At 69.0% G+C, this 57,671-nt stretch carries 44 protein-coding genes (2 of these 44 cut by a window edge); 15 read left to right on the top strand and 29 right to left on the bottom strand.

Annotated elements, in window-relative coordinates:
- Nucleotides 1-136, top strand: the 3' end of a protein-coding gene (locus FHX60_RS24180; RefSeq protein WP_183284870.1) for a MerR family transcriptional regulator. Its footprint begins 701 nt before the window's first position; 136 of the gene's 837 nt are visible here — the last part of the coding sequence; the start codon falls outside the window, past its left edge; it ends in the stop codon at nt 134-136.
- 99 nt (nt 137-235) lie between these two features.
- Here the strand turns inward: FHX60_RS24180 and FHX60_RS24175 are convergent, their stop codons facing one another.
- From FHX60_RS24175 to FHX60_RS24150, 6 genes are all read right to left on the bottom strand, one after another.
- Nucleotides 236-400 carry a rubredoxin gene (locus tag FHX60_RS24175; protein ID WP_092315400.1) on the bottom strand — a complete coding sequence of 55 codons (165 nt, stop codon included), beginning with the start codon at nt 398-400 and terminating at the stop codon, nt 236-238.
- Nucleotides 397-1,275 (bottom strand): metal-dependent hydrolase, encoded by an 879-nt coding sequence (locus FHX60_RS24170; protein ID WP_112776007.1) that lies wholly within the window; start codon nt 1,273-1,275, stop codon nt 397-399. The genes FHX60_RS24175 and FHX60_RS24170 overlap by 4 nt, the downstream gene beginning before the upstream one ends.
- Before the next feature lie 52 nt (nt 1,276-1,327).
- A complete protein-coding gene (locus tag FHX60_RS24165; protein ID WP_183284869.1) occupies nt 1,328-2,287 on the bottom strand; it encodes an alpha/beta fold hydrolase in 960 nt (319 codons plus the stop codon).
- The gene (locus FHX60_RS24160) at nt 2,284-3,174 is read right to left on the bottom strand and encodes an SDR family NAD(P)-dependent oxidoreductase (protein ID WP_183284868.1); all 891 of its coding nucleotides are present in this window, start codon (nt 3,172-3,174) and stop codon (nt 2,284-2,286) included. Before FHX60_RS24160 ends, FHX60_RS24165 begins: the two co-directional genes overlap by 4 nt.
- A gap of 61 nt (nt 3,175-3,235) precedes the next feature.
- A complete protein-coding gene (locus FHX60_RS24155) occupies nt 3,236-4,831 on the bottom strand; it encodes a flavin-containing monooxygenase (RefSeq protein ID WP_183284867.1) in 1,596 nt (531 codons plus the stop codon).
- Nucleotides 4,832-5,089: 258 nt separating this feature from the next.
- Complete coding sequence (locus FHX60_RS24150; protein WP_183284866.1) at nt 5,090-6,193, bottom strand: AraC family transcriptional regulator; 1,104 nt, start codon at nt 6,191-6,193, stop codon at nt 5,090-5,092.
- A gap of 125 nt (nt 6,194-6,318) precedes the next feature.
- Here FHX60_RS24150 and FHX60_RS24145 point away from each other — a divergent pair, with 125 nt between their 5' ends.
- From FHX60_RS24145 to FHX60_RS24115, 7 genes are all read left to right on the top strand, one after another.
- Nucleotides 6,319-6,924, top strand: coding sequence for a hypothetical protein (locus FHX60_RS24145; RefSeq protein ID WP_183284865.1), 606 nt, complete (start codon nt 6,319-6,321; stop codon nt 6,922-6,924).
- Between the two features lie 7 nt (nt 6,925-6,931).
- Entirely contained in the window at nt 6,932-8,527 is a 1,596-nt protein-coding gene (locus FHX60_RS24140; protein ID WP_183284864.1) for a GMC family oxidoreductase, read from the top strand.
- 272 nt (nt 8,528-8,799) lie between these two features.
- Nucleotides 8,800-9,762 (top strand): TetR/AcrR family transcriptional regulator, encoded by a 963-nt coding sequence (locus FHX60_RS24135; protein WP_183284863.1) that lies wholly within the window; start codon nt 8,800-8,802, stop codon nt 9,760-9,762.
- A gap of 175 nt (nt 9,763-9,937) precedes the next feature.
- Nucleotides 9,938-10,870, top strand: coding sequence for a DUF1571 domain-containing protein (locus FHX60_RS24130; RefSeq protein ID WP_112776000.1), 933 nt, complete (start codon nt 9,938-9,940; stop codon nt 10,868-10,870).
- Between the two features lie 150 nt (nt 10,871-11,020).
- The gene (locus tag FHX60_RS24125) at nt 11,021-12,376 is read left to right on the top strand and encodes a DUF2957 domain-containing protein (RefSeq protein WP_183284862.1); all 1,356 of its coding nucleotides are present in this window, start codon (nt 11,021-11,023) and stop codon (nt 12,374-12,376) included.
- Nucleotides 12,377-12,410: 34 nt separating this feature from the next.
- Nucleotides 12,411-13,694 carry a DUF2957 domain-containing protein gene (locus FHX60_RS24120; protein WP_183284861.1) on the top strand — a complete coding sequence of 428 codons (1,284 nt, stop codon included), beginning with the start codon at nt 12,411-12,413 and terminating at the stop codon, nt 13,692-13,694.
- A gap of 81 nt (nt 13,695-13,775) precedes the next feature.
- Nucleotides 13,776-14,615, top strand: a complete 840-nt coding sequence (locus FHX60_RS24115; protein ID WP_183284860.1) for an OmpW/AlkL family protein — start codon at nt 13,776-13,778, stop codon at nt 14,613-14,615.
- 154 nt (nt 14,616-14,769) lie between these two features.
- Here FHX60_RS24115 and FHX60_RS24110 read toward each other — a convergent pair whose 3' ends face one another.
- From FHX60_RS24110 to FHX60_RS24100, 3 genes are all read right to left on the bottom strand, one after another.
- Nucleotides 14,770-16,257 carry an efflux transporter outer membrane subunit gene (locus tag FHX60_RS24110; protein WP_112775996.1) on the bottom strand — a complete coding sequence of 496 codons (1,488 nt, stop codon included), beginning with the start codon at nt 16,255-16,257 and terminating at the stop codon, nt 14,770-14,772.
- A 2-nt stretch (nt 16,258-16,259) separates the two neighbouring features.
- Nucleotides 16,260-19,412 carry an efflux RND transporter permease subunit gene (locus tag FHX60_RS24105; protein WP_183284859.1) on the bottom strand — a complete coding sequence of 1,051 codons (3,153 nt, stop codon included), beginning with the start codon at nt 19,410-19,412 and terminating at the stop codon, nt 16,260-16,262.
- Nucleotides 19,413-19,493: 81 nt separating this feature from the next.
- On the bottom strand, nt 19,494-20,744 hold the full coding sequence (locus FHX60_RS24100; RefSeq protein WP_112775994.1) for an efflux RND transporter periplasmic adaptor subunit: 1,251 nt from the start codon (nt 20,742-20,744) through the stop codon (nt 19,494-19,496).
- A gap of 628 nt (nt 20,745-21,372) precedes the next feature.
- On the opposite strand from FHX60_RS24100, the gene FHX60_RS24095 reads away from it, so the two are divergent.
- A complete protein-coding gene (locus FHX60_RS24095; protein ID WP_092315562.1) occupies nt 21,373-22,116 on the top strand; it encodes a TetR family transcriptional regulator in 744 nt (247 codons plus the stop codon).
- Nucleotides 22,117-22,155: 39 nt separating this feature from the next.
- Here the strand turns inward: FHX60_RS24095 and FHX60_RS24090 are convergent, their stop codons facing one another.
- Nucleotides 22,156-23,358: an ABC transporter substrate-binding protein gene (locus FHX60_RS24090; protein ID WP_311730665.1), complete on the bottom strand. Its 1,203-nt coding sequence runs from the start codon at nt 23,356-23,358 to the stop codon at nt 22,156-22,158.
- A gap of 202 nt (nt 23,359-23,560) precedes the next feature.
- Between FHX60_RS24090 and FHX60_RS24085 the strand changes: the two genes are divergently transcribed.
- Both FHX60_RS24085 and FHX60_RS24080 read left to right on the top strand, forming a co-directional pair.
- The gene (locus tag FHX60_RS24085) at nt 23,561-24,235 is read left to right on the top strand and encodes a response regulator (RefSeq protein WP_092315431.1); all 675 of its coding nucleotides are present in this window, start codon (nt 23,561-23,563) and stop codon (nt 24,233-24,235) included.
- Between the two features lies 1 nt (nt 24,236).
- On the top strand, nt 24,237-25,709 hold the full coding sequence (locus FHX60_RS24080) for a sensor histidine kinase (RefSeq protein WP_183284858.1): 1,473 nt from the start codon (nt 24,237-24,239) through the stop codon (nt 25,707-25,709).
- Between the two features lie 570 nt (nt 25,710-26,279).
- On the opposite strand, the gene FHX60_RS24075 is transcribed toward FHX60_RS24080, so the two are convergent.
- The 12 genes from FHX60_RS24075 to FHX60_RS24020 all read right to left on the bottom strand — a co-directional run bounded on the left by FHX60_RS24075 (nt 26,280) and on the right by FHX60_RS24020 (nt 42,020).
- Nucleotides 26,280-27,767, bottom strand: coding sequence for a dihydrolipoyl dehydrogenase family protein (locus FHX60_RS24075; protein WP_183284857.1), 1,488 nt, complete (start codon nt 27,765-27,767; stop codon nt 26,280-26,282).
- Nucleotides 27,768-27,834: 67 nt separating this feature from the next.
- A complete protein-coding gene (locus tag FHX60_RS24070; RefSeq protein WP_112775992.1) occupies nt 27,835-28,731 on the bottom strand; it encodes a patatin-like phospholipase family protein in 897 nt (298 codons plus the stop codon).
- A gap of 17 nt (nt 28,732-28,748) precedes the next feature.
- Nucleotides 28,749-29,162 (bottom strand): PaaI family thioesterase, encoded by a 414-nt coding sequence (locus FHX60_RS24065; RefSeq protein ID WP_183284856.1) that lies wholly within the window; start codon nt 29,160-29,162, stop codon nt 28,749-28,751.
- 62 nt (nt 29,163-29,224) lie between these two features.
- Nucleotides 29,225-30,283, bottom strand: a complete 1,059-nt coding sequence (locus tag FHX60_RS24060) for an AbrB family protein (RefSeq protein WP_112775991.1) — start codon at nt 30,281-30,283, stop codon at nt 29,225-29,227.
- Between the two features lie 124 nt (nt 30,284-30,407).
- Nucleotides 30,408-31,922: a tripartite tricarboxylate transporter permease gene (locus FHX60_RS24055; protein WP_183284855.1), complete on the bottom strand. Its 1,515-nt coding sequence runs from the start codon at nt 31,920-31,922 to the stop codon at nt 30,408-30,410.
- A 28-nt stretch (nt 31,923-31,950) separates the two neighbouring features.
- Nucleotides 31,951-32,424, bottom strand: coding sequence for a tripartite tricarboxylate transporter TctB family protein (locus tag FHX60_RS24050; protein WP_062795975.1), 474 nt, complete (start codon nt 32,422-32,424; stop codon nt 31,951-31,953).
- A 257-nt stretch (nt 32,425-32,681) separates the two neighbouring features.
- Nucleotides 32,682-33,650 carry a Bug family tripartite tricarboxylate transporter substrate binding protein gene (locus FHX60_RS24045; RefSeq protein ID WP_092315447.1) on the bottom strand — a complete coding sequence of 323 codons (969 nt, stop codon included), beginning with the start codon at nt 33,648-33,650 and terminating at the stop codon, nt 32,682-32,684.
- A 330-nt stretch (nt 33,651-33,980) separates the two neighbouring features.
- Nucleotides 33,981-34,817, bottom strand: a complete 837-nt coding sequence (locus tag FHX60_RS24040) for a ChaN family lipoprotein (protein ID WP_183284854.1) — start codon at nt 34,815-34,817, stop codon at nt 33,981-33,983.
- Nucleotides 34,818-34,827: 10 nt separating this feature from the next.
- A complete protein-coding gene (locus tag FHX60_RS24035; RefSeq protein ID WP_092315451.1) occupies nt 34,828-35,175 on the bottom strand; it encodes a DUF2149 domain-containing protein in 348 nt (115 codons plus the stop codon).
- Entirely contained in the window at nt 35,172-35,681 is a 510-nt protein-coding gene (locus FHX60_RS24030) for a MotA/TolQ/ExbB proton channel family protein (RefSeq protein ID WP_092315453.1), read from the bottom strand. The genes FHX60_RS24035 and FHX60_RS24030 overlap by 4 nt, the downstream gene beginning before the upstream one ends.
- A gap of 38 nt (nt 35,682-35,719) precedes the next feature.
- On the bottom strand, nt 35,720-39,715 hold the full coding sequence (gene cobN / locus FHX60_RS24025) for a cobaltochelatase subunit CobN (protein ID WP_183284853.1): 3,996 nt from the start codon (nt 39,713-39,715) through the stop codon (nt 35,720-35,722).
- 25 nt (nt 39,716-39,740) lie between these two features.
- Nucleotides 39,741-42,020: a TonB-dependent hemoglobin/transferrin/lactoferrin family receptor gene (locus FHX60_RS24020; protein ID WP_183284852.1), complete on the bottom strand. Its 2,280-nt coding sequence runs from the start codon at nt 42,018-42,020 to the stop codon at nt 39,741-39,743.
- A gap of 314 nt (nt 42,021-42,334) precedes the next feature.
- Here FHX60_RS24020 and FHX60_RS28010 point away from each other — a divergent pair, with 314 nt between their 5' ends.
- Both FHX60_RS28010 and FHX60_RS24010 read left to right on the top strand, forming a co-directional pair.
- Nucleotides 42,335-42,547 (top strand): type II toxin-antitoxin system RelE family toxin, encoded by a 213-nt coding sequence (locus FHX60_RS28010; protein ID WP_183284953.1) that lies wholly within the window; start codon nt 42,335-42,337, stop codon nt 42,545-42,547.
- The gene (locus FHX60_RS24010; protein WP_183284851.1) at nt 42,544-42,921 is read left to right on the top strand and encodes a helix-turn-helix domain-containing protein; all 378 of its coding nucleotides are present in this window, start codon (nt 42,544-42,546) and stop codon (nt 42,919-42,921) included. Before FHX60_RS28010 ends, FHX60_RS24010 begins: the two co-directional genes overlap by 4 nt.
- 20 nt (nt 42,922-42,941) lie before the next feature.
- On the opposite strand, the gene FHX60_RS24005 is transcribed toward FHX60_RS24010, so the two are convergent.
- The 5 genes from FHX60_RS24005 to FHX60_RS23985 form a co-directional block, all read right to left on the bottom strand.
- A complete protein-coding gene (locus tag FHX60_RS24005; RefSeq protein WP_183284850.1) occupies nt 42,942-46,148 on the bottom strand; it encodes an efflux RND transporter permease subunit in 3,207 nt (1,068 codons plus the stop codon).
- Between the two features lie 3 nt (nt 46,149-46,151).
- On the bottom strand, nt 46,152-47,387 hold the full coding sequence (locus tag FHX60_RS24000) for an efflux RND transporter periplasmic adaptor subunit (protein ID WP_183284849.1): 1,236 nt from the start codon (nt 47,385-47,387) through the stop codon (nt 46,152-46,154).
- Nucleotides 47,388-47,649: 262 nt separating this feature from the next.
- A complete protein-coding gene (locus tag FHX60_RS23995; RefSeq protein WP_018004991.1) occupies nt 47,650-48,288 on the bottom strand; it encodes an MOSC domain-containing protein in 639 nt (212 codons plus the stop codon).
- A gap of 150 nt (nt 48,289-48,438) precedes the next feature.
- On the bottom strand, nt 48,439-49,611 hold the full coding sequence (locus FHX60_RS23990) for an MFS transporter (protein ID WP_183284848.1): 1,173 nt from the start codon (nt 49,609-49,611) through the stop codon (nt 48,439-48,441).
- Between the two features lie 158 nt (nt 49,612-49,769).
- Nucleotides 49,770-50,795: a D-2-hydroxyacid dehydrogenase family protein gene (locus FHX60_RS23985; protein WP_112775981.1), complete on the bottom strand. Its 1,026-nt coding sequence runs from the start codon at nt 50,793-50,795 to the stop codon at nt 49,770-49,772.
- 539 nt (nt 50,796-51,334) lie between these two features.
- Here FHX60_RS23985 and FHX60_RS23980 point away from each other — a divergent pair.
- A complete protein-coding gene (locus FHX60_RS23980) occupies nt 51,335-53,191 on the top strand; it encodes a phosphoenolpyruvate carboxykinase (GTP) (RefSeq protein ID WP_183284847.1) in 1,857 nt (618 codons plus the stop codon).
- Nucleotides 53,192-53,246: 55 nt separating this feature from the next.
- Here FHX60_RS23980 and FHX60_RS23975 read toward each other — a convergent pair whose 3' ends face one another.
- Both FHX60_RS23975 and FHX60_RS23970 read right to left on the bottom strand, forming a co-directional pair.
- Complete coding sequence (locus FHX60_RS23975; RefSeq protein WP_092315469.1) at nt 53,247-53,933, bottom strand: response regulator; 687 nt, start codon at nt 53,931-53,933, stop codon at nt 53,247-53,249.
- Nucleotides 53,930-55,336 (bottom strand): cache domain-containing protein, encoded by a 1,407-nt coding sequence (locus FHX60_RS23970; protein WP_112775978.1) that lies wholly within the window; start codon nt 55,334-55,336, stop codon nt 53,930-53,932. The genes FHX60_RS23975 and FHX60_RS23970 overlap by 4 nt, the downstream gene beginning before the upstream one ends.
- A 401-nt stretch (nt 55,337-55,737) precedes the next feature.
- Between FHX60_RS23970 and FHX60_RS23965 the strand changes: the two genes are divergently transcribed.
- Nucleotides 55,738-57,671: the 5' portion of a carbon starvation CstA family protein gene (locus tag FHX60_RS23965; RefSeq protein ID WP_183284846.1), read on the top strand. Its footprint extends 139 nt past the window's final position; the window shows 1,934 of its 2,073 coding nt (coding positions 1-1,934); it begins with the start codon at nt 55,738-55,740; its stop codon lies off the right edge, out of view.

Below are 57,671 nucleotides of genomic sequence, written 5' to 3'. Positions count from 1 at the left end.
GCTGGCGCTGGTGATGGCCGAGACGGAAATGATGCGGGCGCTGGAGATCTCGGCCAACAAGTACCTGGGCGACCGGGTGGCGGCGATCATCGAGCATTTGCATGATGACGAGGGTGGGAGCCCCGCAAAGCCCTAGCGTGCCACGGGTTTGCTCCCCTCTCCCACTTCGCGGGAGAGGGGAGCTACGCCGTCACGTTATGCAGCACCTCAGCCCTTGCCGACCTCTCCCCCGCGCCTATAGCGCAACCATGTCGAAATCCGCTTTCGCCATGCCGCAGTCCGGACAGCTCCATTCCGGCGGGACCGCGCCCCACGGTGTGCCGGGCGCGATGCCGTGCTCGGGCATGCCGAGCGCTTCTTCATAAACGAACCCACAGATTTGGCACTGCCAGATGGTCATGCCGTCCTCCCCCGCAGCGAAGGTGCCCGGGTGGAGACGCCGGCGGCGCGCGCGGTGTCTTCGATCTCCCGGACCAGCGGATCGATGCGGGACAGCTCGGCGCGGTTGTCGTCGTCCCACGGGTGGAAGCCGGGGCGGAAGTAGCTGAGCCACTCCGGAATCATGCGCGGCAGCGCCCCGGGGGATGCCCACAGGAAATGCAGCGCGGTACCAAACCCGCGCAGCTTGTTGCGGCAACCCTTGTCGCCCATCACCAGTGCGATATGGAACACGAACACCATGGCCCAGAACGTCACCGTGGTGGTCAGCATGGTGAAGGTGCGCACGAAGTAGCGGTACGGGCCGGGCTTCATCACGGTGTTCCAGACGTCGTAGGCCACCGCCTTGTGCTCGGTTTCCTCCAGCGCGTGCCAGGTCCACACCTGCCGGTAGCCGGCCTGCGAGTCTGCGCCCAGGTGGCGCACGTCTTTCAGCACGCCGCCGGCCAGCATCGCCGTGTAGTGCTCCAGCGCGATGGTATGCGCCAGCTGCCATGACTTGGGCAGGATCTTGCGCAGCAGGTCGAGCAGGACCCATACCGCGCGGTCCAGCGCCGCGGCGGGCAGGCCGGCGTCTTCCATCAGCCGGTTATAGAGGATGTGCTCGCGCGTATGCATCGCCTCCTGGCCGATAAAGCCGGCGATGGCGCGGCTGAGCTCGGGGTCCTTCACCTGGTCGCGGTAGTTGCGCACGCTGTCCATGAAGAAGCGCTCGCCGGCGGGGAAGAAGATCGACAGCGTGTTGAGGAAATGGGTGACGTGACGGCCCCGTTCGTGCCAGTCGCTGATGCGCTCCGGCGGCAGGTGGGGATGCACGTCGCGGCGGACTGGCATCATGGCGGTCTCCTTGGGTGACAGCCGGCGCGCGCGGCGCCGGCGCGATGCATGGTCAGTTGGCTAGAAATGGCAGCAGGTCCGCGGCCACGCGTGGCGGGTCTTCTTCCATCGGCACATGGCCCAGCCCCGCGTAGCGGCGCAGCTGCGCGCCGGGAATGCGCTCGGCGAAGGCCTGCGCGTGCGCGGGCGGGATCCAGCGGTCGCGCTCGCCCCACAGCACCAGCGTGGGCGCGCGCACGCTGCCGAGCAGGTGGGTGTCCAGCTGGGCAAAGTCGAGCCGGGGCACCATCTTGCCGACGGCCTCGCGGCTGCCTTCGGCATAGAAGAAGTCCACGTAGCGGCGGAAGGTGGCCTCGGGCACGCGCGAGGCATCGCCGTAGACGTCGCGCGTGGCGGCGCGGATGATGAATTCGGGCAGCAGCCACGGCGCCGACCAGCGCACCGGCGCATGGCGGAACAGGTCGATATAGACCGGCAGCTTCATCGGGAAGCCTGCGGCATCGATCAGCACCAGCTTGTCCACGGCACCCGGGCGCCGCACCGCGAGGTCCCACGCGATCAACCCGCCCAGCGAATTGCCGATGACGCTGGCGCGGCGCACGTTCACCGCGGCCAGGAAGGCATCGATGAAGTCGCGGTAGCGGTGCACGTCCATGGTTTCGATGCGCCCGCGTGCATCGCGCAGCGGCCCGGTCAGCCCGAACGGGGCCAGGTCCAGCCGCAGCACGCGATAGCGTTGCGCCAGCGCCGGCACCAGTCCCTGCCACGTATGCAGCGACGCGCCGAAGCCGTGGATCAGCACCAGGGTCTCGCCGTCGGCGGGGCCTTCATCGGTGTAGTGCACCATCGCATCGAGCACGCGCACCCAGCGCGAGGCCGGCAGCGCATGGCGCTGCGCCAGCGTCGCGCGCGACAGGCTGAACAGACCCACGCGGCCCTGTCCGAACCAGCGCGTCAGCATGCCGGGGGGCGCCAGCAGCGCCGCGTCGGCTTCCATCGCAAGGCGGTTCACGGGCGCTCTCCCTGGCCCACCGAAGCGGGCGCCGTCACCTTGCCGAGATCGCGCTTGCGGCGGGTCTCGCGCACCACCAGCGACTGGTAGGCGGCGGGCAGCAGCCGCGCCATGGCGTCGGCGGCGTAGGCGTCGGGCCCGATCAGCACGCGCCGGCGGTTGCGCCGCACACCCTCCAGGATCACGCGCGCGGCCTTGTCGGGCGAGGTGATGAAGAACTTTTCGAACTCGTCCTTGCCGTGCTGCGCATCGCGCACCAGGAAGCCGTTGACGCTGGCCGAGACCCGGCTGGCCTGCGCGATATTGGTCTTGATGCCGCCGGGGTGCACGGTGGTGGCCGACACGCCGCAGTCCATCAGGTCCAGCTCCTGCCGCAGCGATTCGGTAAAGCCGCGCACCGCGTACTTGCTGGCGTTGTAGGCGCCCATGCCGGGCTGGGCGAAGATGCCGAAGATGCTCGAGGTATTGACCACGTGGCCGTCGCCGCTGGCCTTCAGGTATGGCAGGAATGCCTTGGTGCCGTACACCACGCCCCAGAAGTTGATGCCGATGATCCATTCCAGGTCGTCGTAGCTCATGCCCTCGACCGTGCTGGACAACGCCACGCCGGCGTTGTTGAAGATCAGGTTGACGCGGCCGTGCGCTTCGGCGGCGGCCGCGGCCCACGCATAGACCGCGGCGCGGTCGGCCACGTCGACGCTGTGCTGCGTGATGCGGGCATGCGGTGCCGCGGCCATGGCCTGCGCCGCGGTCTGCGCCAGCCCGGCCTCGTTGCGGTCCGACAGCGCCAGCTGGCAGCCCTCGCGCGCCAGCGCCAGCGCCAGTGCGCGGCCGATGCCCGAGCCGGCGCCGGTGATCGCGGCAACCTTGTTGCGGAAGTCCTTCATGTCCGGTCTCCTTGCGGTGTGTGTCGTTGTTCTGGGTGTACGCAGGGGAAACGCGCGTGCGTCATGCACCCGCGGCGCTGGCGACGTCCGCCGCCGGCTGCCGCGCGGCCTCGCCCGGCACGGCGCGGCGCACCGGGTACAGGTCGTAGTCGGTCATGCGGAAGCTGGCCGTGGCGCGGCGGAACTGCCAGGTGAAGCCCGGCCACAGCGTGGTGTTGCGGCCGCTGCGCGGGTCGATGTACCAGCTGGCGCAGCCGCCGGCGGACCAGATCGCATGGCCCAGCCGCGCCTGCAGCCGTTGGTTGAAGCGGCGCTGCACCGGCTCGCGCACGTCCACCGCCTGCACGCCTTCGCGGCGCATCTGGCGCAGCGCGTCGGTGATATAGGCCACCTGCGACTCGATCATGAACACCATCGAGCTGTGGCCCAGGCCGGTGTTGGGCCCGACCACGAAGAACAGGTTGGGAAAGCCCGACACCGTGGTGCCCAGGTAGGCCTGCGCGCCGTCGCACCACGCATCGACCAGGTCGACGCCGCCGATGCCGGCGATCACGCCCCGCGGCAGCGGGTCGGTGGCGTGGAAGCCGGTGCCAAGGATGATGCAGTCCGCCGGCCGGCGCGTGCCGTCGCGCAGCACCACCGCGTCGCGCTCGACCCGCGCGATGCCGGTGGTGACCACGTCGACGTTGTCGCGCGTGAGCGCCGGGTAGTAGTCGTTGGAGATCAGCACGCGCTTGCAGCCGATGGTGTAGTCCGGCGTCAGCGCCGCGCGCAGCGCCGGGTCGCGCACCTGCCGGGCCAGGTGGCGGCGCGCGACGCGCTCGACCATCTTCATGATCTTCGGATGCAGCACGAAGCCCAGCACGCGCGACTCCAGCATCCAGTAGATGCCGGTGCGCACCAGCCTCTGCGTGAACGGCAGGCGGCGGAACAGCCAGCGCTCGGCGGCGCTGACCTCGCGGTCGGGCTTGGGCATGATCCACGGCGGGGTGCGCTGGTACAGGTCCAGCTGCGCCACCTGCGGCGCGATCTGCGGCACGAACTGGATCGCGCTGGCGCCGGTGCCGATCACCGCCACGCGCTTGCCGCCCAGCGCATACGCGTGGTTCCAGTGCTGCGAGTGGAAGCATTCGCCCTCGAACGTGTCCAGCCCCGGGATGTCGGGATACGAAGGCCGGCTCAGCCCGCCCATGCCCGACACCAGCACGCGCGCCCGCACCTCCTTGCCGTCGGCCATCCGCAGCCGCCAAAGCTGCGCGGACTCGTCCCAGGCGGCGTGGCGCAGCTCATGGTGCAGCCGCAGGTGCGGACGCAGGCCGAAGCGGTCGGTGCAGTCCTCCAGGTAGGCGCGGATTTCCGGCTGGGTGGAGAACATGCGCGACCAGTCCGGGTTGGGCGCGAAGGAGAAGGAATACAGGTGCGACTGCACGTCGCAGGCGCAGCCGGGGTAGTGGTTGTCGCGCCAGGTGCCGCCGACCGAGCCGGCTTTCTCGAACACCAGGAAATCGTGCTCGCCCCGCTCGCGCAACCGGATCGCCATGCCCAGGCCGGCAAAGCCGCTGCCGATGATGGCGATGTCGGTGTGCTCGGGGGCAGGGGGTGCCTGTGGTGGCCACTGCGGCGACAACGCCGGCGGCAACTCCGCGGGTGCATTCATGCGCGCTCCTCACTTTTACGACAGTGTTTATTGTGACATTGATGGATGTCATCGTAGGAAGCGCGGCCGGGGTGGTCAATGCCGTGAATCGAAGGATCGTTCTAATTTTCGTGGTTTGCCAGCGGCGCCTGGCGCACATCAAACGGCGACAGAGGGCGGCATCGCCCTTTGCAAACGGCGACGGCCGAGTGCGTTTGAAACCGCAGGATTTTTTCCGGCCTTCGCCGATGACGAAGGCGTGTCCGCAACAAACGGGCGCTAGGAAGCCCGGCCCTTGCGCCAGCCATGCGGCGTTTCACCCGTCCAGCGCTTGAACGCGTGGGTGAAGGCGCTCTGTTCGGAATAGCCGAGCCGCATCGCGCATTGCGCCAGGCTCAGGCCAGGTTCGGCCAGATACTGTTGGGCCAGCGCTTGCCGCACGTTATCCACAAGCTGTGAATAACTGATGCCCTGCGCCTGCAGCCGCCGCTGCAGCGTGCGCACCGGCAGGCCCAGGTGCGCGGCGACGGCGGCGATCGGCACTTCGCCTTGCGGCAGCCGCGCGCGGATGCAGGCACGCGCCTGCGCCAAGGCGTCGGCGCCCGCGGGCACGACCTGCTGCAGCTGGGTGTCGGCGATGCGCGTCATCTGTGCCTGCATGCCGGCATCGGCCTGCAGTGACGGCAGGTCCAGCAGGGCGCGGTCGATATGCATGGCATGGCGCGCAGCGTTGAAGACCACGGGACAGCCGAACACCTCGGCATGCAAACGGGTGTCGGCGGGGGCGGCGTGCGGGAATTCGACCTGCGTCGCCACATGCTGGTTGCCGATCAGCCAGCGCGCGAACACCACCCACGTGGCCATATGCAGCTCATGCGCATGGCGCGACAGCGGCCCGTGCCGCGCTTGCCACGTCATGCACGCGGCCTGCGGCGTTTCGATCAGGCGGGTGCCGCCGATGTCGTTGGCCAGCACTTCATAGCGGATGCCCTGCAGGATGGCGTCGCGCACCGTGGGCGTGGTCAGCACCACGTAGCCCATCTCGGCATAGTGGCGCGGCGCGAAGGCGGCGCCGGCGCGCAGGCCGACATCGGCATCGCCGGTGGCTTGCTCGAGCCAGTCCAGCAGGGCGAGATAGGCCGCGCCGGCAATGCGCGTGGCGGTCTGCGCCTGCGCCCCCGCGTCCAGCAACGCCGGCGGCACGCCGACGGCGCGCAGCTGCGCGGCCGGGGCAATGCCCTGGCGCTCGCCGTGGTCGAGCACGGCGCGAAGGTAGGCGAGCGAGACGGTGCCAGATGTGGTGCCGGATGGGGTACCGGATGCGGTGCCGGCCTGCGTACCACCGGCACTGGCACCGCCATCGGTCGGAGTGGCGCGTGGCATCAAATCACCTGTCATGCGGGATCAAGACCGGGCACCGATCTTTATCCAAACTCCGGCTAGCGTCAATGCGGGCCTGCCCGCCCGCACAGCACAGCGAAGACAAGAAACTGACGCAAGGAGACCCGATGCGCCCCAACCCTCATCACCGCCGCGCGGTGGCCGATGCCGATGCGCTGCACGCGCTGACGCGGCGCGGCTTCCTCAAGGTGGGCCTTGGCTTCTCGGCCGCGCTGGCGTGTACCGCGCTGGTGCCGTCGCTGGCCGGCTGCTCGTCCGCCGATCCCGCTCCGCAGGCGGGCATGTCGTTCCTGCGCCCGGACGACGTGGCGATGTTCCGCGCGCTGCTGCCGGCCATCGTCACCGAACTGGCCGAAGCCCCGCCGCCGCGCCAGGCTGCGCTGGCGCACGACGCGCTGCGCAATATCGACGCCACCTGCGCCGCGATGGGCGCGGGCGCGCAGGCCGAGCTGCGCAAGCTGTTCGGCCTGCTGGCCAGCACGCCGCTGCGCTGGGCGCTGACCGGCATCCGCCAGGACTGGAACGCCGCCACGCCGGCGCAGGTGCAGGCGTTCCTGGCGCGCTGGCGCGGCAGCCGCCTGGCCACGCTCAATGCCGGCGCGGTGGTGCTGGTCAAGCTCGCCAGCGTGGGCTACTACGCGCTGCCGGCCGCATGGGCCGGCAGCGGCTATCCCGGCCCCGACGCGGCCATCTACCGGGCGCTGCACGCCTGACACCGCCATGGCCATCGACAATCTCTACGATGCCGGCATCGCCGCCGGCTGGAAAGTGCTCGACGCCAGCACCTTCACCGCCCCGCGCACGCTCGATGCCGACGTCGTCATCGTCGGCAGCGGCGCGGGCGGCGGCATCAGCGCCGAGGCCCTCAGCCGCGCCGGCCTGCGCGTGGTGCTGCTGGAAGAGGGCGCGCTGCGCACCTCGGACAGCTTCCGCGACATGGACGAGAACCGCGCCTACCGCGAGCTGTACCAGGAGGCCGCGGCGCGCACCACCGCCGACGGCGCCATCGCCATCCTGCAGGGCCGCGCGGTCGGCGGCAGCACCACGGTCAACTGGTCGTCGAGCTTCCGCACGCCGCCGCAGACGCTGGCGCACTGGGCCTCGCACCACGCCGTCACCGGCCACGGCGAGGCCGAGATGGCGCCGTGGTTCGAGCAGGTGGAAGCGCGCCTGGGTATCGCCCCGTGGGCGATGGCGCCCAACCCCAACAACGACGTGCTCCGGCGCGGCTGCGAGACGCTGGGCTGGGAATGGCACGTGATCCCGCGCAACGTGAAGGGCTGCTGGAACTCGGGCTATTGCGGCTTCGGCTGCCCGGTCAATGCCAAGCAGTCGATGCTGGTCTCGACCATTCCCGCGGCGCTGGCCAGCGGCGCAACGCTGGTGCACCGCGTGCGCGTGCGCACGCTCGACCACGACGGCAAACGCGTGCGCTTCGTCACCGGCGAAGCGCTCGGCGCCGACGGCTATACGCCCACGGGCATCAGCGTGGTCGTGCGCGCCCGGCACGTGGTCGCCGCCGGCGGCGCCATCAACACGCCGGCATTGCTGCTGCGCTCGCGCGTGCCGGACCCGCATCAGCGGGTGGGCGCGCGAACGTTTATCCATCCGGTGAATATCAGCATCGCCAAAATGCCTGAGCGCATTGATCCGTATTATGGAGCGCCACAGTCGATCGCCTCTGACCACTTCCAGTGGCGGGACGGCACGACCGGGCCGATGGGCTACAAGCTGGAGGTGCCGCCGATGTTCCCCGGCATCAGCGCGGGCGTGGTCAACGGCGTGGGCGAGGCGCTGCGCCGCGATATGGCGCAGCTGCCGCATACCAACGCCATGCTGGCGCTGCTGCGCGACGGCTTCGTGCCGGAAAGCCCGGGCGGGCGCGTGCGCCTGGCATCCGACGGCAGCCCGCTGCTGGACTATGAGATGAGCGACTACGCCTGGGACGGCGTGCGGCGCGCGTGGCTGAGCATGGCGCAGGCGCAGTTCGCCGCCGGCGCCGAACGCGTGCGGCCCGCGCACGTGGACGCCGCCGAGTACCGCAGCTGGCCCGAAGCGCGCGAGGGCATCGCGCGGCTGCCGCTCAAGCCGTTCCGCACCGCGCTGTTCACCGCGCACCTGATGGGCGGCTGCGGCATGAGCGACGATCCGCGCGGCGGCGTGGTCGACAGCCGCGGCCGCCATCACCAGCTGGCCAACCTGTCGGTGTTCGATGGCTCGGTGTTCCCGACCAGCGTGGGTGCGAACCCGCAACTGTCGGTGTTCGCGCTCGCCGCGCAGAATACCGACGCGCTGGCGCAAAACCTCACGTCATGATGGATTCGCGCGAGGCCGGCACTGCCTTGTCTGGTTGCGCAGCCATGCGGCCAGCGTGCCCGCTGCATGGCGCGGCGGACAATGCCGTGCGATGGCCCACACAACATCGGTTTTTAGAATGTCCATTCCAATTCAAGTCTTGTGAAACGCCCGAAGCCGTGGATAGGCTTCGTACAGCTGTTTCAAGCATCCGTATGCCGTCAGAGCAGGGAGCGGACAGCGCAGCCAATTGCAAAGGGGTTTATCGCGGTACCGAAGAGAGAAGCGCCCCCATGAAGACCGGCAAAAGCTCGGCAGGAGACACCAAGGCCCGGATTCTCGACGCCACGGAAAAGCTGTTCACCGAGGTCGGCTACGAAGCCACTTCGCTCAGGCAGGTCACGTCGCGCGCCATCGTCAACCTGGCCGCCGTGAACTACCACTTCCGCAGCAAGGACATCATGATGCACGCCGTGCTGAGCCGGCGCCTGGACCCGCTCAACGCGCGGCGCCTGGCGCTGCTCGATGCGTGCGAAGCGCGCTGGCCCGGCCACGCCATCCGCTGCGAACACGTGATGGGCGCGCTGTTCGTGCCCGCGCTGCAGATGGCGCGCGACCCGGCGGTGGGCGGGCCGTCGTTCCTGCGACTGCTGGGACGCGTGTATTCGGATACCTCGCCCTTTATCCAGCAATACCTGCTGGAGCACTACGCGGCGGTGTACGGCCGCTTCTTCGATGCCTTCGCGCGCGCCATCCCGGCGCTGCCGCGGCAAGAGCTGGGATGGCGCCTGCAGTTCGCGCTCAAGGCGCTGGCCGGCGTGCTCGCCGGCGAGGAACTGGCCAGCTTGCTGCCCGCGTTCACGCAGGGCCGGCAGATGAGCGATGCGCACGTGCTGGCCCAGCTCACCGCGATGGTCGAAGCCGTGCTGAACGTGGCGCAGCCCGGCGCGGACCAGCTCTCGGCGCTGCAGTCGGTGTTCGAGCTGGGCGAGGACCCGCAGCACCGCGGGCAGCGCGCCGGCAGTCCCGCCGATGACCCGGATGCCAGCGTGGCCGCGATCGCGGCCACCATGGACGACGCGGCCAGCCATGCCGCCGCCGCCCTCGGCAAGGCCCGCACCAGCGCACGCACGGCGCGCAATGCGGGCACCAAGCGCGCCGCCGTGACCAGCGTGCCGGTGCGCGCGCGCGAGCACACCGTGAGCTTTCCCAGCAACCCGCTGGACGACTGGATGCGAATGCGCACCAGGACATAGCGGCTCGCGCCGCCGCCGGTTACCGCCGGCACGGCGCCGCCGCGCTCACGCAACCTGAACCGTCGATTTACCCAGCGAGGCCGCGCCGCGGCCCCGTGGACCCGTGCGCCCGGTGCATCGCTGCGGGCGCTGCGGTAACCCTGTTCGCTGTTCCTGTCATGAGGAGGAAGCTGCCGTGTCAATCCATCCGCCGATCCGATCATCCAACCGACCATCGGTCCGACAGCGCCACCTTGCCGCTGTCGCCGCCGCCGTCATCGGCCTGCTGGCCGCGCCGCTGGCGCTGCCGCCCGTCGCCATGGCCCAGCCGGCCGGCACCGCCGCCGCGGCAGGCACGGCCTATGACGGCCTGCCCTCGGCACAGCAGGCCGCGCTGTTCTCGCGCCAGGTCGCCAGCGGCGAGCTCGCGCGACTGTCCGATGCGCAGGTGCTGGCCGTGTTCCAGGCGCTGCAGCCCGATGCGCTGCTGAAATGGGCGCGCGCCGAGATGAACCGCTATCCCGAATACGAGTACTGGATGTCGCGCCAGGAACGGCTCAACGGCCAGTGGCAGGAACAGCCCGCGAAGATGCAGATCCGCTACCGGCATGCGCCGCGCCAGCTCTACGCAAAGTGGCTGCCAGGCGGCCCGCAGGCGGGCCAGGAAATCCTTTATGACGAGACCCGCCGCAAGGATGAGATGTACGGCCACCTGGGCGGCGTGCTGGGCTTCACCTCGATGTGGATCGCGCTCGATGGTTCGCTGGCGCGATCGCAGTCCAACCATACCGTGCGCGACCTGGGCTTCCAGTATGTGTTGTCGATGCTCGAGCGCGACGCGAAATCGCTGCGCGCCGCCGGCCTGTCCGAGAAATACGGCAAGGCCGAGATCGTGCAGGAGCAGGGCGTGCGCATGGTGGCGCTGACCTGGGACCTGCCGGCCGGCGCGCCGCAGTACTACGCCAAGCGGGTGCAGCTGATGCTGGACCTGAAGCATCCGTATATCCGCGTGGAAACCGCGTGGGATGCCGACGGCAACATGGTCGAGAAGATCGTGTTCGACAAGCTGGTGCGCAAGACCTTCGAGGCCTCGGCATTTGATCCGGCCAATCCCGAGTATCGCTTCTGAGACGGCGCGGCGGCCGCGCCGTTTGGAACGGCCGCTCTATTGACGCTGAAACCCGCGCGCGGCGACAGTCGCCGCACACGACAGGATCCGGACGCAGAGCCGGACGACCGATCCGGCAACAGGGGTCGCAGGCAAAACAGGAGACAGGCAATGACCATGTCGAGGCTTTGGCGCAGGACTTTGGTTGTGACAGGGGTGAGTGTTGCCGCGGCGCTGGCCGGCTGCGGTGGTGGCGGCGGCGATGAGGACGCGCCGCGCGCCGGCACGCAGGCGCCGCCGCAATGCGCGGACACCGGCACGTGCCCGGCACAGGGGCCGGTCACCATCGGCGGCCCGCCCGGATCGCTGTGCCCGGCGGCGCTGGACTACGGCACCACCTTCACCGGCGGCTCCGGCGCGGGCGAACTCGTCAAGCTGCGCTTCGATACCGCGGCGCGCACGTACCAGCTGGAGATCATCGAGTCGCCGGTGCCGAAGCAGCCCGGCAGCGTCAGTCCGACGCGCGCCGGCGTGACCTTCACCGGCACCTTCGCCAACCTGACCTCGCTGCCCACCGCGGAGCAGAACCGCTGCGCGGTGGCGCTGCAGACTGCCACGGCGTCGGACGGCGTCTCGCAGGCAAGCATCGACAGCGCCAAGCCGCCGGTGATCTTCCTCGGCAACGGCGTCGCCGGCGGGGGCATCCCCGGCGCCACCATCTCCTATGCGGGCGTGCTTGGCCTCGGTGCGATCCCGGCCACCACCTTCCCCTTCTATCCGGTGCTGGCATTCGCGCAGACCGAGACCGACTTCGCCAAGGTGGCCGGCACCTACAACCTGCTGGGCTACCACCAGGTGCCGTCCGGCGGCGCGCTGACTGCCTCGAGCCACTTCACGCCCGCCACCGCCCAGACCACCGAGACGCTGCACGCCGATGGCAGCTGCACCACCGCGGCCGGCAACTGCCGCAGCACCGGCAACAACTGGAAGCTGCGCAGCGCCGACGGCGCGTTCGAGAGCAGCAATGCCGACGGCAGCCGCCGCTATCCGTCGTTCCACAACCAGGCCATCACCGCCAACAATGCCAGCCGCGCCAAGGGGCTGATGGTGGTCGGCAAGCTCAACGGCGCGCTGGTGCCGCTGCTGGTGCGCACCGGCTATGCGCAGATCTCGCTGTTGCCGCTGACGGTCAATGTCGACGATGAATCGGGGCTCGCGCTGATGGCGCCGGCCACCACCGTCGCCAGCGGCCAGCTCGATGGCGGCTATATCGGCTCGGGCAGCGATTTTGCCTACACCGCGTCGCTGGTCAAGGGCGCGCGCGTCGACCTGCTCGACCCGATGACGATGAACCAGACCGGCGGCTTCCAGCTCGACTTCACCCAGGCCGCGGCGGGCATGGTGACCACCACCGACAACAGCGGCACCACCGGCGCGCTGATCGCCAGCGGCCGCGTGTTCAGCCACCTGTCCGGCACCGGCGGCAGCAGCCCGACCTTCCGCGTGGGCGTGCTCGCGGCCCCCTGATCGCAGCGCAGACAAAAACAACGAGGAGACAACCATGCAGCCCCAACGAAACAACCTGCCGCGGGCGGCGCGTCCATCGACCGTGCCGGCGCGCGCGCTGGCCGTGGCCGCCACCGCCATGCTTGCCGCCTGCGGCGGTGGTGGCGGCGGCGACGACGCCCCGGCCACGCCCACGGCCGCGCAGACGCGCCTGTGCCCGGCCTCGCTGGACTACAACACCACCTTCACCGGCGGCACCGGCTCGGGCGAACTGGTCAAGGTGCAGATCGACACCACCCGCATGACCTGGCAGGTGACCTTCCTCGATTCCTCGGTGCCGCGCCAGACCGGCACCGTGCAGCCCACGCGCAGCGATCCCACCAACGGCCTGAACGTGATGCGCGGCACGCTCAAGGCCGAGACCGGCCTGCCCACCGAGAAGCTGAACCAGTGCGCGTTCGAGCTGAGCGGCGCCAGCCTCGATCCGAGCCGCCCGGCCAAGCTCTTTGTCGGCGAAGGCGTGGCGGGCGGCACCATCCCCGGCGCGCGGATCCAGTTCAACGGCGTGCTCGGGGCCGGCGCGGTGCCCGATACCACTTTCCCGTACTTCCAGTTCATCGGTTTCGCGCAGACCGAGACCGACCTGGCGAAGATCGCCGGGCAATACAACGGCACCGGCTTCCACGAGGTGCCGTCCAAGCAATTCCAGCTGGTGGCGCAGGACTACCGCATGGCGCTCGCCGCCGACGGCTCGTTCACGGTCTGCGACAACGCCACCAGCACCTGCGAGCGCAAGGGCAACAACTTCGTGCCGCAGCCGAGCGGCGCGCTGCTGTCGACCCACTACAAGGCCGAGAGCCAGCCGCCCACGCTGGGCAGCACACTGGGCAAGGCCTACCTGATCGTGGGCAAGCTGCGCGGCCAGCTGGTGCCGATCATGATCCGCGTGGGCTATGCCAACGACTCGCTCGCCAACGGGCCCCTAGGCGCCGACGACGAGATCGGCATCGGCATGATGGCGCCCGCCGTGGCGGTCACCGAAGGCACGGTCAATGGCGAATACGTCGGCGTCGACAGCAATTTCAACTACCGCGTGACGGCGCTGGTGGGCGCCGCCGCGACCATGATGGACCCGTTCCGGCCGTCCGATGCGTCGCTGGCGATCCCGTACCGGCTCGACTTCGCGCAGCAGGTGCCGGGCGTGGTCCGCACCTCGCGCCGCGAGGCGCCGGCAGGCTCGGCGCCGACCGGCAAGCTGATGTTCACCGGCGGCGTGTTCGGCTTCCTGGAGCAGCGCGACAACGGCCCGTACTTCACCGTCGGCGCGTTCGTGCAATAAGCCAGCCCAGGCCCGGGGCCATCGCAGCCCCGGCGCTTTTATCGATGCATCACCAGTGACTTCACTGCCCGGGGACACAACATGAAGACCTTGCACCTGACGCTTGCGCTGGTGCTGGCCGCGCTGGCCAGCATCGCCCTGCCTGCCCACGCCCAGAAGAAGGGCGACAACGTGGTCGCGGCCGGCTGGTTCCATATCCAGACCCACGGCCGGAGCGGACCGCTCACCACCTCGCTGCTGGACGTGCCGATCAACTACCCGCTCGGACTGCCGTCGAGCTTCACGGCGCCGGGCAGCAGCATCTCGTCGTCCGACGCCAATACGCTGGGGCTGACTTTCAGCCACTTCGTCACCGACCATATCGCCATCACCGCGGTGGGCGGCATCCCGCCCGAGTTCAAGCTCTATGGCCATGGCGAGCTGATCCCGCCCGGCCCGGCCGGCGCGCTCGGGCGCCAGAGCCTGGGCGACCCGTCGCTGAACCCGATCATCACCAAGGCGCGCCAGTGGAGTCCGGCGGCGATGGTGCAGTACCACTTCCTGGAGCCGGGCACGCGCTTCCGGCCGTTCCTGGGCCTCGGGGTCTCGTACAACTTCTTTACCAACATCGAAGTCAATCCGGCCTTCGCCAGCTCGGTCAACAACAACCTCGGCGCCATCCTGGCCGCTGGCGCGGGCATTCCGGGGCCGACCTCGGTCAGCGCCGATGCCTCGTCGTCGTGGGCGCCGGTCTTCAATATCGGCGGCACCTACAACTTCAATGAGCACTGGGGGCTGACCGCGGCGGTGACCTACATCCCGCTGAAGACCACCTCGACGATGACGATCAAGGCGGCCAACGGCACGGTGCTGTCGACGTCGAAGACCAAGCTGGAGCCGAATCCGCTGGTGTTTTTTCTGGCGGCTTCGTACAAGTTCTGACGCAGGTGAAGAAGAGCCAGCGGCGGTACCACTGGCTCTTGATTGACCGCTTGTGGTCTCCCTCCCCCGCTAGCGGGAGAGGGGGCAAACCCCACAAAAAAAAACGACGCGCCAAGGCGCGTCGTTTTTCGTTAAGGGCACAGTCAAGCAAGCGTTACTGCGTCACTGTCCCCTGTTGCGCCGGCGCGCCCTGCTGCGCCACCGCGCTGCTCTCCTGCAACCCGCCGCCCAGCGACCGGTACAAATCGATCGCATTGTTCAGCCGCAGCTGGCGCGCCTGCACCAGCGCCTGCTCGGCAGTGAACAGCTGGCGTTGCGCATCGAGCTCGTCCAGGTAGCTGGCCACGCCGCTGCGGAAGCGCAGGCGCGACAGCTCGTAGCGCGCGGCCTCGGCGTTGCGCACCTGTTCCTGGCCCGCGACCTGGTCTTCCAGCGTGCCGCGCGCCACCAGCGCGTCCGCCACTTCCGCGAAGGCCGTCTGGATGGTCTTCTCGTAGTTGGCGACCTGGATGTTCTTGCGCACGTTGGCCAGGTCCAGGTTGGAAATATTGCGGCCGAAATCGAAGATCGGCAGCACCAGCTGCGGCGCGAACGACCAGGCGCGCGTGCCGGCATCGAACAGCCCGGAGAACGTCGGGCTGATGGTGCCGCCGCTGGCGGTCAGCGTGATGCGCGGAAAGAACGCCGCGCGCGCCGCGCCGATATTGGCGTTGGCCGACAGCAGCTGCTGCTCGGCCTGGCGGATATCGGGACGCTGCTCGAGCAGGTCCGACGGCAGCCCCGGCGGGATATCGCTGATGATGCGCTCGTCCGACAGGCGCATCGGCTCGGGCAGGTTCTCGATGGTGCCGATGGGCTTGCCCACCAGCACTTCGAGCGCGTTGTGCGCCTGCGCGCGCTGGCGTGCCAGCTGCGCCGCGGCGACGCGTGCCTGCGCCACCAGCGACTCGTTGTCGCGCAGGTCCAGCGCCGAAGTGGCGCCGGCCTCGAAGCGCTGCTTGGCCAGCCCGTAGGTGCTTTCGCGCGCCTTCAGGGTATCGCGCGCAAGCTCGTACTGTTCGGCGTAGGCGCGTTCGGCCAGGTAGGCCTTGGCGACTTCCGAGACCAGCGAGATCTGCGCCGAGCGACGCGCCTCTTCGGTGGCGAAGTACTGCGCCAGCGCGGCATTGGACAGGCTGCGCACGCGCCCGAAGAAATCGAGCTCGTACGACGAAATGCCCAGGCCCACTTCGTAGATCTCGGTGACGCCGGGCTGGCCTAGCGCCGTGGCCGCCTGCGCGGCCGTGGTACGGGCGCGGGTGTAGCCGGCGTTGGCGTTCACCGTGGGCAGCAGGTCGGCACGCTGCACCTGGTACAGCGCGCGCGCTTCCTCGATACGCAGCGCCGCGGTGCGCAGGTCGCGGTTGTTTTCCAGCGAGGTCGCGATCAGCGCCTGCAGGCGCGGGTCGCGGAAGAACTCGCGCCAGCCGATGTCGGCGGCGCGGCGGGTTTCGCCGCTCTTCACCTCGGCGGTGGCATAGCCTTCGGGCGCCGTGGGGAAGCTGTCTGCCACCGGCGGGGCAGGGCGGTCATAGTGGGGCGCCAGCGTGCACCCCGTCAGAACGCCGGCCACCAGCAGCAGTGTGGTCAGAGTCTTGGTCATGTTCAGATTTCCTCTTGGGGATCGTGCCACTTCTGGTCCAGCATGCGCTGGCGAGCACTGCCCTTGAAGCGCTTGCGCACCACCACGAAGAACACCGGCACCAGGAAGATCGCCAGCACCGTGGCCGTGATCATCCCGCCCATCACGCCGGTACCGATGGCGCGCTGGCTGCCCGAGCCCGCGCCGGTGGCGATCGCCAGCGGCAGCACGCCCAGGATGAACGCCATCGACGTCATCAGGATCGGGCGGAAGCGCAGGTGCACCGCTTCCAGCGTGGCTTCGATCAGGCCCTTGCCCTGCGCCTGCAGGTCCTTGGCGAATTCCACGATCAGGATGGCGTTCTTCGCCGACAGGCCGATGGTGGCGATCAGGCCCACCTTGAAGTACACGTCGTTGGGCATGCCGCGCAGCGTCACGCCCAGCAGCGCGCCGAGCACGCCCAGCGGCACCACCAGCAGCACCGAGAACGGGATCGACCAGCTTTCATACAGCGCGGCCAGGCACAGGAACACGATGATCAGCGACAGCGTGTACAGGATCGGTTCCTGCGAGCCGGCCAGGCGTTCTTCGTACGACTGTCCGGACCACTCGAAGCCGAATCCCGGCGGCAGCTTGGCGAAGTTCTCCTCCATCACGCGCATGGCTTCGCCGGTACTGCGGCCCGGCGCGGCCTGGCCCGCCAGCTTGACCGCCGGCATGCCGTTATAGCGCTCCAGGCGCGGCGAGCCCATCACCCACTTGGAGGTCGCGAACGCGGCAAACGCCACCATGTCGCCGTTGCTGTTGCGCACGCGCAGCTTGGTCAGGTCGTCCGGCAGGCGGCGGTCGGCGCCCTCGGCCTGCACGATCACCTTGCGCACGCGGCCTTCATAGATGAAGTCGTTGACGTAGTTGGAGCCGAAGGCGATCGACAGCGTCGAGTTGATGCTTGCCACCGTCACGCCGAGCGCCTTGGCCTTCTCGCGGTCGATGTCGATCTGCAGCTGCGGCGCGTCTTCCTGGCCTTCCGGGCGCACGCCCATCAGCACCGGGCTCTGCGCGGCCATGCCGAGCATCATGTTGCGCGCTTCCATCAGCTTGGCGTGGCCCTGGCCGGTGCGGTCCTGCAGGCGGAAGTCAAAGCCCGAGGAGTTGCCCAGTTCGGAAATCGCCGGCGGGTTGAGCGGGAAGATGATCGCGTCCTTGATAAAGGACAGCGCGCCGAAGGCACGGCCGACCAGGTCTTGCGCGGTCTCGCCCTCGCCGGTGCGTTCCTTCCAGTCCTTCAGGCGCACGAACGCGATACCGCCGTTCTGGCCGCGGCCGAAGAACGAGAAGCCCGCCACCGTGATCATCTGGTCCACCACCTTGCTTTCCTTCTGCAGGTAGTAGTCCTCGATCTGCTTGAGCACGCCGATGGTACGGTCCTGGGTGGCGCCGTTGGGCAGCTGCACCACGGTGATCATGTAGCCCTGGTCTTCGTCGGGCAGGAACGATGACGGCAGGCGCTGGAACAGCACCACCACGCCGGCGATGATGACCGCGTAGATGATCAGGTAGCGGCCGGTGCGCTTGAGAATGCGCGCGACCACGCCCTGGTAGCCGGTCGACGCCGTGGCGAAGGTACGGTTGAACCAGCCGAAGAAGCCCTTCTTCTCATGGTGATGGCCCGCTTCGACCGGCTTGAGCAGCGTCGCGCACAGTGCCGGGGTCAGCGTCAGCGCCAGCAGCGCCGAGAACGCCATCGAGGCGATCAGCGACAGCGAGAACTGGCGGTAGATGTTGCCCACCGAGCCCGAGAAGAACGCCATCGGGATGAACACCGCGGTCAGCACCAGCGTGATGCCGACGATGGCGCCGGTGATCTGGCCCATGGCCTTGCGCGTCGCTTCACGTGGCGACAGGCCTTCCTCGCTCATGATCCGCTCGACGTTCTCGACCACCACGATGGCATCGTCCACCAGGATACCGATGGCCAGCACCATGCCGAACATGGTCAGCACGTTGATCGAGAAGCCGAATGCCAGCAGCGCGCCGAACGTACCCAGCAGCGCGATCGGCACCACCAGCGTCGGGATGATAGTGGCGCGGAAGTTCTGCAGGAACAGGTACATCACCAGGAACACCAGCACCACGGCTTCGAGCAGGGTCTTGATCACTTCCTCGATCGAGATCTTGACGAAGGCCGAGGTGTCGTACGGTACCGAGTACTCGTAGTCCGCCGGGAAGTTCTTCGCCAGCTCTTCCATCTTGGCGCGCACCGCGGTGGCGGTGGCCAGCGCGTTGCCGGTCGGGGCCAGCTTGATGGCGATGGCCGCCGACGGCTTGCCGTTGGTGCGGGCCTGGGTCGAGTAGTCGGCGCCGCCCAGTTCCACGCGGCCGACGTCCTTGATGCGCACCGACGACCCGTCCGGGTTGGTGCGCAGCAGGATGTTGCCGAACTGCTCCGGCGTGGTCAGGCGGCTTTCGGTGGTGACGGTGGCGTTGAGCTCGGTGCCCTTGGGCGACGGCGTGCCGCCCAGTTCGCCCACGGCGACCTGGATGTTCTGCTCGCCCACCGCGGCGGTGACGTCGGTCGGGGTCAGGTTGAAGCCGGTCAGCTTGGCCGGGTCCAGCCAGATCCGCATGGCGTACTCGGTGCCGAACAGGTCGGCCTGGCCCACGCCGGGCACGCGCCGGATCGAGTCGATCACCTGCGCCGAGACGTAGTTGCCGAGCTGGATCGCGCTGGCCGTGCCGGACTTGGACGACACGGTCAGGAACATCATGTAGTTGTTCCCGGCCTTGTCGACGCGCACGCCCTGCTGGCGCACTTCCGCCGGCAGGCGCGCTTCCACGCGCTTGAGGCGGTTCTGCACCTCGACCGAGTTCAGGTCGACGTTGGAGCCCGGCGCGAAGGCGATGGTGATGCTGGCCAGGCCGGACGACTCGCTGGTGGAGCTGTAGTAGAGCAGGTTGGGGGCGCCGTTAAGCTCCTGCTCGATCACCGAAGTGACGGAATCCTCCAGCGTCTTGGCCGACGCACCCGGATAGGTGGCGGTGACCGAGATCGTCGGCGGGGCGATGTTCGGATATTGCGCGATCGGCAACTGCAGGATCGACAATATGCCGCCCAGCACGATGATCAGCGCGAGCACCCACGCGAACACCGGCCGGTCGATAAAAAACTTGGCCATAAGACTGGCTCCCTCTGTGTCTAGCCCTGTGGACCGCGGCAGTGGCAGCGGCTGGCGTCAGCCGCCGCGGCCCGGCGGTGTTCAGCCTTGCTTGCCCTCGGCCTTCACTTCCTGCTTCGCTTCGGCCTTGGGCGCCGAGGCGGGAGCGGCGGAAGCCGCGGCCGGGGTCGCGGCCGGTGCCGAGGCGCCGGCCTGCACGAACGGCACGGCCTTGGCGGGCGCACCCACCTTGACCTTCTGCAGGCCCTCGACGATCACTTTCTCGCCGCCCTTCAGCCCTTCGGTCACGATCCAGCGGTCACCGATCGCCTGCGGCGCCTTGACCGGCACCGCCGCGACGTTGCCGTCGGCGCCCACCACCATCACGCTGGCGCCCTGGGCGCCGCGGATCAGCGCGCGCTGCGGCACGGTCAGGGCGTTCTCATCCACGCCCTGCTCGATCTTCACGCGCACGAAGGTGCCCGACAGCAGCTCGCGGTTCGGGTTGGGGAACTGCGCGCGCAGCGTGATCGCGCCGGTGGTCGGGTCGACCGTCATGTCGGAGAACAGCAGCTTGCCGGTCTGCGCATACTCGCGCCCGTCCTCGACGAACAGGTGCACGCGCGCGCCGCCGTTCATGCCCTTGACCGCGCCGGACTCGATGGCGCGGCGCAGGCGGGTGACTTCGGAGGCCGGCTGGGTGAAGGTGACCCACATCGGATCGACCTGCTCCACCAGCGCCAGCTTGGTCGCCTCGCCCTTGCCCACCAGCGCGCCTTCGGTCACCAGCGCGCGGCCGGCGCGGCCGCTGATCGGTGCGGTCACGGTGGTGTAGCCCAGGTTGATCTGGGCGGTGCGCACCGCCGCCTTGGCCGAGGCCACGTCGGCGTTGGCCTGGCCGGCGGCGGCCACGGCGTCGTCGTACTCCTGCTTGCTGACCGCGTTGACCGCCACCAGCGGCTTGTAACGGTCCGCCTTCAGGCGCGCCGACACGGCGTTGGCTTCGGCGCGCTGCAGCGCGGCCTGGGCCGAGGCCAGCTCGGCCTGGTAGGGCGCGGGGTCGATGCGGAACATGACCTGGCCGGCCTTCACTTCGCCGCCTTCGGTGTAGTTGCGCGACAGCACGATGCCTTCGACGCGCGCGCGCACTTCGGCCGTGCGCACGCCTTCCAGGCGGCCCGGCAGTTCATTGACGACGGCGACCGGCGACGGCGTCACGGTGACCACGCCCACTTCAGGCGGCGGCGGGGCGCCGCCCTCGGCCTTCTTGTCGCCGCAGGCGGACAGCGCCACGGCCGACAGGGCCGCTAGTGCGTAGGCTGCAACGCAACGGATACGTTGGGACTTCCTCATCGATAACCCCATGATGGCAATTTGAGATCCGCCGTGCCGCCCCGGCGTGTCATCGGACAAACGGGAACGACATGGCGCGCCGCAAGGCTTTGCGGCGGGCAAAAGCGTGATGCTAGCCACAAATCGCGGCGTCGCGGTGACGATTGCGACGAACGGTGGCTTTTATGTAACGACTGGATAAATTGACCGGCTGGCCTGCGGCAGGGGCGCCCGCCGTGCTGGGTAGGTCACAGTGGGCGGCTGGCCGAATGCCGGGCAAGCGCGTATTATATATACATTCAAGCATGTATGTTAAGTTGATGTTGCGGAAGGGCCTTTCGACGCACAACCTGCGCAAAAATGCCCGGCGAGACGCAAAACCATGCCGCTCCATCGATCGGATCGGTACGAAATGCGTTCAATCCATCCGGGATCAGGGCGCAAACCGCCGGCTCGGGTTAGGATGCGCGCCGTCGTGTCGGCTCGCAAGCTTGGCCATGCCCATCATGTGATGACAACGACCCGCCGCGGCCCGTGCCGACGGCATGTGCGGCTGCCGTGGCAGCCGTATCAGGGAGAACCAAACCATGCCGGCCATGGGCGCCCGGTCGCGAGCGATCGCGCCATGCCGCCGGCACCAGAGACAATCATGGTCAGACGCACCAAGGAAGAGGCGCTTGAGACGCGCCACCGGATACTCGACGCGGCCGAAGCCGTGTTCCACGCCCGCGGCGTGGCACGCCCGTCGCTGGCCGACATTGCCGAGGCCGCGGGGGTGACCCGCGGCGCGATCTACTGGCACTTCAAGAACAAGAGCGATGTGTTCGCCGCCATGTGCGACCGCGTCCACCTGCCGGTGGAAGCGCTGATCGAGCCGGAGCGCCTGGCGCGCCAGGAAGACCCGCTCGGCGGCATCCGCGACATCTGTGCCTATGTGATGCGCCAGACCGTGATCAACCCGCGCTGGCGCCGGGTCTTCGAGATCATCTTCCACAAGTGCGAAATGGTGCAGGACAACGGCGCCATCTTCGAGCGCCAGCGCCAGTCGCACCAGGATGGCCTGGTCAAGATGCGCGAGCACCTGCGCCTCGCGGTGGAGCGCGGCCAGCTGCCCGCCGACCTGGACCTTGACCTGGCCGTCAACGCTTTCCACGCCGCAGTGGGCGGGGTGCTGGCGCACTGGCTGTTCTCGCCGCAGGACTTCAACCTCGACGCCAACGCCGAGCGCCTGTCCGACGCCTTCATCGATACCCTGAAGTTTTCCCCGGCGCTGCGCCACGGCTACGTGCCGCGCCCGATGGCCGAGCTGGACCAGGAGCTGTCCACGCTGTGCCGGCAGGCCTGCGCCGGCGCGCAGAACGGCGACCTCGATACCCCTGACCTGGTGCCCTGAGACGCGCGCGGCCGTTCGCGGCGGTTCGCGGCGGCAGCGCTAGCCGCGCATCGCCTCGCGCCAGCGCGCCAGGAACGCGCGCTTGCGCATCGCGTCCTGCGCCGCCAGCAGGCCGGGGCCGACGCTGATCGGCTTGAGCGCGTAGCCCAGCCGCTCCGACAGCGCCGCGGCCGTGTGCACGCTGTCGGTATCGGTGCGGATGGTATAGAGCTGCGAGGTCGACTTGGCCAGCAGCGCCTGGCCCTCGCGCGACAGCAGGTAGTCCAGCCACAGCCGCGCCGCGTTCGGCCGCGGCGCGCGCCGCGCGATAAAGGCCACGCGCGACATCACCAGCGTGTAGTCGCTCGGGGCGATCACGTCGATCGCCGCGCCGCGCTGCATCAGCGACAGGGCATAGGAGCCCAGCAGGTTGTAGCCCATCACCAGCTCGCCGCTGGCGATACGCTCGATCATTTCCGCGGTTGACGCCGATAGCTGCACCCCGGCCCGGCCCAGCGCCTGCGCCAGGTACCAGAACTCGCTGCCCATGCGCGCGTCCTGCTGCGCCAGCAGGTAGCCCACCCCCGAGCGCTCCACGTCGTAGGTCACCACCTTGCCATGCCAGCGCGGCGCGTGCTCCTGCAGCAGCCGCGCCAGCCCGCTGCGGCTGCGCGGCGGGCGCATGCCGGCCAGGTGGTGGCGGTTGTAGACGATCACCGCGGGCTCGAAGGTGGTGCCCCAGGCCTCGTCGCGCCATACCGCCCAGCCGGGCAGGCCGGCACGCTCGGGCGAGGCGTAGCGCTGCGCATGGCCGTCGTTGACCAGCTTGATCTGCAGGTCCATGGCGGTGCTCCACAGCACATCGGCAAAGACGGCGTTGGGCGGCGGCGGCCGGCCCGACAGCGCGGCGCTCTCGGCCAGGAAGCGCTGGTTGAGCTCGACCGTATTGAGATCCTGGTAGTGCACGCGGATGCCGGGGTAGCGCGCCTCGAACGCGGCAATCAGCGGCCGCGCCACCTCCAGGTCGGTCGACGCGTACACCGTGACCATGCCTTCGCGCAGCGCACCGGCAATGGTGGCGTCATACCCCGACGGGTACCCCTGCGGCGCTGCCGGCGGCCTGGACTGGGCATGCAGGGGCCATGCGACGCCGCCCAGCAGCGCGGCGCCCAGCAGGCGGCGGCGCTGTGCCGAAGCGGGCGAAGCGCAGGCGGACTGGCACGGCTGGGATGGTCGGGACGGCTGGGACGAACGCGGGGACACGGTGCTCGGGACGGAGGGACTGCCGATGCCGCCGGTGACGCGGCGAGCGCGCCGGGAGCGGCGGGGCGAGGGTATTATAGGCGCCCGCGGCGGGCGCGCTCCATCGGTGCTGCCCCCGGTTTTGCGGGCGCTTTCCATGCCTTGTCCCCGCGTGTGCGCGCCGCAACTAACATAGAACCAACCGGCACAGGAGGAGACCGGCATGCGCATCCTGCTGGTGGAGGATGAAGTCGAACTGGCACGCTGGGTCGCCCGCGCGCTGGAGCAGGGCGGCTTTGTGATCGAGCACGTCGCCGACGGCCTGCAGGCCGAGGCGCGCCTGCAGGCCGAGGAATACGACGCCGTGCTGCTCGACCTGCGGCTGCCCGGCAAGGACGGGCTGGCCGTGCTCAAGTCGATGCGCGGGCGCGACGACCGCACCCCGGTGCTGATCCTGACCGCGCAGGACACGTTGGACGAGCGCGTGCGCGGCCTGAACCTGGGCGCCGACGACTACCTGCCCAAGCCCTTCGCCATTGCCGAACTGGAAGCCCGGCTGCTGGCGCTGATCCGCCGCAGCCGCGGGCGCGCGCATCCGCGCCTGCAGTGCGGCACGCTGGTGTTCGACGGCGAGACCCGCAGCTTCACGCTGGGCGGCGCGCCGCTGGCGCTGACGCCGCGCGAATCGACCCTGCTGGGCGCGCTGCTGGCACGCAGCGGCCAGCCGCTGACCAAGGCGCAGCTGCTCGACAAGGTGTTCTCGCTCGACGCCGACGTCTCGCCCGATGCGATCGAGGTGCTGGTCTACCGGCTGCGCAAGAAGCTGGCCGGGCACGGGGTCACCATCGTCACGCTGCGCGGCTTCGGCTACCTGCTGGAGCCGGAGGCCAGGGGCTGAGATGCGGCACCCGGTGCTGCTGTGGCGCCGCGGCAGCCTGCGCCGGCAATTGCTGTTGCTGCTGCTGCCCGCGCTGGCGGCGATGATGGCGCTCGACACCTGGCTCACCTACGGCACCCTGCGCGACGCCGCCAACACCGCCTACGACCGCTCGCTCTACGGCTCGATCCGCGCCATCGACAACGCCATCGGCATGGCCGGCGACAACGTCCAGCTGACCCTGCCCGACGCCGCCATGGAAATCTTCGAGACCGCGGCGCAGACCCATGTGTTCTACCGGGTCTCGACCGAGCGCGCCGGCCAGGTCGAGACCGTGACCGGCTACAGCGACCTGCCGCTGCCGCGCGGCGCGCTGGTCAACAACCAGCCGCGCTTCTACGACGCCGAATACCTGGGCGAGGCCGTGCGCATTGCCGCGATGGCGCGCCCGGTGTACCGGCCCGACGCGCGCATGCGCGTGATCATCCAGGTGGCAGAGACCGCCGAGCCGCGCAGCGCGCTGATCGGCTCGGTGTGGCGCAGCGCGCTGGCGCGCGACCTGCTGCTGATCCTGCTGAGCGCCGCCATCCTGGTGGGCGGCGTCACCTACGTGCTGCGCCCGCTGGCGCGCGTGCGCGACGACGTCGAGGCGCGCTCGCCCGAAGACCTGACCCCGCTCGCGTTCGAGCGCGTGCCCGCCGAAGTGCGGCCGCTGGTCGACGCGGTCAACCTGCACGTGTCGCGCTCGGCCGCGATGGCACAGTCGCAGGCGCAGTTCATCGCCGATGCCGCGCACCAGCTGCGCACCCCCCTGGCCATCCTCAAGACCCAGGCCGAATACGCCCAGCGCCAGCTCAATGCCGCCGACCCTGCGCCCGACCCCGAAGCCGCCCGCGCCGCCGCCGGCGAAGCCGTGGGCGGCATCGTCACGCAGCTGGAACAGGCCGCGCGGCTGACCAACCAGCTGCTCGCGCTGGCGCGGGTACGCCAGCACCGCGCCGACGCCGCGCAAGCTGGTGAAGCCGGCGAAGGCATCGACATCATCGATGCCGTCACCGTGGCCGAGCAGGTCGCACTGGACTACCTGCCGCTGGCGCGCGGCAAGCAGCAGGACTTCGGCTGGGAGCCGGTGGCGGGGCTGGCGCTGCCGGTGCGCGCCGACCCCGCGCTGCTGCGCGAGGCCCTGGCCAACCTGGTCCACAACGCCATCCAGTATTCGCCGCGCGGCAGCCGCATCACGCTGTCGGCGACGCGGTCGGGCGATCACGCCTGCCTGATGGTCGAGGACAATGGTCCCGGCATCCCGGCCGAGGAACGCGAGAAGGTGTTCGCGCGGTTCTACCGGCGCGTCGGGAATGCAGAGCCCGGCTCGGGCCTGGGGCTGGCGATTTCGCGGGAGATGGCGGCGCGGTTTGGGGGCACGGTGGAATTGGGAGAGGGTGCGCAGGGCACTGGCGTGCGCGCGGTGTTGAGCTTGCCGGTAGAGGTTGGCTAGTTTTACGACGGGATCATCGGGGCGTGCATGGGTTCGGACGCCGGACTTCGTCGATGCGCCGGCCCTCTCCCCCGCCCCTCTCCCGCAAGCGGGAGAGGGGAGAAAACCAGTGGCAGGGCACGTTCGTAGCCAAGCGAGCGCAGCGATGCGTTCCGTGCCAGTGCCCTTGGCCTGCGATGCTGCCGGCGCGCAGCGCAGCCGTAGGCGTTCCTACGGTAAGGCCACCAGCAGGGGCCACTCCGCGCTCTGGGCTCGTTCAACCCACACTTCAACGCCCCTGCCACCGTGGTGCACCACCGCGGCAGGCAGTCAAGCTATGTGAGGAAGCCCAGCCCCGTACGAAAACCCCCAGGCCCACTACGATAAGACATGCCGCCCGCAGGGCAGTAAACGCGCTTTTTGGTTACTTTTTGGCGCTCGGCCAAAAAGTGACCCGCCCAGGAGGGCGGAACCACGCGGTTCAACAGCCGACAGCATGTCACCAACAGCGCCTACCCAAAAAAAGCCCCAACCCTTCCGAGTCAAGATTCGCCCACGACAGCCCCATGCAGGCGAAGTGAATTTCCGAACCTACCCAAACAACTCCTCCGCCACCGTCGGATGCACCTGCACCGTCGTCTGCAGATGCGACTCCCGCACCCCCAGCCTTACCGCCACCGCCAGCGTCTGCACGATCTCGGGCGCCGCGTTATCCATCAGATGCGCCCCCAGCACGCGCCCGCTGCGCGCGTTGAGCACCAGCTTGAACACCGACTGATGCGGCGTCCCGGCAAAGCGATGCTCCAGCGAGACAAAGCGCTTGATCACGGTACGGATACGCTCGGGCTTGCCGGCGGCCTCGATGGCCTGGGCTTCGGTCAATCCCACGGCACCGATGGCGGGCTCGCAGAACACCGCGGTGGGCACGAAGTCGAAATCCGCCCGTTCGCCGCGCCGCCCGAACAGCCGGTCCGCCAGCCAGCGCCCTTGGGCGGTAGCCACCGGCGTCAGGTGCAGGCCGTCGATGGCATCCCCCAGCGCATAGACGCTGCGCGCGCTGCTGCGGAACTGGCGGTCGACGCAGATGCCGCCCCGCTCGCCGAAGGCCACGCCCAGCGCTTCCAGCCCCAGGCCCTGCACATTGGAAACGCGCCCGATCGCCGCCAGCGCGGCCTGCGCCCGCACGGCCTCGGTCTGGCCGGCGCGGCCGGGGTCGTTGGTGGGCTGGTAGCAGACTTCGACCGCGCCGTTGGCCTGGCTCAGCAGGTGCACGCGCGCATTCAGGTGCAGCCGCACGCCGCGCGCAGTCAGCGCGTCGGCCAGTGCGGCGGCGATGTCGTGGTCGAAATGCTGCAGCAGCCGGTCGCCGGCGACGACCAGGTCGACCTTGACGCCGTAGCGCGACAGGATCGAGGCCTGTTCCACGCCGATATAGCCGCCGCCGATGACGGCGACCGACGCGGGCAGGCTCTGCCAGGTGAAGACGTCGTCGGAGCTCGCGGCCAGGTCGCCGCCGGGCACGTCGAGTGTGCGCGGGCGCGCGCCGGTGGCAATCAGGATGCGGCGCGCATGGATGGTCTCGTCGCCGACGCAGACTTCCTCCGGCCCGGTGACCCGTGCCTCGCCGTGCAGGACTTCCACGCCCGAATCGGTCAGGCGCTGGGTGTAGCCCACGTTCAGACGCGCGACCTCGGCGTTGACGCGCACGATGGCGTCGCGCCAGTCCTCGTGCCCGCCGGTGTGCGACAGGCAGCCCGACAGGATCGCCGACCACGAGGCGCCGTAAGACAGCATTTTCTTGGGCACGCAGCCGCGGTTGACGCAGGTGCCGCCGATGGCATCGCGCTCGACCAGGATCACGCGCGCACCGTGCGCCGCCGCGCGCCGCGCGCAGGCCACGCCGGCCGAGCCGCCGCCGATCACCACCAGGTCGGCCGCGCGCGCCTTGTCGTTGCGCCGGCTGCGGCCGCTGCGCGCGCGCGGCACCTGCTGCACCGGCGGCGCCGCGCTGACCTCGCGGGCGCGCCGCGGCGCGCTGGTTCCCTGCACTATGGAAAGCGGTGTCTGGCGTTTGGTCATCCATGCCTCCTGTCGCGGCACGCGGGCCGCATCGACAATCATCAGGCCAGCGCCGGCAACATGGAAACTAGGCAGCGGGCCGCAGTTCGGTATTCAGGATCGACGGCCACTCGCGCAGGAAAGTTTCCCCGTCGCGGCGGCCCAGTTCATAGGCGTGCGTCATGGCATCGGGCCGGGTGTAGTCCCAGCTCGAGATCGGCACGCGCTGCGAAGGCTGCAGGTACAGGCGGCGCTGGCCGCCTTGCTCCAGCACAAAGCGGCGCGGCCGCGGGTACAGCCGCGTGACCAGCACCAGCACATTGCCGGGCGCGCCATCGAGCGCGTCGACTGGCACGTTGTCGACCAGCCCGCCGTCCAGCACCGGACGGCCGTCGCGGCGCAGCACGGGCGTAAACGGCGGCGTCGACGCCGACTGCAGCAGCAGGTCGGCCAGCTGCTCGGGCGAGGCGCAATCCTGCGCGCGCACGAACTCGGGCCGGAAGCCCAGCTTGCGCCCCAGCCGCGGGTGCAGCGTCTTGAGCACGTGCTTGTCGATGTTGTAGGCCAGCAGCCCGGCGGCCACCGCCAGGCGCGGACCGCTCCAGCGCGGGATATGCGCCACGCCGATGCGGATCTCGGGCGCCTGCTGCAGGTGCGCGAGGCGCCCGTCGGCAAAAATGGTCAGCAGCGCGGTGCGGTAGATGCCGTAATGCGGGAACACGCGCTCGTTGCGCAGCAGGTTGCCCCAGTAGGCATTGCGGCGGTTGCTGGCCAGCACCGCGCGGTAGTAGTCCATGGTCTGGTGCGAGTCGTGCGCATAGACCATGCAGGCGGTGGCCGCGCCGGCCGAGATCGCGGCGATCACGCGCGGGCGCAGCTGCAGTTCCGGCGCCACCGTGTCCCACCAGCCCGCCTGCCACCAGCAGCGGTTGCCGCCGCCGGCAAAGACGACCTGGTCGAAGGGATTGGCGTCAGCGCATTGCATGGGAGAGCCGGAGCGCGTCAGAGCAGGGCGTAGGTGGTGGTGGCCTGCACCGCCAGCTTGCCGTCGGTGCCGGTCAGCTCGATCTCGCCGAACACCACGGTCTTGCCCAGCCGCAGCACGTTGGCGCGCACCAGCACGTCGCCGTCGATCACCGGGCGCATGAAGTTGGTGGTCAGCGACACCGTGGTCATCGGCCGGAACGCGCCCAGCGCACTGGCCACGGCGACGATCATGGCGGTATCCGCGGCGGACATCAGCACCTGGCCGCAGACCACTCCGCCCGCATGGCGGAACGATTCGCTGAACGGCAGGCGCAGCGTCACGCCCTGGGCGTCGACGGCTTCGGCGCGCAGGCCGAGCTGGCGTACCCACGGCGCCAGCACGCGCTCGAGCGTGGCGTCGATGTCGACAAGGGTCAGGGCTTCGGGCATGGTGCTCCTTGTTCTGTGTGGCCGCACCATGGCGGTCGCATGGCGGACCTGCGCGCGGACCGCTATTCCGTCTCCTCCGGCGCGACGCGATGTTTCAGGCAATGATACAGGGGCCCGGTGGCCAGCACCACGAACGCCATCCGGATCACGTGGAAGGCGGTCACCAGCGGCACCCCGACCTCGAGCACCTTGGCGGTGATGCACATCTCGGCGATGCCGCCCGGGGTGGTGCCCAGGATCACCGTGGCCGGGTGCGCGCCCGACAGCGCCGACAGCCCCCAGCCGAACAGCGCCGACACCACCAGCGCCAGCACGGTGTACAGCGCCACGCCCGACAGGAAGCGCGGCGCGGTATGCAGGAACTCGCGCGAGAACCGCACCCCCAGCGACACCCCGATCAGCAGCTGGCCGGCCCGGCTCATCCAGGTGGGGATGGCCGACAGCTCGATGCCGCAAGCGGTCAGCACCGCCGCCGCCAGCAGCGTGCCGATCACGAACGGATTCGGCATGTTCAGCCGCTTCATCAGCAGCGCCACGCCCAGCGTAATCGCCACCAGCGCCACCAGCCCGGGCGCGCTCACCACGCGCGGACCGGGGATATACGGGTCGAGCCCGTGGATGCCGCCGTACTGGAAGATTGCCGGCACCGTCACCACCACCATCAGCACCCGCAGCGAATGCGCGGCCGCCACCTGGTCGATGCGCGCGCCGTTGCGCTCGGCCAGGTTGGCCATCTCCGAGGCGCCGCCGATGGCGGTGGAGAAGAACGCGGTCTTGAAGGCGACGCCGGTGGTCCGCCGCAGCAGCAGCGCGCCGCCCGCGCCCAGCGCCAGCGCGAACAGCGAGGCGGCGACGATGTACGGCAGGTACTCCACCAGCCGCGCCACCACGTCCGGCGTGAAATACAACCCGAGCGAGGCACCGATGACCCATTGGCCGGCATTGCGCGCCTGCGCCGGCGCGCGCAGGTCGGCGCCGGCCATGCGCGCGGCGGCCACCGCCAGCAGCGGCCCGATCATCCATGGCAGCGGCGTATGCAGGAGAGTGCAGAGCAGGGCAGCGGCCAGCCCGAGCGCCAGCGTGGGCAGCGCGGACAGCCAGCGGTTGGCGGCAAGCGGCATCGGTCAGCGGCCTGGCGCGGGGCGCCGGCGCTTATTGTTTTGCAATGTCTGGTCCGAGGAAAGCAAGAGGCCCGCACGCCATGGCGCCGGGCCCCCCGCAGAGACAACCGCATGCTACCGCGTGTTATGCGGCGTTGTCAGCCTGCGCATGCGCGGTGCCGCGCCCGGCGTGCCAGCGCAGCAGGCGCGGGATCACCACCACCGCCACGGTCAGCGCCAGGATGGAGGCCGAGATCGGCTGCTTGAGGAACAGGCTCCAGTCGCCCTGGCCGATCGACAGCGCATTGCGCAGCTGCTTCTCCGCCATCGGCCCCAGGATCATGCCGACGATCACCGGCGCGGTGGGGAAATCGAAGCGGCGCATCACCATGCCCAGCAGCCCCACCACGAACAGCAGCAGCAGGTCGAACCACGACTGGCGGATGCCGTACGCGCCCAGGCCGGCGAAGATCAGGATGCCGCCGTACAGCAGCGGCGTGGGCACGCGCAGCATGCGCACCCACAGGCCGATCGCCGGCAGGTTCAGCACCAGCAGCATCACGTTGCCGATATACAGCGACGCCAGCAGGCCCCACACCAGGTCGCCCGAGGTCTGGAACAGCATCGGGCCGGGCTGCAGGTTGTAGTTCTGGAACGCCGCCAGCAGGATCGCGGTGGTGTTGGAGGTGGGGATGCCCAGCGTCAGCAGCGGCGCCAGCGTCGCGGTCACGGCCGAGTTGTTGGCGGCCTCGGGGCCGGCCACGCCTTCGATCGCGCCGACCTTGCCGAATTCTTCCTTGTGGTCCGACAGCTTCTTCTCGGTCGCGTACGACAGGAAGGTCGGGATCTCGGCGCCGCCCGCCGGGATCAGGCCGAACGGGAAGCCGATGAAGGTGCCGCGGATCCACGCCGGCAGCGAGCGCTTCCAGTCCGACCGGTTCATGTGGGTCGAGCTGAGCTTGTTGTAGGTGCTGGGCGGCTGCGGAAAGAATGCGTTGAACAGCGCCTCGCCCACGGCGAACAGGCCCACCGCGACCACCACGATGTCGATGCCGTCGTACAGCTCCTGTACGTTCATCGAATAGCGGGTCTGCCCCGACAGCGAATCCATGCCGATCAGGCCGATGCCCAGGCCCAGGAACAGCGCCGTCATGCCGCGCAGCAGCGACGAGCCCAGCACCGCCGAGACCGTGGTGAAGGCCAGCAGCATGATCATGAAGTACTCGCCCGGGCCGAACTGCAGCGCCACGTCGGCCGCCACCGGCGCGAACAGCGACAGCATCACGGTGGCGATGGTGCCGGCCACGAACGAGCCGATCGCCGCGGTCGCCAGCGCCGGGCCGGCGCGGCCGTTCTTGGCCATCAGGTTGCCTTCCATGGCCGTGACCATGGTGGAAGACTCGCCCGGCGTGTTCATCAGGATCGAGGTGGTCGAGCCGCCATACATCGCGCCGTAGTAGATGCCGGCAAACATGATCAGCGCCGCGGTGGGTTCGACCTTGGCGGTCAGCGGCAGCAGCATCGCCACCGTCAGCGCGGGACCGATGCCCGGCAGCACGCCGATGGCGGTGCCGAGGAAGCAGCCCACCAGGGCCCACATCAGGTTGATCGGCGTGATCGCGACGGCAAAGCCGTGCATCAGCTGGTTCAGGGTATCCATGCGAAGACTCCTTGCGGGACGGGCGGGCTCAGAAGCCGGCGATGGGCAGCAGCGGCAGGTTGATGCCGAGCAGGAACTCGAACAACGCCCACATCGGCACCGTGATGCACAGCCCGATGATCGCGTCGCGCACGAGGCGGCGGCTGCCGTAGCCGCGCGCCACGCAGACCATCAGCAGCGTCGACGACAACACGAAGCCGAGCGTGCCGATCAGCGCCATGTTCAGCACCAGGCCCGCGGCGACCCAGACGAAGCCGCCGAAGTTGTGCGGCGCGTTGGGCAGCTCGGCGTCCTCTTCCGGCATGTTGCGGAAACCGCCGCGCACGCCCTGCCAGGTCAGCAGCGCGCCGCACACCGCCAGGCCGATCGCCACCAGCGTGGGCACGAAGCGCGGCGACAGGCCCGCATAGCCCTCGTCGCCGGTGATGCCGGACAGCCCGAGGAAGAAGAACAGCGAGATCGCCAGCACGGCGATGCCGATGGCGAGGTGCGAGGGTTTCATGGAGACTCCTTGGGCCTTGGTCGCCAGCCGCGGAGGCTGGCACGCGCGACGCCGGCGGATGCTGCCCGCGCGGCGGCGGGGCCCAGTGACAGATGTTGTTGTCTTCGGTATCGCAGGTGGACACCGGGCCCCGCGCCGTGTTTCCGGCCACCGGGATCACCGGCGGCGTCGGCAGGCACGACAGGTGAAGCGAGAGGGATGCGTTAATGCATTAAGGCGGTATTGCAGGGCGCTGCAGCCCCGCGCGCCGGACCGTGTTACTTGGCCACGCCCAGTTCACGCAGCGTCGCGCCCAGGCGGGTCGATTCGCTGTCGACGAACTTGCCGAACTCGTCGCCGGTCAGCAGGAACGGGGTCCAGTCGTTCTTCTGCAGCGTGTCCTTCCAGGCCTTGCTTTCGGTGGCCTTGACCACGGCGTCGATCATGGCCTTGCGCTGCTCGGGCGTGGTGCCCGGGGCGCCGTACACGCCGCGCCAGTTATAGATCTCGACGTTGACGCCTTGCTCCTTCAGCGTCGGGATATCGGCGACACGGTCCTTGGACGTGACCGCCAGCGCGCGCATCTTGCCGCTCTTGATAAAGGGCAGGAATTCCGACACGCCGGCGATGCCCACCGTCACGTGCCCGCCCATGATCGAGGCCGAGGCTTCGCCGCCGCCCTGGAACGGCACGTAGTTGACCTTCTTCGGGTCGACGCCGCTTTCCTTGGCGACCAGGCCGGCCAGGATATGGTCGATCGAGCCCTTGGAGCCGCCGCCCCAGCTGACGCTGCCCGGGTTGGCCTTGAGTTGCGTGGTCAGGTCCTTGATCGACTTGATCGGCGAGCTGGCCGGCACGGTGATGACCATGGTGTCGGCGAACAGGCGCGCGATCGGGGTGGCGTTCTTCAGCGTGACCGGCGGCTTGTTGGTCTCGATCGCGCCGACCATCACCGCGCCCACCACCATCAGCGCATTGGGGTTGCCCTTGTCGGTGTTGACGAACTGGGTCAGCGCGATGGTGCCGCCGGCGCCGCCCTTGTTGTCGTACGAAGCGGCCTTGGCCTGGCCCGCGGCGACCATCGCCGCGCCCAGCGAGCGGCCGGTCTGGTCGAAGCCGCCGCCGGGGTTGGCGCCGATCATGACCTTGACGTTGTCCATCGCGAAGGCGGGCGCGGCCACGGCAGCGGCGGCAAGGGTGGCGGATGCCATCACGGCATGGGCGAAGCGGAAATAGGTACGGCGCATGGCGGTCTCCTTGGTAATACCGGTGATCGCTTGCCTTCGATGGCTGCCGCGATCCGACCCGGGCGTTCCGGTGGCCACGCGTTGCGGGACGGGATGGGGGCCCGGGAGCGTGCGCAGCGGCGCGGCACCGGGCTGGTCTCCTGTCCGGCGCGGCGAGGGCTGGCCGGGACTGTTCTTGGATGTTGTGAACGTCAGACCGGAACTCCCGGCCATGGGGCGGATTCTAGGCGGGGGAAACTGTCAAAAGGCTGTCAGAGGGGGTTGGGGTTTACGTGGATGGAGGGGGACAGGGCCGGCGCGTCCATGGCAACCGACACTGAACACTGCTCCTCAGCCAGCCGGCTTCGCCTGCAAGCACGGATCCTTGCGCTCGACCGCCGGCACCACCACCGCCATGTCGAACTCGCCATGCGCGGGCGCTCCCTCGACATAGCCCACGCTGATCACCTTGCCGGCCTCGTCAGCAAGCCAGCGCGGCACCCCCACGTCGCGCCGCACGTGCCCGTTCCCCGCGATCAGCACCGCGCCGCGCCCGGCATACGGCCGCAACGCCCGCGCCATCACCGCGTCGCGCGCGGCCTGTGCCGCCAGCATGCCGGGCAGCATCGCCTTGGGGAAATTGCCGCAGTGCCCGCGGTCGAGCACCGCGGTCTGCGCCGCCACCAGGTCCGGCGGCAACGCGCCGGTCAGGCCGAGTTGCTGCCGCTCGTCCGCGGAAAACAGCCCGTCCAGCCCGCCGCGCACGATCTTGCCCGCGTCGGCGCGCGACAGGTTGGCGGCGACCAGCGGCAGATCGTACTGCAGCGCCAGCGCCACCACGGGCTTGTACAGCGGCCACTGCCAGGCGCCGCCGCCGGCCTGCGCGATCAGGTAGTCGGCATCGCGCGGGCGCTCGCGCCGGGCCCGGTCGATATCGGCCTGCCGCTCGCGGTCGAACTGCTCCATGGCGATGGCCGGGCGCCAGCCTTGCTCGAGCGCGCGCGTCAGCGCGTCGAGCCGCTGCTGCTGGCCGGCGGCGTTGTCGTGCACTTCGCCCAACAGCACGTAGGGCTTGCCGGCGAAGGCGGCGCTGACCGTGGACGAAGCCGGCCCCCGGGCAGCACAGCCGGCGGCCAACACAGCGGCAGCGGCCAGCATGGCGGCTGCGCGCAAGCGGAATGCCATCATGCGCTTTCCTTTATCTGGTTTCAGTGGTGGGCACCGATGCCTGCGGCGCAGGCTGCTCCGGCACGTACACCATCGATCCGTCCTGCATCCGGTACGCCACGCCGGCCTTGATGCCGTCGCCGCTGCCGACCTGGCCGCTGGCCTGGTAGCGCACCACCTTCTCGCCCTGGCGCGACACGATCTCCATATTGGGCTTGCCGGGATTCTTGATGATGGTCACGTCATCATGGGTGAACGGGTTGGCCGGATTCTGCGCGATCGCCACCAGCAGCGCGGCGATCACCACCAGGAACACGTCGATCAGGTTCACCACCGACAGGATCGGATCGTCGGCCTCGCTCTCTTCCAGGAACTTCATTCGTCCACCTCCCACTGCGGCCGCGACTGCCCCAGCCACACCAGTTCCTCGGCCAGCCAGCGCCGGCGCACGTTGACCACCCAGAAGGTGATGCTGGCCGCGATCAGCGCCAGGATCACCGCGGAGAAGGCGATGGTCAGATTCTCGCCCACATTGGCCAGGTTGCCACCCGACAGCCCCTTCAGCGCCGGTCCCATCGGGATCATGGTGGCCACCAGCCCCAGCATCGGCGCCACGCGCGTGGCGATGCGGGGCCGCTCCAGCAGGCGGTGCGCGGCGACGTCGAGCGCGTCGGCATCGGCCACCTTGTGCTTGCGCGCCCAGGCCACCAGCACGTAGCCGCGTCCGCTGGCGATGGGGTGGCGCGTGCGCAGCCAGGCCTGCATGGCGAACTCGCCGAGCGCCCAGAAGGCGTAGAGGAACAGCAGCGCGATCAGCGCCAGCGTCGGGATCAGGAACAGCTGGCCGACGTCGTACATCAGGGTTTCAAGCAGGGTGGGTGTCATGTCTGGTCTCGTTGAATGCGATGGATATCTGCGTTGCCTCAGCGGCGCTCCGGCAGCCAGCCGGCGCGGGCATCGACCTGGCGCCGCCGCGCGCTGAGCGCGCCGCCCACGATCGCGGCCGCCAGCGCGATGCCGCCGGCCAGCCACGACAGCACCGGCACGATCTCGGCCGCGGGCGGCTTGCGTTCCACCAGCTCCATGCCTTGCACGGGCTGGGGCGGGTTCGGCGCGGGTGCGGGAGGGGGCTCGGGCGCGGGTGCCGCGGCAGCCTGCCGCGGCGTCGGCGGCGCTGCCGTACGCGGTGCCGCGGCGGGCGCCTGCAGGCCATAGCCCGGCGCGGCGGCGCGCGCCTGCTGTTCGCGATACTGGTTGAACGCGCGGTTGCCGCTGACGATGTCGTGCCGCTGCGCCAGGTCTTCATAGCGCTGCGCCAGCGTCTGCAGCAGCTTGCTGTCGGCCTTCCAGTAGCCCTTGCGCGCGGCTTCCAGCATGCGTTCGATCACCTGGGCCTGGGCCTGCGGGGCGTGCTTTTCGAACCATGCGTTCAGGCCGAGCTTGTGCTTGTCGTTGACATAGACCTCGGCGAACTCGGTCCACTGGTCGTCGCGCACGATTTCGGGCGAGACCGCGGTCCAGCCCCAGAAATTGTTGACGGTGTCGAGCACGTTCAGCGCGCCGCTGTAGCCCTCGGCCTTCATGCCCTCGATCCAGCCGGGATGGAAGTAGCGCGTGCGCAGTTCGCTGGCGAGGAAGCCCGCGGCGGTCTCCGTGCGCGCCTGGTTCGCATCGCGCAGGTTGGAGATCAGCAGCTCAGGCGCCTTGCCGGTCAGGTGGCGCACCGCCAGGCCGATGCCGCCGAGGTACTGGAACGGGTCATCGGTGGTCAGCATGCCGTACAGGTTGGAACTGCGCGCCAGCAGCGCGCCGTCGACACCCTTGAGGTTCTCGGCATACAGGTTGACCTGCGGCAGCGCTTCGCCCCAGTGCTGCTCGTCCGGGCCGTAGGCGTACTGCATGCGCGCGAGATACAGCCTGGCCAGCTTGGCATCGGCCTGGCGGCCGCTGCCGAAGGTATCGGTGGCCATCGCGGCGTCGTTCAGGCCGGTGCCGTAGTTGCCCGATTCGCTGGCGAAGATGCGCGTCACCGCGAGCGCGTCCAGCCGCTCGGCGGGAACATTCAGCTTGCTTAGCCGCTCACGGACTGCGCGGGTATTCGCGGCGACGACGTTGCCGGCTTCCGGTTGCGCGGCGGCGAGCTTCACCGCCTCGGCCAGCCACTTCATCAGATTGGGGAAGTGGTCGCGATACAGACCGGTGGCCGACAGCACCACGTCCACGCGCGGACGGGCCAGCTCCGCGGCAGCAATCGGCTCGACCCCGACCACGCGGCCGCCGTCGTCCCACTTCGGCCGCACGCCCAGCGCCGCCATCGCCTGCGCTTCGAGCATGCCCTGGTGGCGCATGGTCTCGACGCTCCACAGCGAGAACGCGAGCTTGTCGGGATAACGGCCATGGCGCTTGCGCCAGTCGGCGATCATCGCCTCGGCGGCGGCCTGGCCCGCCTTCCAGGCTTCGCGGCTGGGAACCTTGGAGGGATCGAAGCCGTACAGGTTGCGGCCGGTCGGCAAGGTATCGGGATTGCGCACCGGGTCGCCGCCGGTGCCCGAGTGCAGGTGACGGCCGGCCAGCGCGGTCAGCAGCCCCGCGTTCTCGGGCGTTGCATCGAGGCTGGCATAGAGTTGCCGCGCGCGCTGCATGTCCTCGCGCTGGCGCGCATCGCCCAGCTCGTCCAGCGAGGCGCCCTCGGCCACATAGCGCCGCACCATCGCATAGGGCGGCGTCTGCGCAAGCTGCGCGTAGTCGACCGCGAACAGCTCTTCCGGCTCGTCGGGGAACACGCGCCTGAGCCAGTCCTTGCCGAGCATCGCCATGGTCGTATAAAGCCGCAGCCCTTCGTCCTGCGACTGCCCGAACGTGTGCAGGCCATAGGGCTGCAGCGCGCCGCCGAGTTCGTGCAGGTGGATATGCAGCGCATCGAGATAGCCGCTGAAATCCGCGCGCGCCCGCGCCGCGCTCCAGCCCATATCCTCGAACAGGTGCATCGACGCGCTGCGCGACAGGATCTGCTGGCGGATGGTGTCCTTCACCGCGCCTTCGTCCTGCTGCAGGTACGCGTGCAACTGGTCGTGCAGCGCTACCAGCTCGGTATGCAGCCCGGCCGGGCGGAACGGGGGCGTCTGGTGGCTGACGATCACGGCGCGGCCGCGGCGCTTGGCCTGGATCGCTTCGCCGACGTCATCGACGATATACGGATAGATCACCGGCACACTGCCCAGCACCAGGTAGGGCTGGTCGGTGACGGACAGGCCGCGCTCCTTGCCGGGCGTCCATTCCTGCGTGCCGTGGGTGCCGTAGTGGACCAGCGCTTCGCGGTCCTGGCGCGCCCACAGGTAGGCGGCCATGTAGAAGTGGTTCAGCGGCGTGGAGGTGGAGTGGTACAGCGCCTTCTCGTCCGATTCGTTGCGCTCGCCGCGCGGCGGCACCGGCATCAGCGCCACGTTGCCGAGCTGCAGCCGCGGGATCACGAAGCCTGGCTCGCCGCCGCGCGTGGTCGCCATCGCCGATTGCTCCGGACTGCCCCAGCGCTGCGCCACGGCGGCGCGCAAAGGCGCGGGCTGCGCGTCGTACCAGCGGCGGTACTGCGACATCGGCATCCACACCGCGAGGCCGGCGTCCAGCAACGGCTCCAGCCTGCCACTGCGATAGAAGGGTGCCAGCAACGCGCCCAGGTCACGCTGCAGCCGCGCTTCGTCGGCGGCCTCGGTGGTGTAGCCCGCCGCACGCAGCGCCGCCAGCGTGCTGGCCAGGCTCTTCGGCAGGTTCAGGAACGACGCCGACAGGTTCTTCTCGCCGGCGGGATAGTTGTAGTACAGGATCGCCACGCGCTTGTCGGCGTTGGGCAGGTGGCGCAGCCGCGCCAGCGCCAGCGCCTTGTCGGCCACCGCATCGAGCTGCGCCGGCAGGCCGACGATGGCGCCGTCGCCCCTGGCCGTGGCGGCGGCCAGGATGGGGTCGATCACGCCGGCCAGCTCGGGCTGCACCAGGTAGAAGGGCGTATCGGTCAGGCTGATGCCGTGCGGGTCGTCCTGCCACGCCTGCGCGTCGCCCTTGCGGTAGGGCATGACCTGCAGCACCGGCACGTCGAGTTGCTCGAACTCGGCCTTGCGCCCGTGCGGGTTCAGCATGATCTGGCCGTTGACCAGCACGTCGACCAGGCGCTTGCCGCCGGGCATCGCCATGCGCGTGATGCCATCGGCGTCCATCACCGGGCCGTAGAACGTCAGCACGCGCGCGTGGCGCGCTTCGAGGCGGCCGATCAGGTCGTCGATAAAGGCGCTGTCGAGCCCCGACACATAGGCCTGGTGGATGGCGATGCCGATCACCGGGCCGCTGCTGCCGGAGGCCGCCAGGGCTTCCTGCGGCGAGGTGGTGATCACGCCGGCGAGCCTGGGATGGTAGTAGGCGGCCTTGGGGAACACCACTGGCGCGGGAATGGTGGCATCGGCACGCAAGCGGAACTGCTGTGCCGCGATCGTGCGCATCATCGCGCCGAAGTTGCCGCGGCCGCCGTTGACGTAGTACGCATGCAGCTGCGCCGCGAGCTTGTCGTCGAGGTTATGCGCTTCATAGCGGTCGGTGGCGATCAGCACGCGCGGCACGCGCGCCTCGCTCCACAGCGGGCCGAGGCGCTGCAGCATCGCGGTGACGATGTGGTCGCGCGGCGCATCGACGATCAGCAGGTCGGCATTGTGGATAAACGGCGCGACCTCCTGCGCCGGCATGCGCTCCAGGTACTGCGCCTCCAGCGTCATGCCCTGGGCCTGCGCCAGTTCGCGCAATGGGCCGAACTTGCCCGCCGGCACCGGCGAGCTGGTCAGGATGGCGATGCGCGGTGCGGCCTGGGCCGCGCCGATGCAGACCAGCAGGCACAGCAGCGCCAGCAGCCAGCGGTTGGTTATGTTTTGTGGGGACATGCGAACCTCCTTGCGCGGCTCCCGCTCAGAACGACAGCTTCAGGCTGGCGGCGAAGGTGCGGCCCGGCTGCGTGTAGAAGTCCACGCCGGGCTCGGTCGCCGAGACGCCGGTCTGGCGCACGTCGCCCCACAGCCAGTACTTCTTGTCGAACAGGTTGTTGACCGACAGCGCCAGGCTGACGTAGCGATTGAAGCGCCACCACGCCTGCAGGTCGACCACGCCGTAGCCGGCGGGCTTGAAGTAGGTGAACGACGAATCGTCGGTGCGCGTCACCGGGCGCGCGCCGCGCCAGCGGATCGCGGCGCCCTGTCCCTGCACGCGCTCCCACGTCAGCCCGGCGCTGGCGCGCAGCGGCGAGACGCTGTTCAGCGGCTGGCCGGTCTGCTCGTTGTTGCCATGCGCGTACGCCACCGCGCCATCGACGCGCCATTGCGGCAGGAAGCGCCACACGCCGCGCCACTCGGCGCCATAGATGCGCACGCTGGTCTGGTTGCGGTACTGGTAGGTCGCGCGCAGGCCGGGCAGGCAGGCGGGGTCGGACGGGCAGGTCAGCTGCACCTGTTCGATAAAGTCGCGGTAGCGGTTGTCGAACAGCGCCACGCTGGTCTGCACGTTGTCGCCGGTATAGCGCGCGCCGACCTCGAACGAGCGGCTCTTCTCCGGGTCCAGGGCGGCATTGGGCGCGGCGCCATAGCCCTGCACCGGGTTGCGGAAGCTGCCGTTGACTTCCTGGTAGTTGGGCGCGCGGTAGCCGAACACGTACTGCGCCCACAGGTTGACGCGGTCGGTCGCCTGCCACAGCGCCGACAGCTTGGGCGACAGGTGCGAATCGCTCTTGCTGACCGCCGGGCGGCCGCCGGCATTGTTGTAGACCAGGTCATCGCCATCGGGCGACAACGAGTAATGGTCAAAGCGCAGCCCGGGCGTCAGCGTGAAGCGGCCATCGAAGAAGCGCATTTCGTCCTGCGCGAACAGGCCGGTCTGGCGCGTCTCTCCCGTGGGGAAGTCGTGGATCGGGAAATTCTCGCCGGCCAGCGACTTGGTGGTGGTGCCGGTGGTCAGGTTGCGCACCGTGCCGTCGCGCGATTCCGACGAGCGCACGCGCATGAAATCGACGCCGCCGATCAGCCGGTGCTCGACGCCGCCGGTGGCAAACGACTTGTCGCCCTGGAGGTTGAAGCCGGTCTGCTCCTGCTTGAAGGCAAAGCCCAGCGAGACGTTGCACAGGCTGGTGCCGCGCGTGGTGGCCGAGCAGCCGGTGCTGGTGTTGCTGCGCACCTGGTTGGTCAGCGTGGTGGTCTCGGACTCCTGGTAGTAGACCTGCGCGGCCAGGCGGTCGAGCACGCCGCTGGCCGGCTTCCACTCGTAGTCCAGGCTGACGCGGTCGCGGCTCAGGTCTTCATTGCCATTGGCGGCGGTGACGCGCGGCAAGGCCGTGGACAAGCGCAGCAGGTCAGTATCGGTGTTGCCGTCGCGATGCTCGTAGGTGAACTTGAACTTGTGCGCCGGGCTGGCGTTGAGCAGGATCTTGCCGAGCCACGCCTGCGTGCGCACGTCCTGCGGGTTGGGCCGGGTGCGGTTGACCGAGTTGGAATCATCGCTGCCCATGTTCTTCATTTCATGCGCGTTGCGATTCGCGACCATGAACAGGCCCTGCAGCGTGTCGCTGCCGCCGGCCACGCCCGCGGTCTGGCCGAAGCCGTTGTCGATGCCGTTCCAGTTCAGCCCCAGTTCGCCGCCGACCTTGCGGCCCTGCGTCAGGTCCGACGGATCCTTGGTCGCATACGCCACCACGCCGCCGATCGCGTCCGAGCCATACAGGCTCGATGCCGGCCCGCGCAGCACTTCGACCCGCTTCAGGAACGAGAACTCCGGCGCATCGCGGGTCGAGCTGGAGATGTTCGACGGCCCCCCGCCGTTGAAGAAATCCGGCAGCCTCACACCGTCGACCATCTGCAGCACGCGGTTGTCCTCGATGCCGCGGATATTGATGCTGCCGGCGCCAAAGCGGCGGCGGTCGCGCGGCACGTCGATGTCCGGCTCGTCGGCGAACAGGCCGGCTTCGTCGACCGGCTGCGCGCGCTGGATCTGGCGCGCGTCGCGCGCGGTGATGGTCGACGCCACCGCGTCGGCGCGCTCTTCGGTGCGGGTGGCGGTGACCACCACCTCGTTCAGCGCGGCCAGCGTGATGGTGTTGCCAACGCCGTCGGCGGCGATGGCTGGCGAGCCCAGCGCCGCGCACACGGCGGCAACGGGCGTGACCCGGACAGAGGCGCGCAGGCGCGCCAGACAGCGACGTTTCATGGATTCTCCCCAGAAGAAATCGAACGCTGGCTGGCAAAAATCCGTAACGGGTGGCTGGCTCGCGTGAAGGCGCTGCCCGACGGCTGGCCAGGCCGCGGGTGACGCCGTTTTAGTTAACGAGAATTATTATCATTTAAGCGAGATAGGTAAATGACTTAACTCAAAGGACGTGGCGCGCATGCCACATGTATGCAATGTTGGTCCCTCGAACCACCTCCATCGTTTGCAAACTTTGTTTGCGAACGTGTTTGCACGGGACTATGATCCTGCATGTACGCCGTTGAGTTCACCAGGCAAGCTGCTCAGTCGCTGCGATCCATGCCACGAAACCTTGCCGCAACGATCGTCGCAGAGATCCACGTACTTGCCGTCGATCTTTACGCGCCAAACCCGAACGCCAGAAAGCTCGCGGGCCGCGAAGGCTATCGATTACGGGTAGGGATTGGCGCGTCTTGTACGAAATCGAGAACGGCAGGCTGGTGATCCTGGTATTGGCCATCAGTCCACGTGGAGGCGCCTACAAGTGACCGACATCCAGTTCATTGAACGCGACGGCCGCCGCGAATATGCGGTAGTCCCCATTGAGGTATGGGAACGCGTCAAGCACCTGATGGAAGAGGCCGGCGATGTCGCCCTGTTCGACGCGGCAAAGGCCAGCGACGATGGCTTGCGCGTGCCGGCGGCGGTGCTCGACGCCGAGCTGGCCGGCGACCACCCGGTCAAGGCGTGGCGCAACTATCGCCGGCTGACGCAGGATGCGCTTGCCCGGGCCGCCGGCCTGAGCAAGCCGTATCTCAGCCAGATCGAAAACCGCTCGCGCAAGGGCAGTGCCGAAGCGCTGCGCAGGCTGGCGCAAGCCCTGGACGTACCTGGCGACATCCTCGCGGAAACGGGCGAATAGCTGGCTTTCCAGCGCTCGTTTCAGTGCTGCCGCACCGCCTCCCCGGGCGCTTTCTGCGGCAGCTTGTTGCCTTCCGCGTCGATCTGCAGCGGCCCGGTGCCGGAGAACCGGTCCAGCGCCAGGTAGATCACCGGCGTGATGAACAGCGTGATCACCTGCGAAAACAGCAGGCCGCCCACCACCGCCAGGCCCAGCGGCTGGCGCAGCTCGGCGCCGGCGCCCAGGCCCAGTGCCAGCGGCAGCGCACCCATCACCGCGGCGAAGGTGGTCATCATGATCGGGCGGAAGCGCAGCAGGCACGCCTGCCGGATCGCCCTGGCCGGGGTCATGCCCTGCTCGCGCTGCGCCGCCAGCGCGAAGTCGATCATCATGATCGCGTTCTTCTTGACGATGCCGATCAGCATCAGCACGCCGATCACCGCGATCAGCGACAACTCGACGTTGAAGATAAACAGCGTCAGCAATGCCCCCACTGCCGCCGATGGCAGGCCCGCCAGGATGGTGAGCGGGTGGATGTAGCTCTCGTACAGGACGCCCAGCAGCGTGTAGATCACGGCGATCGCCGCCACCAGCAGCACGATCTGTGTCGCCTGCGACGACTGGAACACCGCCGCGTCGCCGCCCCAGCTGGTGAAGATCGAGGTCGGCATCGCGATCTCCTGCTTGTAGCGGTCGATGCGCGCGGAAGCATCGCCCAGCGCCGCGCCCGGGGCCAGGTTGAACGACACCGTCACCGACGGCAGCTGCCCCTGGTGGTTGACCGCGATCGGGCCGACCCGGCGCTCGGTGGTGGCGAAGGCCGATACCGGCACCATCTGCCCGGTCTTGCTGCGCACGTAGAGCTTGGAGAACGCGCTTTCGTCGGTGCGGTCGACATCGGCCGCCTGCAGGATCACGTAGTAGTTGTCGATCGGCGTGTAGATGGTCGACACCTGACGCTCGCCGAAGGCCGAATACAGCGCGGTGCGCACGTCCTGCATCTGCACCCCAAGCGCATTGGCCTTGTCACGGTCGATGGTCAGGTGCGCCTCCAGCCCGGACTGCTGCGAGTCGCTGGTGACGTCGCGGAACAGGCTGTCGGCGCGCATCTTCGCCATCAGCTGGTCGGAGTAGTCCTGCAGCTGCCCGGCCTTCACGCTCTGCAGCGTGTACTGGTAGCGGCTCTTGCTCTGGCGCCCGCCCAGCTGCAGGTTCTGCACCGGCGCGAAGTACACCGCCAGGCCCGGCACCCCGGCGACGTCGCGGCGCAACGACTCGATCACCTTGGGCATGGCCCCGCGCTCGCCGCGCGGCTTCAGTTCCACGAACATGCGCCCGGTATTGATGGCCGGCGACGGGCCGCCGCCGATGGCGACCACGATGCTCTTGACCGCCGGGTTGGCGCGCATGCGCTCGGCCGCGTCGCGCAGGCGTTCCGACATGGCGTCGAAGGAAATATCCTGCGGCCCTTCGGCGTTGACGCGGATCTGGCCGATATCCTCTTCAGGGAAAAAGCCCTTGGGAATGGCGACGAACAGCACCGCGGTCAGCACGAAGGTCAGACCCGCCGCCACCAGCACGGTGCGCCGGTGCGCCAGGCACCAGTCCAGCCCGCGCGCGTAGCGGTGCAGGGTGAACTCGAACAGGTTCTCGAACCACTGCGTCGAGCGCATGCCCAGGGTCTGCTTCTGCGCCACGGCGGGCTGCGGCGGCTGACCTGGCGGATGGTCGCCATAGGCGTGGTGCGATTCGTCCACCGGCACGTTCTCGGCCGACAGGAAACGCGCGCACAGCATCGGAATCAGCGTCAGCGACACCAGCGCCGACACCAGGATCGCCAGCGACACCACCGCGGCGAATTCGTGGAACAGCAGCCCGATCACGCCCGGCATGAAGAAGATCGGAATGAACACCGCCACCAGCGAGATCGAGATCGACAGGATGGTGAAGCCCATCTCGCGCGAGCCCACCAGCGCGGCTTTCAGCGGCGCCACGCCGTCCTCGATATGGCGCACGATGTTCTCGAGCATGACGATGGCATCGTCGACCACCAGCCCCACCGCCAGCGTGATCGCCAGCAGCGAGACGTTGTCCAGGCTGTAGCCGAACGCCTTCATCAGCGCCACCGTGCCGATCAGCGAGATCGGCAGCGACACCGTCGGGATCAGCGTGGCCGCGGCGCGGCGCAGGAACAGGAAGATCACCATCACCACCAGCGCCACCGTCAGCGCCAGCGTGAACTGCACGTCGTGGATCGATTCGCGGATCGAGCGCGAGCGGTCGTTGACCACCGACACGTTGATCGAGCCCGGCATCTGCTGGATCAGGCGGGGCAGGGCGGCATGGATCGCGTCGACCACTGCGACGGTGTTGGCGTCGGGCTGGCGCAGCACCGCCAGCACGATCGAGCGCTCGTTGTTGAGCCAGCTGCCGGTCTTGATGGTCTCGACGCTGTCCTCGACCTCGGCCACGTCGGACAGGCGCACCAGCGCGCCGTTGGGCTGGCTGGCGACGATGATATTGCGGAAGGCGTCGGCATTGGTGAGCTGCCGGTTGGCCTGGATCGTCAGGGTCTGGCGCGCGCTGTCGAGCGTGCCCACCGGCGTGTTGGCGTTGGCGCGGTTCAGCGCGGTGGCCAGCTCGTCCAGCGTCAGCCCGCGCGCGGCCAGCGCATCGGGGTGGGCGCGCACGCGCACGGCAAAGCGCTTCTGCCCGAAGATCTGCACCTGCGCCACGCCCGGCAGCGTTGCCAGCGTCGGCGAGATCAGGTTGTCGCCGAAGGCGTTCAGGTCGGCCAGGCTCATCGCCGGCGAGTTGATCGCCAGCAGCAGCACCGGTGCATCGGCCGGGTTGACCTTGCGGTACGACGGCGGCGTCGTCATCTCGATCGGCAGCGAGCGCTGCGCGCGGAACAGCGCCGCCTGCACGTCGACGGCCGCATCGTCGATATCGCGGTCGTTGTTGAACTCGATGGTGATGCTGGAGTTGCCGAGCGTGTTCGACGAGCTGATCACCGACACGCCCGGAATCGTCGCGAACTGCTTCTCCAGCTGCGTGGCCACCGACGCGGCCATGGTCTCGGGGCTGGCCCCGGGCAGGGTCGCGGTGACCTGGATCACCGGCGAGTTGAAACTGGGCAGCGCGGCAATGGGAATGGTCGGATACAGCACGATGCCGGTGACCACCACGGCCAGGCACAGCAGCACCGTCATCACCGGACGGCGAATGCAGAGTTCCGAGAGCGTCATGGCTCAGTGCCCCGCGCTGGCGGGGCGGGCGGCAGCGGCACCCGAAGCGCCGCGCGCCGCCGCCTCGCGCACCAGCGCGCCGGGGCGCAGGTTCTGCGTGCCTTCCACCACCACGCGGGCGCCGGGCTGCACGCCCTCGACCACGGCCGCGGCGGCGGTGGTCGTCACCACCCGCACCGGCACGCGCGCCACCTTGCTGTCGGGCTGCACCACATAGACGAAGCGGCCCTCGGGCCCGGTCACCACCGCCTGCGGCGGCACTGACAGCGCGTCCTTGAGCGTCTGCACCACGGCGCTGACGGTGGCATAGGTGCCCGGCCACAGCCGCTGCTCTTCATTGTCGAACTGCGCCTTGACGCGGATGGTGCCGTACTGGGGATCGACCGTGTTGTCGACGAAGCTGATGCGCCCGGTCACCGGCGCCTGGTTGCCGTCGTTGGGCTGCGCGGTGACCTGTACCGGGCCGGCGCGCAGCGCCTCGCGCAGGGCCGCCAGCTGGCGTTCGGGCAGGCTGAAGGTGACGGCGATCGGCTGCACCTGGGCGATGGTGACCATCGGCTGGGTGCTGTTGGGCAGCACCAGCGAGCCCGGGAAGGCGTTGATTACGCCGGTGCGGCCACTGATGGTGGCGCGGATGGCGCCGTAGCTGACCGCCACGCGGCTGGCCTCGATCGCGGCCTGGTCGGCGCGCACGGTGGCGGCGAAACCATCAACCCTGGCTTGCGCGGTATCGACCGCGCTCTTCGAAATGAAATTGCGCTGCAGCAGTTCCTGGCTGCGCGCCAGCGTGCGGCGGGCATCGGCCAGGTCGGCCTGGTCGCGCAGCAACTGCGCCTGGGCCTTGGCCAGGTTGGCCTCGTCCATGCGGGTATCGAGCGAGAACAGCAGGTCGCCGGGCTTGACGGTCTGGCCTTCCTTGATATGGACGGTGCGCACGGTGCTGGACACCTGCGGCCGCACCTCCACCGTCGACAGCGCCGTGACGTTGCCGTTGGCCGAGACCTGCAGCGGCACGTCGCCTTGCTGCACCGGCGCGGTCGCCACGATGGCCGCCGCGGGCGGCTTGGGCGCGGGCTTCGGCGCCAGCCACGTGCGCCACGCAAACCAGCCCAGGCCGGCGACGGCCAGCACCACCAGTACCGCCAGCCACGGCGACACGCGGCCGTGCCCGGTCCCGGCGGCCGCCCTCCAATTGCTGTCGACGAAGCCCTTGGGCTGGTCGATCCTGTCAGATTTCATGTTGTGTGGACTCTCTGCCCCGCGTCTTCAGCGCCACTCCCCGTGTACCGCCCGGCATGTTGTGTCCAGATTGCTGCCGGTGCGTGTCGCGCAAAGACTCTACTAGTACCGCGCTTCGCCCGCCGGAGCCAGCGCCGCGTATTACAGTCCGTTACAGGGGTGCAAGGGTCTGGTAATGCCCGGCGCCGGCAAACGCCGTCCGGGCCACAGGGGAAGCCGGAGATGTGTTTAGCGGGGCGCTTGTATGGTTAGACAAACATTATCAGAAAAGCTGCCGCCGGCCATCGCGGCGCCACTGATTTACGCTGTCGACCGACAATTCCCGTGGTCCGGCCTGCACAATCACGGCATCGCCGGCGCGCACTTCGCCCTTCAGCACCACGCTGAGATAGACCCCGGAGTAGCCGCTCTGCACCATGTCGCGCACCGCGTGGCGGTAGCCCAGCGCGGCGTTGAACTTGTAGCAGGGCTGGCGCGGCGCCTCCACGCGCAGCAGGGCGGTGCCGACCCGCACCAGGTCGCCGATCCATAGCGCGGACTCCAGCAAACCCTCCAGCGTCAGGTTTTCCCCCATCGCACCGTAAGGCAGCGGAGGCCCGGAGTCAGGCTGGGCGCAGGCGCGGCGGCGGGCATTCCACCAGGCGTAGTGCTCCGAGGGGTAGGCATAGACCGCCTTGTCGAGGCCGCCGTGCACGGTCAGGTCGCCCTGCTCGTCGCCCGCCAGGCCCAGTTGCTGCACCTGGACCCGCAAGGGGTGCAGCAGCGTGCTGACCGGATGCTTGCGGATGCCCGACAGCACCACCGCCTCGGTGCCCGCGCCCGCCACCACCAGCGGGATGGCCTTGCCCAGGCTGACCGCCAGCACGCGTGCAAGGCCCGGCCAAGGTCTCGAATCGCTCACGTGCGCCCCCGCTTCGTGGTTGTGGAAAGGGATGTGGATAAGCTGCGGATATCCCTGAGGATAACGGGGCGGATAACGCTGTGGACAAGTGCTTGGTGCGGTTCCTCACAAGGCGCCGGCGGGGATCGCGGCGCGTGTTTCAGACTGGAATCAGAGCTGCCGGGCCGCTTGCGCAGGCTGCCAGCGGCAGCCCAGCAGGCGCGCGCGCTGCGACACCGCCAGCGCCGCCAGCATCAGCGCCGCCGCGCCCCAGTGCAGCGTGTTGGGCCCCGCCAGGGTATAGATCGCCGCGCCGGCCATGGCGCCGGCGGCCTGTCCCAGGTAGATCGAAGAAGAGTTCAGCGAGATCGACACCGAGGCCCGCTCCGGCGCCAGCAGCACCAGCCGCGCCTGCTGGGCGCTGTTGGTGGCAAAGCCGCCCACGCCCCACAACATGAACAGCGCGACCAGGGCCACGCTGCCGAGCCCGGCCAGCGGCCACAGCACCATCGCCGTGATCGACGTCAGCAGCGTCACCTGCACGATCCGGCTCGGCGTGACCCGGTCCATGCGCGACGCCGCCATGGCGTTGCCGAACACCCCGCAGGCACCGTAGGCCAGGAACATCAGGCTGAGCGCGCCGCCGCTGATGCCATAGACGTCGCGCATCAGCGGGGCGATATAGGTAAACAGCGTAAACATGCCCGCCGACGAGATCATGGTGGTCAGCACCACCAGCATCACCGGCTTGTGGCGCAGCACCGCGCCCCAGGCCTCGCGCCCGGCCGGCGGCACCATCAGCCCGCGCGGCAGCGCGCGCCACACCGCCGCCGCCGCCAGCAGCGCCATCACCCCTACCAGCGCCATGCTGACGCGCCAGCCCAGCGTGCTGGAAATCCACGTCCCCAGCGGCACGCCCACCACGCTGGCGATGCTCCAGCCCAGGAACACAAAGCTGATGGCGCGCCCGCGGGTCTGCGCATTGACCAGCAGCGGCAGCGTGGCCGCGGTCTGCGGCGTATAGATGGCCGCCCCGATCGCGGTCAGGAAGCGGATCGCCATCAGCGCCGCAAAGCTCGGAGCCAGCGCCGCGGCCACGTGCATCACCCCATAGACCAGCAGCGAGCCCGCCAGCAGCAGCCGGCGGTCGATGCGCGACCCCAGCGTGGCGAACAGCGGCGCGCCCACGCAGGTGGCCAGCGCGAACACCGAGATCAGCTGCCCGGCGCTGGCCGCGCCCAGCCCGAAATCGCCGGCAATGTCGTTCAACATGCCGGTCACGATCATCGCACCGGTGCCGATGACAAAATTGCCGACGCAGAGCGTCACGAGCCTGGGGTCCATGCCGGCCATGGGAGAGGGGTCGGCGCGAGACGCGCCTTGTCGTTTTGTCGGATCGGCCGCCGGGCCATTGCGGCCGGCGGCTGGGGAAGACCCGAGTGTAGCGGGTTCCGAAAATTCGCGTTGGCGGGGGGACAGGCGCCAGCGCAGCCGGAACCGACTCAGCGCGTCAACACCGGCGCCAGCGCCTTCGGATTGACGATGCAGTCATGCTTGCCGTCCAGCACGTCCAGAATGTTCTGGAACGCCGTGCGGAAATACAGCTCGTAGCTGTCGCGTTCCACGTAGCCCAGATGCGGCGTGCAGATGCAGTTTTCCATGCGCAGCAGCGCGTGGCCCTGCAGGATCGGCTCGGACTCGAAGACGTCGATCGCCGCCATGCCCGGGCGGCCGCGGTTCAGCGCGGTGACCAGGGCATTTTCTTCCAGCAGTTCGGCACGGCTGGTATTGACGAACAGGGCGGTCGGCTTCATGGCGGTCAGGTCGGCCTGCTTGACGATGCCGCGGGTGTCGTCGTTCAGGCGCAAGTGCAGCGACAGCACATCGCTGTCGGCGAACAATTGCTCCTTGGATGCCGCCACATCCAGGCCATCGGCGCGCGCGGCTTCCTGTGATGCGTCCCGCCCCCAGACCAGCACCTTCATGCCGAAGGCGCGGCCGTAGCCGGCCAGCAGCCGGCCGATCTTGCCGTAGCCCCAGATCCCCAGGGTCTGTCCGCGCAACACCTGACCCAGGCCGAAATTGGGCGGCATCGTCGTCGATTTGAGCCCCGACTGCTGCCACGCACCGTGCTTCAGGCTGGCCACGTACTGCGGAATGCGGCGCTGGGCGGCCATGATCAGGGCCCAGGTCAGTTCGGCCGGCGCCACCGGCGAGCCCACGCCTTCCAGCACCGCCACGCCGCGGTCGGTGGCGGCATCGAGATCGATATGGCTGCCGGGCCCCGCGCCGACCCGGCCGGTCTGGCTGATCAGCTTCAGTTTGGGCAGTTTTTCCAGCAGTTGGCGCGTGATGCGGGTGCGTTCGCGGATCAGCACCACGGCTTCCACATCCGACAGGCGCGCCGCGAGCTGGCCCACGCCCTTGACGGTGTTGTTGAACACCTTGACGTCGTGCCCCTCCAGCAGGCTGAAACAAGGCAGCTTGCGCACGGCATCCTGGTAATCGTCGAGTACGGCAATCTTCATCGGCAACCCTGGTTATCTTCGGGACGTTGTGCCAGTTGGTGCGCGCGCCCACCGAGGCGCGTGCCGGCCAACAGTATTGTTGTGAAACGTTTGCGAACCCCGCACCGGCGTGCCGCAACCCTGGCGCCGCGGGGTGCAAATCCCGCGTCGGCCGACGCCGGCAATTGTTGCGCAGCAAAAAACAGGGGGGTGCGCCAGTGGTATCCTTGCCCGCTCCGGTGCCGCCGCGGATTGTCGGTCGAGCATTGCTCCCGTCACGCGGCTGCCCCCGGACAAAGCCCGGCCGGCAACTGCGGGCCACGCTGCGCGGGCGAAGCGCCACTGTAGCGCAGCCGCCGTGACCGCCGCGACCTTTTGCGCAAACCGGGCCGCCGCGGAGTTGTAACGGGATGTGACGCTCCCGAGGCGGCCCTTGCAGCGACGTGGCAGGGACGCAGCAGCAGTGACGGTTCCGCCCCCCGGCACGCAGGACAACCCGCCGGCCAGGCTTTGCAAGGATTCCTTCCCTTCCTTCCCTTTACAAACCTGGAGTTTGCAGTATGAACCACCCCACGATGCAAGGTACGGCAGCCGTCAATGCGCCGGCCTGGGTCAAGCACCCCAAGCTGATTGCCTGGGTCGCGGAAATCGCCGCGCTGACCAAGCCCGACAACATCTACTGGTGCGACGGCTCGCAGGAAGAATATGACCGACTGTGCGAGCAGATGGTCGCCGCCGGCACCATGAAGCGGCTGAACCCGGCCAAGCGCAAGAACTCCTTCCTGGCCCTGTCGGACCCGTCGGACGTTGCCCGCGTCGAAGACCGTACCTTTATCTGCTCCGAGAAGCAGGAAGATGCCGGCCCGACCAACAACTGGACCCCGCCGGCCGAGATGCGCCAGACCCTGGCCGGCCTGTTCGACGGCTGCATGCGCGGCCGTACCTTGTATGTGGTGCCGTTCTCGATGGGGCCGCTGGGTTCGCCGATCGCCCATATCGGCGTGGAACTGTCCGATTCGCCGTACGTGGCGGTCAACATGCGCATCATGACCCGCATGGGCAAGGCCGTGTACGAGGTGCTGGGCAGCGACGGCGCCTTCGTGCCGTGCGTGCACACCGTGGGCAAGCCGCTGGCCGCCGGCGAGCAAGACGTGGCGTGGCCGTGCAATCCGACCAAGTACATCGTGCATTTCCCGGAAACGCGCGAGATCTGGTCGTTTGGCTCGGGCTACGGCGGCAATGCGCTGCTGGGCAAGAAGTGCTTCGCGCTGCGGATCGCCTCGACCATGGGCCGCGACGAAGGCTGGCTCGCCGAACACATGCTGATCCTCGGCGTGACCTCGCCCGAGGGCAAGAAATACCATGTCGCCGCCGCCTTCCCGTCGGCCTGCGGCAAGACCAACTTCGCCATGCTGATCCCGCCCAAGGGTTTCGAGGGCTGGAAGGTCACCACCATCGGCGACGACATCGCCTGGATCAAGCCGGGTAAGGACGGCCGCCTGTACGCGATCAACCCGGAAGCCGGCTACTTCGGCGTGGCGCCCGGCACCAGCGAGAAGACCAACTACAACGCGATGGCGACGCTCAAGGAAAACGTCATCTTCACCAACGTGGCGCTGACCGACGACGGCGACGTGTGGTGGGAAGGCATGACCAAGGAAGCGCCCGCGCACCTGATCGACTGGCAGGGCAAGGACTGGACCCCGGAGATTGCGAAGGCCACCGGCGCCAAGGCCGCGCACCCGAACGCGCGCTTCACCGCGCCCGCGTCGCAATGCCCGTCGATCGACGACAACTGGGACAACCCGGCCGGCGTACCCATCGATGCGTTCATCTTCGGCGGCCGCCGCTCGACCACGGTGCCGCTGGTGACCGAAGCGCGCAACTGGACCGAGGGCGTCTACATGGCTGCCACCATGGGCTCGGAAACCACCGCGGCGGCGGCCGGCCAGCAAGGCGTGGTGCGCCGCGACCCGTTCGCCATGCTGCCGTTCTGCGGCTACAACATGAGCGACTACTTCGGCCACTGGCTCGAACTGGGCAACAAGCTCGAAGCCGCGGGCGCCAAGCTGCCGAAGATCTACTGCGTCAACTGGTTCCGCAAGGACGCCGACGGCAACTTCGTGTGGCCGGGCTTCGGCGAGAACATGCGCGTGCTGTCGTGGATGATCGACCGCGTGGAAGGCAAGGGGCAGGGCGCCGAGCACGTGTTCGGCACCTCGCCGCGGTACCAGGACCTGAACTGGAACGGCGTCGAGTTCTCGCCGGCGCAGTTCGAGCAGGTAACCTCGATCGACCGCGATGCCTGGCAGAAGGAGCTGGCGCTGCATGACGAGCTGTTCACGCAGCTCAAGCACCACCTGCCGCAGGCGCTGGCGCAGACGCGCGCGGCGCTGGGCAAGCGACTGGACGGCTAAGCGGCCCAAGGTCCTGAGCCAGTCAACGCCCGCCTTGTCCAAGGCGGGCGTTTTCTTATCCGGCCTCGCTGTCCCCCAGCGTCTCCACCGCATACTTCACCAGCCCGGCGCGCCCCTCGATCCCCAGCTTGCGCTTCAGGTTCAGCCGATGGGTCTCGACGGTGCGCACCGATACCCCCAGCTGCGCCGCGATCTCCTTGTTGGCCAGGCCGCGTCCGATGCCCCGCAGGATATCGCGCTCGCGCGGCGTGAGCGCATCGAGCGGGCCGGCCGCGGGGCTTTGCTCGGCGATGCCGCGCGCGATGCGGGCGCTGTAGAACACGCGCCCGGCCAGCACCGAGCGGATCGCCGCGATCAGCTCGTCGGCCGGGGCGTCCTTGAGCACATAGCCGCGCGCGCCGGCGCGCACGGCCTGGCGCACGTATTCGAGGTTGTCGTGCATCGACACGATCAGCACGGCCAGCTCCGGATAGCGGTCGTGCAGTGCCGCCGCCAGCGCAATGCCGCCCATGCCGCGCATGCCGATATCGGTGATCACCAGGTCCGGCATGTCGGCCGCACCGGCACGGTCCAGCCACGCCAGCGCGGCCTCGCCGTCGTCGGCTTCGCCCACCACGCGCAGCCCCGGCTGCAGCGCCAGGTGCATGCGCATGCCGTCGCGCACCAGCGCGTGGTCGTCGATCAGCAGCACGCGCGCGGGCGCTTCGTGGTCTTCGCGAACTTCGGCAAGAAACTGGATCATGACTGCGAGGGTCCTGCGGTAATGGCATCGCGCGCGGCGGCCGCGGGGCGGGCCAGCGGCAGCGAGGCGATGATCTGGGTGCCGCCCGGGCCGGAAAGGATGTCGAACTGCCCGCACAGCGCGGCGATGCGCTCGCGCAGGTTGCGCAGGCCAATGCCGCGCTGCGGGTCGGCCTGCATGCGCCCGACGTCGAAGCCGTGGCCGTCGTCGTGCACGGCCAGGCGCGTGGCATCGGCATCGAAGGCGAGCGATACGCAGACGCGCCGGGCGCCGGCGTGGCGCTCGACGTTGGTCAACGCTTCCTGGGCGATGCGGAACAGCGCCGTGGCCTGCTCGTCGGGCAGTTCGCGCGGGGTGCCGCGTTGCGTGACCACGATCTGGAGGCCGCTGCCGCCCTGCATCTCGCGCGCCAGGTGCTGGAGCGCGGCGAACAGCCCCAGGTCGTCGAGCAACGCCGGGCGCAGGTTGCGCGCCACCCGCCGCACTTCATTGAAGACAGTGTCGAGCCGGTTCAGCGCCATGCCCAGCACCGGCGCCACCGCCGCGCCCTCGGCCGGGGCCAGGCGCAGCCGGTTGGCGGCGGTCTCCAGCACCAGCTTGACCGAGACCAGCAGCTGGCTGATGCCGTCGTGCAGCTCGCGCGACAACCGCGCGCGCTCTTCTTCCTGCGACTGCACCACGCGTTGCGCCAGCTGGCGCAGCTTGGCGTCGGCCTCGCGGTGTTCGCTGATATTCAGCGCCAGGCCGCTGGCCGCCACCAGCAGGATGCTGATGCCGGCGATCACGCCGATCCACGCCATGGTCTCGCGGATATCGGTCTCGGCGCGCGCATCCAGCTGGCGCAGCGTGCTTTCGACGTCATCCAGGTAGATGCCGGTGCCGAGCATCCAGCCCCATTCGGGCACCGCCACCACGTAGCCGAGCTTGGGCGCCAGCTGCTGCGACGAGGGCTTGCGCCACTGGTAGCGCACCGCGCCGCCACCGCCCCTGGCCGCGGCGATCAGTTGCTGGATGGTGGGCGCGCCCTGCGGGTCGCGCAGCGTCCACAAGTCCTGGCCGACCAGTTCCGGCTGGCGCGGATGCATCAGGTTGCGGCCCTGCAGGTCGTACAGGAAGAAGTAGCCGTCGGGGCCGTAGTCGAGCCGCGCCAGTGCTTCCATCGCCGCCTGGCGCGTGGCCACGTCGTTGCGGCCGGACCGCACCAGCGGCGCGATCGCGCTCTGCGCCAGCTCTACGTAGTGGCGCAGCTCGGTCTCCTTGCTCTGCAGGTAGGCGGCCTCGACCAGCGCGCGTTCATGCTGCGCGAGTTGGGTGGCCTGGTAGCGCACCGCCAGCGCGATGCCGAGCATCGCCACCGCAAGCGGTGCCACGGCGAGCAACAGGATTTTTTGGCGGAGTTTCATACAGGACCGGGGGAGCGGGGGTAAACACCGATGCCGCGCAGGCGGCATGCCACCGTCGACTTGCGTAGTACTACGCAGAAGTGCTGCGTAGTTACGCGCTTGTGCGGGGTTTGGCGGGTGTCAATACTACACGCCGAAAGCGCCGCCGCCCCAGCAGGGCGCATGCGCCGACGCAGCTGGTGCACCGTCCACACCCGGACGGTGCATCGCCTGCCTGCAAGACGAGATCCGGAAACGACGACACAACCGGGCGAGCAGCAGCATCCCAGGAGACACCCTCACCGCCGGATTGCCCCGCTGCCCGCCCTCGGCGCACCCCGCTGCCGATCCTGCCCGTTGCCAGTTGCCAGTCCTTCGCCGCCGCAGGCTTTCCAAATCCCGGTCTGAGGAGACCCTTCACTATGAATCGCATCGGAGAACACCTGGTGTGGCTGGCCGTCGCCGTCCTTGGCGCGTTTGCCTTCGGCACCGTCGCGCTCGCGCGCGGCGAAGCCGTCAGCGCGCTGTGGATCGTGGTTGCCGCGCTCTGCATCTACCTGATCGCCTATCGGTACTACAGCCGCTTTATCGCCGACAAGGTGATGCAGCTCGATCCCAAGCGCATGACGCCCGCGTGGCGCCACAACGATGGCCTGGACTACGTGCCGACCAACAAGGCGGTGCTGTTCGGCCACCACTTCGCCGCGATTGCCGGCGCCGGCCCGCTGGTGGGCCCGGTGCTGGCCGCGCAGATGGGCTATATGCCCGGCATGCTGTGGCTGCTGGCCGGCGTGGTGTTCGCCGGCGCGGTGCAGGACTTCATGGTGCTGTTCATCTCGACGCGCCGCGACGGCCGCTCGCTGGGCGACCTGGTCAAGTCCGAGATGGGCACGGTGCCGGGCATGATCGCGCTGTTCGGCTGCTTCATGATCATGATCATCATCCTGGCGGTGCTGGCGCTGATCGTGGTGAAGGCGCTGGCGGACTCGCCGTGGGGCACCTTCACCGTGGCGGTGACCATCCCCATCGCCATCTTCATGGGCATCTACACCCGCTATATCCGCCCGGGCCGCATCGGCGAAGTGTCGGTGATCGGCTTCGTGCTGCTGATGCTGGCCATCATCGGCGGCCAGTACGTGCATGAAAGCGCGACCCTGGCGCCGCTGTTCACCTACGACGGCAAGGCGCTGACCTGGATGCTGATCATCTACGGCTTTGTCGCCGCCGTGCTGCCGGTGTGGCTGCTGCTGGCCCCGCGCGACTACCTGTCGACCTTCCTGAAGATCGGCACCATCATCGCGCTGGCCGTCGGCATCCTGATCGTCGCGCCGGAGCTGAAGATGCCGGCCTTCACGCAGTTCGCCGCGGGCGGCGGGCCGGTGTGGTCGGGCAACCTGTTCCCGTTCCTGTTCATCACCATCGCCTGCGGCGCGGTGTCGGGCTTCCACGCGCTGATCTCGTCGGGCACCACGCCCAAGCTGCTGGAGAACGAAACCCACGCGCGCTTCATCGGCTACGGCGCGATGCTGGCCGAGTCCTTCGTCGCCATCATGGCGCTGGTCGCCGCCGCGGTGATCGAGCCCGGCGTGTACTTCGCCATGAACAGCCCGGCCGCGGTGATCGGCACCACGCCCGAGGCGGTGGCCCAGGCGGTATCGACCTGGGGCTTCGTGATCACGCCCGACGTGCTGGTGCAGACCGCCAAGGACGTCGGCGAGAACACCATCATCTCGCGCGCCGGCGGCGCACCGACGCTGGCCGTGGGCATCGCCCACATCCTGCACCAGGTGGTCGGCGGCCAGGCCATGATGGCGTTCTGGTACCACTTCGCCATCCTGTTCGAGGCGCTCTTCATCCTGACCGCCGTCGACGCGGGCACCCGCGCCGGCCGCTTCATGCTGCAGGACCTGCTGGGCAGCTTCGTGCCGTCGATGAAGCGCACCGACTCGCTGCCGGCCAACCTGATCGCCACCGCGCTGACGGTGGCGGCCTGGGGCTACTTCCTGTACCAGGGCGTGGTCGATCCGCTCGGCGGCATCAACACGCTGTGGCCGCTGTTCGGCATCTCCAACCAGATGCTGGCCGCGGTGGCACTGGTGCTGGGCACCTGCGTGCTGGTCAAGATGAAGCGCGGCCAGTACGCCTGGGTCACGCTGGTGCCGACCGTCTGGCTGCTGATCTGCACGCTGACCGCCGGCTGGCAGAAGCTGTTCCATGCCGACCCGAAGGTCAGCTTCCTGACCCACGCGGCCAAGTTCAGCGCCGCCATCGCCGAAGGCAAGGTGCTGGCTCCGGCCAAGTCGATGGAGCAGATGCACCGCATCGTCTTCAACGATTACCTGGACGCGGGCCTGTG

It is taken from the genome of Cupriavidus alkaliphilus (genome assembly GCF_014191175.1).
In the GTDB taxonomy this organism is placed as follows: domain Bacteria; phylum Pseudomonadota; class Gammaproteobacteria; order Burkholderiales; family Burkholderiaceae; genus Cupriavidus; species Cupriavidus alkaliphilus.
Note: the sequence above shows the minus strand (reverse complement) of the source record. Positions and strands in the feature narration are given on the sequence as shown.

Coding starts and splice junctions, on each gene's coding strand:
- FHX60_RS24175 (WP_092315400.1), bottom strand. CDS start 400: ATGACCATCTGGCAGTGCCAAATCTGTGGGTTCGTTTATGAAGAAGCG.
- FHX60_RS24170 (WP_112776007.1), bottom strand. CDS start 1,275: ATGATGCCAGTCCGCCGCGACGTGCATCCCCACCTGCCGCCGGAGCGC.
- FHX60_RS24160 (WP_183284868.1), bottom strand. CDS start 3,174: ATGAAGGACTTCCGCAACAAGGTTGCCGCGATCACCGGCGCCGGCTCG.
- FHX60_RS24155 (WP_183284867.1), bottom strand. CDS start 4,831: ATGAATGCACCCGCGGAGTTGCCGCCGGCGTTGTCGCCGCAGTGGCCA.
- FHX60_RS24150 (WP_183284866.1), bottom strand. CDS start 6,193: ATGCCACGCGCCACTCCGACCGATGGCGGTGCCAGTGCCGGTGGTACG.
- FHX60_RS24145 (WP_183284865.1), top strand. CDS start 6,319: ATGCGCCCCAACCCTCATCACCGCCGCGCGGTGGCCGATGCCGATGCG.
- FHX60_RS24140 (WP_183284864.1), top strand. CDS start 6,932: ATGGCCATCGACAATCTCTACGATGCCGGCATCGCCGCCGGCTGGAAA.
- FHX60_RS24135 (WP_183284863.1), top strand. CDS start 8,800: ATGAAGACCGGCAAAAGCTCGGCAGGAGACACCAAGGCCCGGATTCTC.
- FHX60_RS24125 (WP_183284862.1), top strand. CDS start 11,021: ATGACCATGTCGAGGCTTTGGCGCAGGACTTTGGTTGTGACAGGGGTG.
- FHX60_RS24120 (WP_183284861.1), top strand. CDS start 12,411: ATGCAGCCCCAACGAAACAACCTGCCGCGGGCGGCGCGTCCATCGACC.
- FHX60_RS24115 (WP_183284860.1), top strand. CDS start 13,776: ATGAAGACCTTGCACCTGACGCTTGCGCTGGTGCTGGCCGCGCTGGCC.
- FHX60_RS24110 (WP_112775996.1), bottom strand. CDS start 16,257: ATGACCAAGACTCTGACCACACTGCTGCTGGTGGCCGGCGTTCTGACG.
- FHX60_RS24105 (WP_183284859.1), bottom strand. CDS start 19,412: ATGGCCAAGTTTTTTATCGACCGGCCGGTGTTCGCGTGGGTGCTCGCG.
- FHX60_RS24100 (WP_112775994.1), bottom strand. CDS start 20,744: ATGAGGAAGTCCCAACGTATCCGTTGCGTTGCAGCCTACGCACTAGCG.
- FHX60_RS24095 (WP_092315562.1), top strand. CDS start 21,373: ATGGTCAGACGCACCAAGGAAGAGGCGCTTGAGACGCGCCACCGGATA.
- FHX60_RS24085 (WP_092315431.1), top strand. CDS start 23,561: ATGCGCATCCTGCTGGTGGAGGATGAAGTCGAACTGGCACGCTGGGTC.
- FHX60_RS24080 (WP_183284858.1), top strand. CDS start 24,237: ATGCGGCACCCGGTGCTGCTGTGGCGCCGCGGCAGCCTGCGCCGGCAA.
- FHX60_RS24075 (WP_183284857.1), bottom strand. CDS start 27,767: ATGACCAAACGCCAGACACCGCTTTCCATAGTGCAGGGAACCAGCGCG.
- FHX60_RS24070 (WP_112775992.1), bottom strand. CDS start 28,731: ATGCAATGCGCTGACGCCAATCCCTTCGACCAGGTCGTCTTTGCCGGC.
- FHX60_RS24065 (WP_183284856.1), bottom strand. CDS start 29,162: ATGCCCGAAGCCCTGACCCTTGTCGACATCGACGCCACGCTCGAGCGC.
- FHX60_RS24060 (WP_112775991.1), bottom strand. CDS start 30,283: ATGCCGCTTGCCGCCAACCGCTGGCTGTCCGCGCTGCCCACGCTGGCG.
- FHX60_RS24055 (WP_183284855.1), bottom strand. CDS start 31,922: ATGGATACCCTGAACCAGCTGATGCACGGCTTTGCCGTCGCGATCACG.
- FHX60_RS24050 (WP_062795975.1), bottom strand. CDS start 32,424: ATGAAACCCTCGCACCTCGCCATCGGCATCGCCGTGCTGGCGATCTCG.
- FHX60_RS24045 (WP_092315447.1), bottom strand. CDS start 33,650: ATGCGCCGTACCTATTTCCGCTTCGCCCATGCCGTGATGGCATCCGCC.
- FHX60_RS24040 (WP_183284854.1), bottom strand. CDS start 34,817: ATGATGGCATTCCGCTTGCGCGCAGCCGCCATGCTGGCCGCTGCCGCT.
- FHX60_RS24035 (WP_092315451.1), bottom strand. CDS start 35,175: ATGAAGTTCCTGGAAGAGAGCGAGGCCGACGATCCGATCCTGTCGGTG.
- FHX60_RS24030 (WP_092315453.1), bottom strand. CDS start 35,681: ATGACACCCACCCTGCTTGAAACCCTGATGTACGACGTCGGCCAGCTG.
- cobN (WP_183284853.1), bottom strand. CDS start 39,715: ATGTCCCCACAAAACATAACCAACCGCTGGCTGCTGGCGCTGCTGTGC.
- FHX60_RS24020 (WP_183284852.1), bottom strand. CDS start 42,020: ATGAAACGTCGCTGTCTGGCGCGCCTGCGCGCCTCTGTCCGGGTCACG.
- FHX60_RS24005 (WP_183284850.1), bottom strand. CDS start 46,148: ATGACGCTCTCGGAACTCTGCATTCGCCGTCCGGTGATGACGGTGCTG.
- FHX60_RS24000 (WP_183284849.1), bottom strand. CDS start 47,387: ATGAAATCTGACAGGATCGACCAGCCCAAGGGCTTCGTCGACAGCAAT.
- FHX60_RS23990 (WP_183284848.1), bottom strand. CDS start 49,611: ATGGACCCCAGGCTCGTGACGCTCTGCGTCGGCAATTTTGTCATCGGC.
- FHX60_RS23985 (WP_112775981.1), bottom strand. CDS start 50,795: ATGAAGATTGCCGTACTCGACGATTACCAGGATGCCGTGCGCAAGCTG.
- FHX60_RS23980 (WP_183284847.1), top strand. CDS start 51,335: ATGAACCACCCCACGATGCAAGGTACGGCAGCCGTCAATGCGCCGGCC.
- FHX60_RS23975 (WP_092315469.1), bottom strand. CDS start 53,933: ATGATCCAGTTTCTTGCCGAAGTTCGCGAAGACCACGAAGCGCCCGCG.
- FHX60_RS23970 (WP_112775978.1), bottom strand. CDS start 55,336: ATGAAACTCCGCCAAAAAATCCTGTTGCTCGCCGTGGCACCGCTTGCG.